The organism is Pseudomonas sp. No.117 (genome assembly GCF_054558395.1).
Map to the genome: position 1 here is coordinate 392,981 of NZ_BAAJNP010000006.1, position 55,527 is coordinate 448,507.

Below are 55,527 nucleotides of genomic sequence, written 5' to 3' on the forward strand. Positions count from 1 at the left end.
GGTTGAGGGGATCTAGCCTTTGATGGCCAAGCCGCCATTCTAGTTAAGCGATCGTGCCCCGAGTATTTCCTACTCCAGGATATCAATCCTTAGTCAACCTTCCCGCTGCCTGGATGCCGCCATGAATTTCGAAGACCTGCGCCTGTTCGTCACCACCCTGAACGAGGGCAGCTTCACCGCCGCCGCTGACAAGCTGGGGCTGTCCAAGCAGTTCGTCAGCCGGCGGACCCTGTTGCTGGAGGAGAGTCTGGGGGTGCGGTTGATCAATCGCACCACCCGGCGCCTGCAGGCGACCGAGCTGGGGGTGCTGCTCTATGAGCGGGCGGTGAAGATCCTCGAGGACGTCAACGATACCGAGGAACTGCTTTCCAGCCGGCGGACGGTGCCCCAGGGGGTGCTGCGGGTCAGTGCGCCCATGACCTTTGGCACCCTGCACCTGAGCCCGCTGCTGCCGGATTTCCTCTCGGCCTATCCGCAGATCCGCCTGGAACTGGATCTCAACGACCGGGCGGTGGATCTCCTGGCGGAGGGCTACGACATGTCGATCCGTATCGGCAACCTGGCCGATTCCAGCCTGATCGCCAAGCGCCTGACCGAGATGCAGACGGTGACCTGCGCCAGCCCGGACTATCTGCGCCAGGCGCCGCCCTTGGTGCAACCGGAGGACCTGGCCGAGCACAGCTGTCTGCTCTATGGCCATGGCCGCCAGGTGGAATGGCGTTTCCAGCGTGGGGGTAAGCCACTGGTGCTGCCCATGCAGGGTCAGCTCAGGGCCAACAACGGCGAGGTGGTGCGGGACGCGGCCATCGCTGGCCAGGGGATCGCGGTGCTGCCGACCTTCATCATCGGCGCAGCGCTGGCGTCAGGGGCGCTGGTGCAGGTGCTGGAAGACTTCGCCCTGCCCAGCGCGGCGGTCTATGCGGTCTATCCCCAGCATCGCCAGTCGGCGCGCATCGTCCAGCTGTTCTCGGACTATCTGCGCGACCGGCTGACGGTCTAGCCAGCTCAAGCCACGGCGCCGCGGGTCGGCTGGCGCTGGGGCCATTGCTGCAGGGTACGCTCGGCACCGTCAGCGGCCAGGCGCTGGCCATTCAGGCGATCCTGTTGACGCTGGATCGAGGGTTGCAGGCTGCGGTCGGCACCGTTCTCGGCCAGGGCGCGGCGGTCCAGGCGATCCTGCTGACGCTGGATCGAGGGTTGCAGGCTGCGGTCGGCACCGTTCTCGGCCAGGGTGCGATCGCTCTGCTGGTGCTTCTCGATCAGCGAGCCCAGCGGGCGCAGGGCGCTTTCCTCGGCCTGGGCCGATTGGGCGATGGCGGCGGTGAACAAGGTGGCGGCGAAGAGGGCGGTGAGAGCTTTCATGGCGAGTACCTGTGTCGGGTGGGTGTGGATCCATTGTCGCCACCCGGGTGCTCGCCTAGAAATCGTCCTGCGGGATAGCGATCATCGACCGCACTGATGATCGCTGCGGACTAGCCTTTGGCCTGGCGCTGGCGCCAGAGGAACAGGCACCAGACGACCAGCGCCGCGGCCGCCAGCAGGCAACCGGCGAGGCTCACGCCGGTCCAGCCGAAGTGCTCGTACAGCCGCGCCGACAGCAGCGAGCCCAGGGAGCCGCCGAGGAAGTAGCCGGTCATGTAGCCGGCGTTGAGGCGGCTGCGGGCTTCCGGGCGCAGGCGATAGACCACGTTCTGGTTGCTGACATGGGTGAGTTGCACGGCCAGATCCAGCACCAGGATGCCGAGCAGTAGCGCCGCCAGGGACGTCTGGGCGAAGGCCAGGGGCAACCAGGCGAGGGTCAGGGCCACCAGGCCGATGCTGGTGGCGAGACCGCCCTTGCCCTGGTCGGCCATGCGTCCAGCCAGGTTGGCGGCCAGGGCGCCCACCGCGCCGGCGAGGCCGAACAGGCCGATGGTGCCGTCGCTGAAGCCATAGGGTTCGGCGGCGAGCAGGAAGGCCAGGGGCGTCCAGAACAGCGCGAAGACGGCGAAGCCCAGGCAGCCCAGCAGGGTGCGCAGGCGGTGCAGGGGTTCGTCGCGCAAGAGCACGAACACCGAGCCCAGCAGCCGCGGATAGCTCAAACCCGCCGACTGCTGGTAGCGCGGCAGCGCCAGATACAGGGCCAGGGCGGTCGCCAGCATCAGGCCGGCGGCGACGGCGTAGACGGTACGCCAGTCGCCCAGGGACGAGAGCGCTCCCGCCACGGTACGGGCCAGCAGGATGCCGAGGATGAGGCCGCTCATGACGGTGCCCACCGCCCTGCCCCGTTGCTCCGGCGCGGCCAGGGTGGCGGCGAAGGGCACCAGCACCTGGGCCACCACCGAGAAGAGCCCGGTCAGGGCGGTGCCCAGCAGCAGCCAGGGCAGGCTGGTGGCGCTGGCGCTGAGGGCGAGGCCGGCCGCGGCGATCACGCTCATGCTGACGATCAGCCGCCGTCGTTCGAACAGATCGCCCAGCGGGACCAACAGCAGCAGCCCGGCGGCGTAGCTGAGCTGGGCGGTGGTGACGATGCTGCCGGCCTGGGTGTAGCTCAGCTCGAAGCGCTGGGCGATGGTGTGCAGCAGCGGCTGGTTGTAGTAGTTGCTGGCCACGGCGATGCCGGTAGCGACGGCCATGAGCAGGGTCAGCCAACGGCTGAGGGGTGGCGTAGGGGTCGACATCCGTGCGGTCCAGGACGATGAAAGGCCCCTCAGTATTGGCCACCGGCAGCTATCGGTTAAATGAATCGTTAAGATGGCCTCAATCTCCTTTCACGATGACGTCATGAATCTCAAGCAGCTGGAATTCGCCGTCGCCCTGGCCGAAGAGCGCCATTTCACCCGCGCCGCCGAGCGCTGCCACGTGGTGCAGTCCGCGCTCAGCCACCAGATCGCCCGGCTGGAAGCCGAGCTGGGCGCCACCCTGTTCGAGCGGCTGCCGCGCCAGGTGCGCATCACGCCTGCCGGCGAAGCCCTGCTGGTGCATGCGCACCAGGCGCTGGCGACGGTGGCGCGGCTGCGGCAGGACGTGGCGGCCGCCGTCGGCGCCATTCGTGGCACCCTGACGGTGGGCCTGATTTCCTCGGTACCGCGGCTGGACATCGTCGATGTGCTGGCTGCCTTCCACGTCCGTCATCCGCAGGTGGACATCCAGCTGCGCCAGGACAAGAGCGAGACGCTGCTGGCGGCGGTGCGTGAGCGGCAGCTGGACTTCGCCCTGATCGGCGTCTCCCGCCAGTTGGCGCTGGAGGCCGTGGAGCGCCGGTTGCTGCTCAGCGAGGACTTGGTGGCGGTGCTGCCGGCGGACCACGCCCTGGCCGGACGGGACCGGCTGTCGCTGCATGAGCTGGTGGACCTGCCACTGGTGGACCTGCCCGCCGGCAGCGGGGCGCGACGGCAGACCGACGAGGCCTTCGCCGCCCTGGGCCTGCCCCATCGCGTACGCTTCGAGACCAGCCACATGCAGCTGCTGGAGCGCTTCGTGCGCCGCGGCCTGGCGGTCGGACTGGTGCCGCGCAGCCTCGCGGCCACCTTCGCCGGGCTGACCAGCGTGCCGGTCAGCGATGCGCCGCAGCGGGACGTCTATGCCATCTGGTCGCCCCTGCCGACGCCGGCGGCGCGGGAGTTCCTGCGAGTGCTGGAAGAGGCGCTGGCGGATTAGCTGTCGCTCAGCGGCAGGCCGCGTAGCCGCTGAGGCGATACGCGCGGGCTGCCTGCCGGAGTACGGTCCGGTGACGGAGCCCTGGGCGTGAGGCGCTTCTTGGTCCGCGATCCTGGTGGGAGGCGATTGAATTTCTTGGAGCCTATTTGAGGACTTGCCGCCATGCGCTCGCCTGATGGTCCGCCGATGCGGCCGCGCCTGAAAGCCCGCGTAGGTTGGGTTGAGCGCAGCGCAGCCCAACATGGTCCAAGGCTGAACATCCCTGTTGGGCTTCGACGATGGAGCTGTCTCAACCCAACCTACGGTCTATCGCAGCCATGGCCAGAGCCGTAGCCTGGAAAACGGCGCAGCCTTTTCCAGGGGGACGTCAGTGTGCGGGGCGTGCCCTCACCCCAGCCCTCTCCCAGGGGGAGAGGGGGCTAGCCGTGCAGGCGTTCAGCTCTATCTGAACCGTAGCCTGGAAAACGGCACAGCCTTTTCCAGGGGTGACGTCGGTGTGCGGGACGCGCCCTCACCCCAGCCCTCTCCCAGAGGGAGGGGGGGTTATTCGAGCAGGCGTTCAGCTCTATCGGAGCGTAGCCTGGAAAACGTTACAGCCTTTTCCAGGGGTGGCGTCGTTGCGCGGGGCGTGCCCTCACCCCAGCCCTCTCCCGGAGGGAGAGGGGGTTATTCGAGCAGGCGTGCAGCCCCATCGGAAACGTAGCCCGGAAAACGGCGCAGCCTTTTCCAGGGGTGACGTCGGTGTGCGGGGAGTGCCCTTACCCCAACTCTCTCCCAAAGGGAGAGGGAGCTAACCGAGCCGGTGTTCAGCCGCTGCAGAACGCTCGGCAGCCTGCTGGTCTATCCTCAACCCTCGCTGACCGGCAGGCGGCGCACGAAGTTGCCCACGCGCCAGGCGAACTGTTCGCCCTGGCACTGCACCAGCAGGTTGCGTACTGGGTAGGACTGGCCGGCGACACTGGCGTCGGCCTGGGCTTCGCTGGCGCCGTCGAGGTGGTTGCGGGCGAGTACCTGGTAGCTGCCGGTGGGGCAACGTTCCGCGGCTTCGCCCGCGCAGCCGGACCAGCTGCCGAAGACCCCGTTGCACTGTACCAGGTAGGCCGTGCTGCCGTCCCTGAGGTAGGCGTTATGGGAACTGGCGCAGCCGGCCAGCACGGCGAGGAAGCCGGCGCAGGCCAGCAGGCGGAGGGCGTTGCGAAGGTTGGCGAGGGGCATGGGCGTGGCTCCGGAAGACATGCAGCCATCCTAGAAAGCCAACCCCCTCCCTTATAAATCGTACCGGCGGATAGCGCTTATCGACGGCGCTGATACCCGGTCGCTCAGCCAGGCTCGCCCATGAATCTGAGGATCTCCCCGCGCAACCAGCGCTCGCCCGGATCCTGGTCCTGGGCGGCGCGCCAGACCAGCGACAGCCGAGCCGGCACGATGGGAAAGGGCGGCTCCTCGAAGCGCAGACCGCCGCCCGCGGCCAGCGCCCGGGCAGCGTAGTCAGGCACGGTGGCGAGCAGGTCGCTGCCGGCCAGCAGGGCGCCGAGGCCGTTGAAATGCGGGACGCCCAGGGCCACCTTGCGCGAGCGGCCGAGACGCGCCAGGTCGTCGTCGATATTGCCGCAGAGATCGCCGGACATGGACACCAGCACGTGGGGCCGGGCGCAGTAGTCGTCCAGGCTCAGGGGCGCGGGATCGTGGTCGGCGCGCACCACCAGGGCGCGGATGTGCCTCAGGGTGCGACTCTTGGCGTTGGCCGGCAACTGGGTGGTGTAGCTGATGCCCAGGGAGACCTCGCCGCTGGCGAGCAGGCCGGGCAAGAGCAGGAAGTTGGCGTTGCGCACCACCAGCACGCAGTGCGGCGCCACCTCCCGCAGATGGGCCAGCAGCGGCGGCAGCAGGCCGCATTCGACGTCGTCGGACATGCCGATGCGAAACACCGCGCGGCTGGCACCGGGATCGAAGTCGTCGACCTCGCTGAGGGCGTTGGACAGGCCGTCCAGCGCCGGACGTAGCCGTTCGAGAATGGCCAGGGCCCGTGGCGTGGGCTCCATGGCGCGACCGCTGCGCACCAGCAGCGGATCGTCGAAGAATTGCCGCAGGCGCACCAGGGCGGCGCTGATGGCCGGCTGGCCGAGAAAGAGCTTTTCCGCGGTGCGGGTGAGGTTGCGCTCGTGCATCAGGCTTTCGAACACCACCAGCAGGTGCAGGTCGATGCGGCGCAGGTCGTTGCGGTTCACGGCGTCCCTCCGCGACGGTAAGGCGGTGACGGGTCGACGCCTGGGCAGGCGGCGACCCGTTGCCCCTCTTACTTGCTAGCCAGCTTGGCGTAGCTGGTCATCAGGTTGCGGTAGTTGGGGATGTGGTTGGACAACAGCGCGCCAAGACCCTCGATGTCGTTGCGCCAGTCGCGGTGCAGTTCGCAGGCCACACTGAACCAGTTCATCAGTTGCACGCCGGCAGCGCTCATGCGCGCCCAGGCGGCTTGCTGCACGGTCTTGTCGAAGGTGCCGGAGGCATCGGTCACCACGAAGACATCGAAGCCCTCGGCGATGGCCGCCAGGGCCGGGAAGGCCACGCAGACGTCGGTCACCACGCCGGCGATGATCAGTTGCTTGCGGCCGGTGGCCTTGATGGCGGCGACGAAGTCCTGGTTGTCCCAGGCGTTGATTTGCCCCGGACGGGCGATATAGGGCGCCTCGGGGAACAGCTCGAGCAGCTCGGGTACCAGCGGGCCGTTGGGGCCCTGTTCGAAGCTGGTGGTGAGGATGGTGGGCAGGCCGAAGAACTTGGCGCTGTTGGCCAAGGCCAGGACATTGTTCTTGAAGTCGCTGGGAGTGAAATCCTGCACCAGGGAGATCAGACCGGCCTGGTGGTCGATCAGCAGGACGACGGCATCGTTCTTGTCGAGACGGTTGTAGGGCTTGCTCATGGTGGAGTCCTCAGGGGTGGTGGTTGATGAGGTGACGGGCGGCGCTAGGCGCCGCCCAGGAGATGGCGGATGGCGATGGGTACGCCGGGGGTCTGGTATTGCCGCGCCGCCGCTTCCAGGCGCTGTTCGCCCTGGGTGACGCGGTGGTGGTGGCGCAGGTGCTCCAGCCAGGATTCGTCGCAGAAGAATTCCTGCCAGCGGCGCGGCTCGGCGCTGTCCTGCAGCAGGGCCCAGGAGAAGGCGCCATTGCGCCGGCGCATGCCGCCGACCGCCTGCATGGCCTGGCGGAAGGCCGGGCCGTGTTCGGGGGCGATGTCGTATTCCAGGGTGACCAGCACCGGGCCGCGCTCGCGGTCCAGGGAGTCGTCGAGCAGCGGTGTCGGCCAGTGCAGCGCAGGGGCGATGTCCGCCGCCGGGGTGACCGGCAGGCGCAGGCGCCAGGTCAGGACGATGCCGGCCAGCAACACCCCGGCCGCCGCGCTCAGGGCCACGCTCAGGGAGAAGTGGCCGGCCACAGCGCCCCAGAGGGTGCCGCCCAGGGCGCTGGTGCCGAAGAACACCAGGATATAGACGGCCAGGGCGCGGGCGCGCACCCAGCCGGGGACGGCGGTCTGGGCCGCCACCTGCAGGCTGGAGAGCACGGCGATCCAGGCCAGGCCGCTGGCGAGCATCACCGGCAGCAGCCAGGCGAATTCACGGACCCAGGCCAGCCCCAGCAGGACGAGGGCATAGACGGCACTGGCGCCGGCCACCAGCAGGTCGCTGGAGAGTCTTTCACGCAGCCGCGGCAAGAGCATGGCGCCGCCGATGGCGCCCAGACCCACGCAACCGAGCAGGATGCCGAAATCCAGGGCAGTGCCCTGCAGGGCCTGGCGGACCAGCAGCGGGAGCAGGGCCATGCCGGCGCTGGCGCCGAGAAAAAACGCGGCGGTCCGGGCCAGCACCACCTGCAGCTGGGGGGAGCTGCGGGCGTAGCGGAAACCGACCCGGACCGCGCCCAAGAGGCGCTCCGCGGGCAGCACGGCGGCTGCAGGTTGGCACCGCCAGGTCAGGAGCGCGACGATGACAGCGAAGAAGGACACGGCATTCAGGGCGAAGGTCAGCCAGGGACCGGCCAGGCTGACCAGCACCCCGGCCAGCGCCGGCCCCAGGGCGCGGGCCACGTTCATGCCCAGGCTGGACAGGGCGATGGCCGCGGGCAGCTCGCTTTTATCCACCAGCTCGGGGGTGAGCGCCGACCAGGCCGGCAGCATCAGCGCGGTGCCCACGCCCATGGCCAGGGTCAGGCCCAGCAGCAGCGGCACGCTCATCCAGCCGGCCAGGGTCAGGCCGGCCAAGGCCAGGGCCACCGCGGCCATCCACAGCTGCACGCCGAGCAGGTAGCGGCGCCGGTCGACGATGTCGGCCAGGGCGCCGGCCGGCAGCGCCAGCAAAAACATCGGCAGCGCCCCCGCCACCTGCACCAGGGCCACCGCCAGGGGGCTGGCGGACAGCGAGGTCATCAGCCAGCCGGCGCCCACCTCGTGCATCCAGGTGCCGATGTTGGAGGCGATACTGGCCAGCCACAGCCAGCGAAAGGTGCGCTGGCGCAGCGGCTGCCAGGGCGAGGCAGTGTTGGGCGTGAGGGCGGCGGCGGTCATGGCGGCGGTCCTCAGAAGCTGAAGCAGGAGCAGCCGAAGGCGCCCCAGAAGCCACTGAAGTCGCTGACCGGTACCCGGCTCTGGCGCGCCCGCTCATGGCCGTGGCCATGCACGGAACAGGCGCCGGCGCACTGGTGCACGGCGGCCTGCAAGGGCGCACCGGGTTTCCAGTGACCGGGCACCTTGACCACCGGCGACCAGTCCGGCGTGACCGGCAAGGGCGCCGGCCCCAAGCGATCGAATTCCTCGGCGCCATGGACGATGCGGCCACCGACCACGGTGAGCACCGACTCCAGGTGCTTGATGGCCTCTTCCTCGACGCTGAAGAAGTCCGCCGAGAGCACCGCCACGTCGGCTAGCTGGCCCACCCGCAGCTGGCCTTTCTTGCCCTGTTCCGAGGAGAACCAGGCACTGCCCTGGGTGAACAGCTGCAGGGCGGTGGCCCGCGGCAGGCCCTCCTGATAGAGCGCGAGACCGCCGACGGTGCGGCCACTCACCAGCCAGTACAGCGAGGTCCAGGGGTTGTAGCTGGAGACCCGGGTGGCGTCGGTCCCCGCCCCCACCGGTACACCAGCGGCGAGCATCCGCTGGATCGGCGGGGTCTGCTCGGCGGCCTGGGCGCCATAGCGGTCGACGAAGTATTCGCCCTGGAAGGCCATGCGGTCCTGGATGGCGATGCCGCCGCCCAGCGCCTTGACCCGCTCGATGTTGCGCGGGCTGATGGTCTCGGCGTGGTCGAAGAACCAGGGCAGGCCATTGAAGGGCACGTCGCGATTCACTCGCTCGAAGACGTCGAGCATCCGCGAGATGGATTCGTCATAAGTGGCATGCAGGCGGAACGGCCAGCGCTGCTCCACCAGGTGGCGCACCACGGGTTCCAGATCGGCCTCCATGGTGGCTGGCAGATCCGGGCGCGGTTCGAGGAAGTCCTCGAAGTCGGCCGCGGAGAAGGCCAGCATCTCGCCGGCGCCGTTGTGGCGCAGGAAGTCGGTGCCCTGGTGCAGGGTGACGCTACTGGTCCAGTTCGTGAAGTCGGTCAGCTCTTCCTTGGGTCGCTGGGTGAAGAGGTTGTAGGCGATGCGCACGGTGAGCTGGTCGGCATCGGCCAACTCCTGGATCACCTGGTAGTCGTCCGGGTAGTTCTGGAAGCCGCCGCCGGCATCGATGGCGCTGGTCAGCCCCAGGCGATTGAGTTCGCGCATGAACTGGCGGGTGGAGTTGACCTGGTACTCCAGCGGCAGCTTGGGCCCCTTGGCCAGGGTGGCGTAGAGGATCATGGCGTTGGGCCGGGCGATGAGCATGCCGGTGGGCTCGCCGCGGGCGTCGCGCTGGATCTCGCCGCCCGGGGGATTGGGGGTGTCCTTGGTGTAGCCGACCACCCGCAGGGCGGCGCGATTGAGCAGCGCCCGGTCGTAGAGGTGCAGGATGAACACCGGGGTGTCCGGCGCCGCCTGGTTGAGTTCGTCCAGGGTCGGCAGGCGCCGCTCGGCGAACTGGAATTCGTTCCAGCCGCCCACCACCCGCACCCACTGGGGCGCCGGGGTACGCTCGGCCTGGTCCTTGAGCATGCGCAGGGCATCGGCCAGCGAGGGCACGCCCTCCCAGCGCAGCTCCAGGTTGTAGTTGAGACCGCCCCGGATCAGATGCAGGTGGGAGTCGTTGAGGCCGGGAATGGCGCGGCGGCCGCGCAGGTCGACCACCTGGGTGGCCGGACCGCGATGGGCCATGGCCGCGCTGTCGCTGCCCACGGCGATAAAGACGCCGTCCTTGATGGCGACCGCAGTGGCCTCGGGGCGCTCGGGATCGACGGTGTGGAGCTTGCCGTTGTGCAGGATCAGATCGGCGTGTTGCATGGTGCCTCCAGGGGCAGGGTCGGCGCGTCCGGCCAGGGGCAGGACGGACCAGAGCGCGCCGGCGGCGCCCAGCAAGAGGGCGCGGCGGCGTTGGGGGTCCAGGGGTTCTTGGCGCATGGCGGCTCTCGCGGCCCGGACAGCACCTGCTGCCCGGGCCGGTGCTCAGCTCGCCACGAAGGCCAGCAGGTCCTGGTTCACCTGCTCGGCATGGGTCACCGCGAAGCCGTGGGGGGCGCCGGCATACACCTTGAGTTCGGCGCCGTGGATCGCCTCGGCGGCCAACTTGCCGGTGGTTGCGAAAGGCACCACCTGGTCGGCATCGCCGTGGATCACCAGGGTCGGCACGTCGATCTTGGCCATGTCCGGGCGGAAGTCGGTCTCGGAGAATGCGGTGACGCAGTCCAGGGTGCCTTTCAGCGAGGCCAGCAGGGCGATGTTGAGGGTCTGGGTGAAGACGCCCGCGGAGACCTCCTGGCTCTGGTTGGTGCCATAGAAGATCGGCGCGAAGTCGGCGAGGAACTGGGCGCGGTCCTTGAGCAGTCCGCCGCGGATACCGTCGAAGACGCCCTGGTCGACGCCCTGGGGGAAGTCCGGTTTCTGGCCGAACAGCGGGGTGACGGCGCCCAGCAGCGCCAGCTTGGCCACCCGCGCCGAGCCGTGGCGCGCCAGGTAGCGACTGACGTCGCCACCGCCCATGGAGAAGCCCACCAGGGTGACGTCGCGCAGATCCAGGTGCTCGATCAGCTCCTTGATGTCGTCGGCGAAGGTGTCGTAGTCGTAGCCGTTCCAGGGCTGGCCGGAGCGCCCGAAACCGCGGCGGTCGAAGGCAATGGCGCGATAGCCGTTGGCGGCCAGATGGTACATCTGGTAGTCCCACATATCGGCATCAAGCGGCCAGCCGTGGCTGAACAGCACGGGCTTGCCGCTGCCCCAGTCCTTGAAATAGATCTCGACGCCGTCGCGGGTAGTGAAGGTGCTCATGGTTGTTCGCCTCTAGGGGTGGGGGGAGTGAAAAAGGCGCCCGAGCGGGCGTTGAGCCAGGGCGCGCACAGGCGGCTCACCCTGGGCATGATCAGGAACACCACCAGCGGCACGATGCACAGGGTGATCAACAGGTTGCTCGGCACCGGCCCGGCCAGCAGCGGATAGCGCGCGAACAGCGGCTGCCACAGCGGCGGGATCAGCATGGTCAGGGGCGCGATGACCAGATAGGTCAGCACCGCCTGCTTCCAGGCCGGTGGCTGGCGCACGCCGGGGCGTGGCGGGTTGAACCAGAATTCGGCGTCGGCATGCACCTCGGGGGCATCGGCCTCGCGCAGCAGCGGCGCCACCTCGGCGATCAGCGCCTGGCGCTCTGGCGAAGCCAGCCAGGCCTGTAGTTGGTCGACGTCGGCGAAGCGCACCAAGGTGGTGAAGGCGGCGCCCTCCTCGGCTGGCGGGATGACGTCCACGCCGAGATGACCACAGGCCGCGCGGGCGGCGGTGACCGCGCGCTGCAACCAGCGCTGGTAGGCCTGGTGCTGGCCGGCCAGCGGCTGGTGACGGATCACCAGGGTGACGATGCGGCCGTGGGCCTGTTGCGGGTCTCTCCCGAGTGCGGCGGTCATGACAGCGCCCTTGCGAAGCCGCCCTGGGGCGCGCGGCGGCTGGCCAGCCACGCCGCCAGCGAATAGCGACCCGGTCCGGTGAGCGCCAGGGTGCCGAACAGCACCAGCAGCAGCCAACCGAACTGGCCCTGCTCCAGCGACCACTCCGGATGCACCGCCACCAGCGCGATGAGCAGCAGCAGCAGGATTGGCAGGCAGGCCAGGCGGGTCGCCCAGCCCAGGGCGATCAGCAGCGGGCAGAAGACCTCGGCGAATACGGCGAAGGCCAGCGTCGGCCAGGCGCCCAGGTGCAGCGGGTCCTCGATCAGGCCGAGTTGCTGGCGGAAGTTCAGCGCCTTGGGCAAGCCATGGACCGCCACCAGCAACCCGGCGCCACCCAGGCGCAGGAACAAGAGTCCCAGATCCAGCCGCGTCTCGCGCATGGCCCATCCTCCTGATGAGAGAGTCGGCTGCGAGAAAGGCCTCGCGCCGTCGATGGGGCGGACTTTCGCCCGGACGCTGGGGAGCGGCCTTGGACGTCTGTGCTGGTTTTTGTACGTCTGTGCTGTGGCGTACAGGTGAAAGGATTCAGGTCACAACAACGGCCTGAGTGTGCTGAACAGTCAACTCATGCGTGACGGTAAAACGCCGAACAGCTACTTAATCGACTTCACGGTGGACAGTAATCTGCGCCCATCGCATCCACGCCGGATGCCAGACCTTGAAGGGACAGCTGACCATGAACACCACCCAAGCCTTCACCGCCACCACCGGCCGCCTGCTGCTCGCCAGCCTCTTCCTGTTCAGCGGCGTGGGCAAACTGCTCGCCCCCGCCGCCACCAAGGGCTACATCGCCGCCATGGGCATGCCCTTCCCGGACCTCGCCTACCTCGGCGCCCTGGCAGTCGAGCTGGGCCTCGCCAGCCTGCTGCTGATCGGCTATCGCACCCGCACTGTGGCCCTGGCCATGGCCGCCTTCACCCTGGTCACCGCCGCGGTGTTCCACAACCACTTCGCCGACCAGAACCAGCTGATCCACTTCCTCAAGAATATGGCCATCGCCGGCGGCCTGTTGCAGGTGGCGGCCTTCGGCGCCGGTGCCTTGAGCGTGGATGGGCGGCGGCCGGTGCGGTCGGCGCGGTTGGCCTGACTCCATCGCCCCTTGCGCGCCCGCCTGACCCTCGCGGTCAGGCGGGCGCCGTCACGTCCAGCATCCGGGCGCAGGCCTCGCGCAGCAGGTCGAGGAACAGCCGCAGCCGCGCCGGATAGACCCGGGCGTAGGGGTAGATGAGGTAGATCGGCAGGGGCGCGGCCTGCCAGTCGGGGAGCAGGTGCACCAGCCGCCCTGCGGCGACATCCTCGCGGACCATCCAGTGCGACAGCGCCGCGCAACCGAGGCCGCGCACGGCAGCATGGCGGGCGACGAAGAGGCTTTCGGTGGCCAGGCGGGGGCGCAGGGGCACGATATGGCTCTCGCCCGAGACAGGGCGCTCCAGGTGCAGCTCGCTCTGGTAGAACTGGCTCATGGCGATCCAGGGCAGCGCCGCCAGATCCTCGGGGCCGGTGAGCGGTCCGGCCAGCGCTGGCGCGGCCACCAGGATGCGCTGGACATCGCCCAGGCGCAGCGCCACCGTGTCCGGATCCACCACCACCCCCACCCGGATGGCGCAATCCACGCCATCGGCGACGAAATTGGGCGCGCGGTCGCTCAGCACCCAGTCCACCTGCATGCCCGGGTAACGGCGCAGATAGGCTTCCAGCGGATCGAGCAGTTGCTCCTGGCCGAAGGCATGGGGCATCACCACCCGCAGCCGCCCTTCGGGTTCGGCATGGGCGCCGTGCAGGGCGGCGGCGAAGGCCTGCCAGTCGCCGAGCAGTTGCTGGGCCTGGCGATAGCAGCGCTGGCCGTCCTCGGTGAGTCTCAGGGCATGGGTCGAGCGTTGTATCAGGCGGACCTGCAAGGCCGCCTCCAGCGCCTGCAAGCGGCGGCTGACGGTGGGCTGGGTGGTGCCGAGCTGGCGCGCCGCCGCTGACAGGCTACCGGCCTCGACGATGCGGACGAAGGTCTCGAGCAGATCGAGACGATCATGGGAAAAGGTGGTATTCATACGTCTTACGTATACCCCCTGTACCGGGCGTTCGGCTACAAGCTGCCATCCTTCTGGCGAAGAATGCCGCCATCGCATCCCGACCCCGGAGCTTCAGCATGAGCGACATGCCGCTTTCGCATGGCCAGACCCCGCCGCGCACCGCCACCCTCTCCCCGGCCTTGCTGGGCCTGCTGGCCACCGGCGCCGGCCTGAGCGTGGCCAACCTCTATTACAGCCAGCCGCTGCTGGGCACCCTGGCCAGCGACCTGCCGGCGACCGCCGCCGACGTGGGGCTGATCCCTACCCTCACCCAACTCGGCTATGCCCTGGGCTTGCTGCTGCTCGCGCCCTTGGGGGATCGCTTCGACCGCCGCCGCATCATCCTGGCCAAGCTCGGCATCCTGCTGCTGGCCCTGCTCGGCGCCAGCCTGGCACCGGGGCTGCACGCCCTGCTGCTGGCCAGCCTGGTGACCGGGCTGGCCGCCACCGTGGCTCAGGACCTGGTACCCGCCGCCGCGACCCTGGCGCCACCGGCCGAGCGTGGCCGCATCGTCGGCACGGTGATGACCGGGCTGCTGCTGGGCATCCTGCTGTCGCGGGTGGTCAGCGGCCTGGTCGGCGAGCTGTTCGGCTGGCGGACGCTCTATCTGCTGGCCGCAGCCAGCATCGCCGCCATCGGCGTGGCCGTCTGGCGCGGGCTGCCGAGCTTCCCGGCGACCGCCCAGCTGAGCTATCCGGCGCTGCTCGGCTCGCTGGGGACCCTGTGGCGCCGGCATGCCGCGCTGCGCCGGGCGACCCTGGCCCAGGGCCTGCTGTCCGTCGGCTTCAGCGCCTTCTGGTCGACCCTCGCCCTCTATCTGCATGCCGGTCCCTTCCAGTTGGGCAGCGCCGCCGCCGGGGCCTTCGGCCTGGCCGGAGCCGCCGGGGCCCTGGCCGCGCCCTGGGCTGGACGCCTGGCGGATCGCCACGGCTCGGAATGGGTGACGCGGCTGGGCAGCGGCCTCGCGGCCCTGGCCTTCGCCAGCCTGCTCGCCTTGCCTTGGCTACCGGGGATGGCCGGCCTGGTCCTGCTGGCGGTGGCGACGGTGGTCTTCGACCTCGGCGTCCAGGCCAGTCTCATCGCCCACCAGGCCCAGGTCTATGGCCTGGAACCCGAGGCCCGCAGCCGGCTCAACGCGGTGCTCTTCACCGGCATGTTCATCGGCATGGCCAGTGGCGCGGCCCTCGGCAGCCTGTTGCTGGTACGCCTGGGCTGGAGCGGCGTCGCCGGCCTGGCCCTCACCGCCGCGCTCCTGGCGCTGCTGGTACGGCTCTGGCCTGCACGAGCACGCCGGGCCTAGGGCGGTTGGCGACACCTCGCCCAGGGATCGTCAACCAGAACAGGACGACCATTCCGCTTTCAGCTCGTTAATCAAAGTCCGGCTCCACAGTAGGATGACTTCCATGGCGTCGGCACCGACCGCGCCCTCACTTAGACAAGGAGCCTCAGCATGCTGGCCATTCGTAAAGCTTCCGATCGCGGCGCCGCCAACCACGGTTGGCTCAAGTCCTTCCACACCTTCTCCTTCGCCAGCTATCGCAACCCGGCGGAGCAGGGCTTCTCCGACCTGCTGGTGATCAACGACGACACCGTGGCCCCCGGCCAGGGCTTTGGCGAGCACCCGCACCGCGACATGGAGATCTTCTCCTATGTGCTCGAAGGCGCCCTGGAGCACCAGGACAGCCTGGGCACCGGCTCGGTGATCCGCCCTGGCGACGTCCAGCTGATGAGTGCCGGCAGTGGTGTCAGCCATAGCGAGTACAACCACTCCAACAGCGAGCGGGTGCACTTCCTGCAGATCTGGATCGTGCCCAACGTGCGCCGCGCCGAGCCACGCTACCAGCAGCAGCACTTCAGCGCCGAGACCAAGCGCGGTCGTCTGGCCCTGATCATCTCGCCGGACGGCGCCGAGGGTTCGCTGGAAGTAAGGCAGAGCGCCCGCGTCTACGCCGGTCTGTTCGACGGTGCCGAAAGCGCCACCCTGCAGCTGGCCCCCGAGCGCCATGCCTATGTGCACGTCGCCCGCGGCAGCCTGGAGCTGAATGGCGTCCTGTTGCAGGCCGGTGATGGCGTCCGGCTGCGCGGCGAGCGCGAAATTCAGCTGGCCCACGGCACCGACGCCGAGGTGCTGGTGTTTGATCTGCGGCCCAACGAACTGCCGCAAATGCCCTGACTACGATTTGCTGCGCGTCGGCCACACTGCGTTGAAAAGACCCTGGGTCGCCAGCCCGGTCGGAATGCTCATTTACCACTCGTAAACTTGAGCGCAAGTCCGATCCGCTTCCTCAGGTCTTTTCGCCTTGTTTGGCTCTAGCTCGCGAAATCGTAGGCCCCGTTTGCGCTAGGAGGCCGCTCCCACGGCCTCCCCTTGCCGAGAACGCGCCATGAGCACCCAAGCCCTGACCTCCCTGGTGGCCGGTAACGCCACCCTCTGGCTGACGCTGAACGTCTTTGGCGAACAGCTGGGCCTGCCGGTACCGGCCTATCCCTCACTGGTGGTGATGGGCGCGGCGGCCGACGAGGCCGAGTTGCTCCTGGCGCTCCTGGCCAGCGTCGCGGTCACCGGGTTGGCCGACCTGCTCTGGTACTGGGCCGGCCGCCGGCACGGCGCCTGGTTGTTGCGTCATCTGCCGGGGCACGTCCCTGCCGCCACCCGCTTGCCCGGCCTGCTTCTCGTGGCCAAGTTCGTCCCCGGCGCCGCGGCCCTGGCGACCCTGAGCGCAGGGGCCAGCGCCATGCCCCTGCGGCGCTTCCTCGCCTACGACCTTAGCGGCGCCACCCTGTGGATCGGCTCCGGCCTGGCCCTGGGCCGGCTGTTCGACGCCCACATCCTGGCCCTGCTGGACGAACTCGAAGGCTATGGTCCGGCCCCGCTGCTGGTCGCCGCTGGACTGGCGATCGCCTGGTTCGGTTGGCATCTGCTCTCCCAGCGCCGTGCTCGTCACCCCGATCCGCGACACTGCTGCGTCTGACAGGTTGCCGCCTTAACGCTAATTAACGATAGGCAACTCGCAGCCAAGACCCTCGCACGGAATGATTCTCATCCAGACCGCCGCTTCAGGGTTGGTCCGATAGGGAGAGCGCCATGTCCATGACCGTCGATAGCACCCCAGCTCTATCCAGGCGGCCGGATACGCGTCTGGTCGGTTTGGCGGCCTGGCAGGAACGCCTGGCCAAGGAAGTCTTGCTGCAGCACCTGGAGCGCGGCATCAGCGTCAGCCAAGTCGCGTCCGTCTGCGGCCTGTCGCGCAGCCACTTCACCCGGCAGTTCAAGCTCAGCGCCGGGCTCGCCCCGCTGGAATGGCTGCGCCAACAGCGCATCGTCCGTGCCCAGCACTTGCTGGCCGAGCGCGCCCTACCTCTGGCGGCGATCGCCCTGGAATGCGGCTTCTTCGATCAGGCGCACCTGAGCCGGGTGTTCACCCGCGCCGTGGGTGTGCCACCGCTGGCCTGGCAACAGCAGGCCCTGGAACGGCGGCTGCTGGCGGAGCTGACGCAGGTGCAGCCGCAGCATGGCCAGCAGGCGGTAGCCTAGGCGCTCTCCGCCGTCCTCCACCAGGATCAGCGACTTGTCCACCAGTTGGCCCAGCAGGGGGATGAAATGCGCCTCTTCCAGGCCGCGCTGCGCCGCCAGCGCCAGGGCCTGCGGGCGACTGAAGCGCTCGCCCGCCTCGGCCAGGGTTGCCAGCACGGCGAATTCGGCCTCGCTCAGGCTGTGCAGACTCCAGTCCAGCATGGCACCCAGGCTGCGCTGCCGCTGCGCCGCGGTACGCCGGCCCTGCACGTCCAGGTAGTAACCGCCTTCGAGTTGCGCCAGTACCCCGGCGAGTCCCTGGGCCGCCACCTGTTCGGCCAGGATCTCCAGCGCCAGGGGCACCCCCTCGGTGCGCCGACAGATCTCGCCGATCAGTTGCACATCGCTCGGCCGCAGGTGCAGCCCCGGCAGTCGTGCCCGGGCGCGGCGGACGAACAGGCGAAAGGCCGGCTCGCGCATGGCGTCGCGCAGGCGTGGCGACGGTTGGGCAGACACCGCCAGGGGCGCCAGGCGCAGCACCGCCTCGCCTTCCACGCGCAAGGCTTCGCGACTGGTGACCAGCACCTTGAGTGACGGGCAGCCCTGCAGCAGGCGCTCCACCAACCAGGCACAGGGCTCGACCAACCGCTCGGCATTGTCCAGCAACAGCAGCAGGCGGCGCGCGGACATAGCCTCCTGCACGGCGGGCAGTCCGGTACCAGCGGCCAGCCCCAGCTCACTGGCGAGGCGCTCGATCAGCGCCATGACCGTGCCCAGTGCGGCAAGGTCCAGGCTCTGCACGCCGTCGGGAAAGCTCTCCGCCAGGGTGGGCAGCAGGTGCTGGACCAGCAGCGACTTGCCCACGCCCCCGGGCCCGACCACCGAGACCAGCCGCCGCTGGACGAGCGACCGGCGCAGCTCGACGAGGCTGGCCGCGCGACCCTCCAAGGGCGTGAGCGGTAGCGCCGTCTCGGCCAGCGGCAGAAGGTCCTCCTCGCCCAGGCGCTCCACCGCGAGGGCGAAGCCGTAGCCACGCTGGCGGGCGCTGAGGATGGGGTCCTGGGCGCTGTAGGCGCGCAGCACCCGCCGCAAGGCCGCGATGTGCACCCGCAGATTGATGTCCTCGACGACGCTGCCAGGCCAGACCCGTGCCATCAGGGTCTGCTTGTCGATCAACTCGCCGGGCTGCTCCAGCAGCACCCGCAGGAGGTCCAGGGCACGCCCTCCGAGCGGCAGCGGCCGCTCGCCGTCGAGCAGCAGGCGCCGCCGGGGATCCAGGGTCAGGCCACAGAAACGATAGGCACCCGCCATTGCCAAGGGCTTGAGTTCATGCATGACCATGCTGCGCCACGCCACGCCGCGCCAGGCCTGCCGCTGCTCGCGCAGGCGGACCCGTCAGGCGTTTGCGCCTCTCCTTCGCCGATAGGTCATACCATTCTGGCCAATGCCCTGGCAGGAGGGACGACGATCTACGGTCGGAAGCTGCCATCGATGGGCGTGATACCGCCATCGAGGTCGCCTTCAGCTGAATTGGTAGCGGTACTGCGCCGGCGTCAGCCCCAGATGGCCCTGGAAGGCGGCGCGCATGCACCTGTCGCTGGCGAAGCCGCTGCGAAAGGCCACCGTCTTCAGTGGCAGGTCGCTGGTCTCCAGCAATCCACGGGCATGATCGATGCGCGCCCGCAGCACGAACTCCAGGGGCGTCATGCCGGTATCGCGCTTGAACACCCGGGCGAAGTTGCGGGTGCCCATGGTCGCCAGTTCCGCGAGCCGGCTGATGGAATAGGCCTGGTCGATGTTCGCCAGCACATGGCGCTGCACCCGGGTGATGGCGGTGGCCGCCTCGGGTTCGTCGAACAAGGGGCTGAATTGTGCCTGCTTGCCCTGGCGCTGGGTGACCACCACCAGCACCTTGGCCACCTCGCGGGCGATGACCTTGCCGTGATCCTCGGCCACCAGTGCCAGCGCCAGGTCGATGCCGGCGGTGACCCCGGCCGAGGTCAGCAATGGCCCGTCGCTCAGATAGATCTCGTCGGCCGTCACCTGGGCCCGGGGAAAGCGACGCGCCAGGCGCTCGCGATAATTCCAGTGGGTGGTCACCTGGCGCCCATCGAGCAGCCCGGCGCTGCCGAGCAGGAAAGTCCCGGTACAGACCGCGCCATACCGGACGCAATGCTCGGGCACCTGGCGCAGCCAGGCGGCCACGTCCGGGTGCGGCTCCAGGTAGGCCCCCGGCCCACCGGGCACCAGCAGCAGGTCATAGGCTCCGGGCGGCTGCTGGGTGGTAAGGTCCGTGCGTATCGTCATGCCATTGGAGCAACGCAGGGTGCGCCGCCGCCCGGCGGCGATGGTCACGAGGCGATAGTGATCGGCGGCTGGCAGATAGCGATTGGCGATGGAAAACACCTCCACCGGCCCGGCGAAATCCAGCATCAACACCTCGGGGACCAGCAAGAAAGCCACTGTCCTCGTCATGGCGATACATCCTTATCCGTGCAACAGTTTGTCCTTGGAAGGCGGCGCCATCCGGGTAGGTTTGGGGTGAGGATAAGGATTCAGGCCCAGGGGGCAAGGACTGGCATAACGCCAGGCGTCGGGCGCCACGAGACCGCTGCCAAGCCTGAACGCCAGCAGCCGCTTTGGCACGCGGCTCTTGGCCGGCTGGGCAATTGTTGCGGCTCTCAGGCTCGCCGCAACCGGATCAGCGTGATCTCGCTCGGCGCGCCGAAGCGCAGCGGCGGGCCCCAGTAGCCGGTGCCGCGGCTGATGTAGACGGTCAGCTGGCCCAGGCGGTGGATGCCGGCGACCCAGGGTTGCTGGAAGCGGACGAAGTACATCCAGGGCCAGAACTGGCCGCCGTGGGTGTGACCAGAGAGTTGCAGGTCGGCGCCGGCGGCCTCAGCCTTGGGGGCCGAGCGCGGCTGATGGGCCAGCAGCAGGCGGAACAGCCCCTCCGGGGCGCCGGCGAAGGCGGCTGCGGCGTCGCTCCTGTGGCTGGGGACGTAGAGCGGCGCCGAGTAGTCGGTGATGCCGGCCAATACGAAGGACGTGCCCTGGTGTTCCAACACCCGGTGCTGGTCGATCAGCAGCGCCAGCCCCTGTTCGCGCCAGGCGCGCACCCAGGCTTCGGCACCGGAGTAGTACTCGTGGTTGCCGGTGATGGCGTAGGTGCCCAGGCGCGCCTCGAGCCCTTGCAGCGGCAGAAATTCATGGCGCAGTTCGGCCACGCTGCCGTCCACGAGGTCGCCGGTGATGGCCACCAGGTCGGCGTCCAGGCCGTTGACCCTATCGACGATGCGTTGCAGGTAGCCGGCCTTGATCGTCGGGCCGATGTGCAGGTCGCTGAGCTGCACGATGCGCAGCCCGTCCAGGCCGGCGGGCAGCGTTGGCAGGGCCAGCTCCACCTCCTTGACCTTGGCGGTGCGCCGGGCGTTGTAGAGGCTTCTCAGCGCCACCAGCAGCACCAGGCCCAGCACCGCCCAGGCGCTGCCGGCACGCCAGGCGGCGTCCAGCGGGTGGCCGGCCAGACTGGCCAGGGCCATGACCAGGCCACGCAGCAGACTAAAGATCGCCAGGCTGGAAAACACGCCCATGGCGATCAGCGCCGTCCAGGCCAGGAGGCGCGAACGCATGTCTCGCGAGCGAAAGCCCAGGGGCACCAGGACGAACGACAGGAGCAGCAGGAGCCAGAACGGCAGCTGTGCGGGGAGCGACAGGCCGAGATCGCCGATGACGCTAAGGCCAATGAACAGGTGCAGGACGAAAAGGATCAGATACATCATGGCGCGGGAACGGAACATGGAGAGCCCTGGGGCGAGGAGAAGGTCTTACCTTAGCACCCCACCGGTCGCCGCTCGGAGCGCCCGGTTGTTTCCGGCTACAACGATTCAGCCGGCATTCAGCGCTGCTCCGCGTCGCTGGCCTGGACGGCCTGGTCCGCGCGCCGGCCCAGGTAGAAGCCCAGCCAGGCCCAGAGCGCCGCGCAGGCAGCACCGACCAGCGCCGGCAGCCAGGCGCCATGACCGAGCAGGTCCAGCAGGCTCTTGGCCCAGCCGCTGGCGGCGTCGCCGGCGCGGTAGACCACGGTGTCGATGAAGTTCTTGGCCTTGTACTTGGTCTCGGCGTCCAGCGGGGCGAAGAGCATCTCCCGGCCCGGGCGGATGAAGGCGTATTCGCCGATGCGCCGCACGATCATCAGGCCCGCCAGCATGGCGAAGGTAGGCAGCAGCGCGAGCCCCACGAAACCCACGCACATCAGCAGCGGCACCCCGGCCAGCAGGATGCGCACGCCCAGCCGCTGGGCCAGGCGGCCGGTGATCAGCACCTGGCTGGCCAGGGCGCCGGCCTGGACCACGAAGTCCAGCAGGCCGAACACCTGCACCTGACGCGCCCGGTCGGGGAACAGCTCGGCCACCAGCCGTGCCTGCTCGAAATAGAGAAAGGTGCTGACCGTGGCCAGCAGGATGACGAAGGCGCTCACCGCCAGTAGGTAGGGCGAGGCCAGCACCCGGGTGAGACCACTGAAGGGATTGCCGGCCACCGGGCGCCGCGGACTTTCCGTCGGTGCTGCGCCCGGTCGCCCGGCGCCGAGGGTCTCGCGCCACCCCATCAAATAGGCCTTGAGCGCCAGGGCCAGGAGCAGCAGCGCGGCGGCCAGCAGCGCGAGGCCCGCCTCACCGACCAGCGGGGCCAGGGCCGCGGCCAATACCGGGCCGAGCAGGCCACCGACACTGGCCCCGGCGGCGATGAAGGCGAACAGCCGCCGCGCCTGGGCGCCGTCGAAGACATCGGCCATCAGACTCCAGGCCACCGAGACCACGAAGAGGTTGTAGACCGAGATCCAGACGTAGAAGGTGCGCGCCAGCCAGACGCCGTCGCCCAGGCTGGCGAAGCAGGCGGCGAAGGCCAGCAGGTTGAGGGCGAAGAAGCCGTAGACCCAGTCGACGAAGCGCCGCCGCGCCACTCGTGAATTGAGCCAGGCGAACAGGGGTACGGCCAGCAGCATCACCACGAAGGTAGCGGTGAACAGCCACTGCAGATTCTGCACCCCGCCAGCGATGCCCATGGCCTCGCGGATCGGCCGCAGCATGAAGTAGCCGGCGAACAGGCAGAGGAACAACGCGAAGCCCGCAAGGGCCGCGGGCGATTCGCCGGCGCGGGCGTCGAGGACGCGACCGAGCCAGTCCTTCATCTAGGCGAACAGCCCGGCGATGGCCTCGCGCTGGCGCGCATCCGGCAGGCGCCCACGGCCGGCCTGGAGGTTGTCGACCATGTAGCGCGGATTGCTGGTGGCCGGGATCACCGCGGTCACCGCCGGGTCGGCGAGGATGAACTTGAGCAGCAGTTGCGCCCAGCTGGTCGCGCCCAGTTCGGCCGCCAGCGGCGGCAGCGGCTTGCCACGGGTACCGGAGAGCAGGTTGCCGCGCTGGAAGGGTCGATTGATCAGCACGGCGATGCCCTGGTCGCGGCAATAGGGCAGCAGGTGCCGCTCGGCCTCGCGCTCGCCCACCGAGTAGTTGAACTGCACGAAGTCGACCTTCTCCTTTTTCAGCGTGGCCAGCAGATCGTCCAGCGCCACCTCGCGATAGTGGGTGACGCCCACGTAGCGCACCTTGCCGGCCTGCTGCTGTTCGCGCAGCAGGGCGAGCTGATTGGCGGTGTCCTGCAGATTGTGCACCTGGACCAGATCCAGGCGGTCGGTCTGCAGGGCCTGGAAGCTGGCGGCCAGTTGCGCCGCACCGCGCTCACGCCCGGTGGAGGATATCTTGGTGGCGAGAAAGACCCTGTCTCGGGCCTTGGCCCGCTTGACCAGTTCACCAGCCACCCGCTCGGAGTTGCCATAGCTGGGGGCCGTGTCGATGAGGCTGCCACCGCCGTCCAGCAGCGCCTGGAGTACCTCTTGCAGCGGCGCCAGGGCGGCGTCGTTCAGCTCGACGTTCAGGTTGCCCGAGGTGCCCAGGCCGATGACGGGCAGGGCCTCGCCGCTGCGCGGGATCTTGCGGGTCAGCAGCGGCTCGGCGGCCTGGGCGCTCTGCCACAGCCAGGGCGCGGCGGTCACGGCGGCGGCCAGGGCGGTGGTGGTCTGCAGGAAATGGCGACGGGTCGGCATGGCGGGCCTCGCGACGGGCAGTTAGGAAGGATGACCTTTGAGTTAAGCCATTCTTCCGGCCGATCGCCCGCTGGGCTCATTGCGACATGTTGCGGCGCTCTCGTAGGTTGGGTTGAGACGGCTCCTTCGTCGAAGCCCAACAGGAGAATGTCCAAACTCGGGCAATGTTGGGCTTCGCTGCGCTCAACCCAACCTACGACAGGATCTCGTGATCCGTCGGCGGCAGGCTGCCGTCGCCACCCAGGTAGCGGTCGTAGAAATCCCGCACCGTGACGTTCTTGTGCTTGGCCTCGAACATGATGTCGAAGCAGTCGAGGAACTGGCAGGCGTAGCGGTTGCACCAGTCGTTCCACATCATGTCGCTGTGGGCATAGAGCAGCCGCTTGCTGATCTGCTGTAGCAGGAACTTGATGTCGATCCGCTCGCTGGGCGAGACACCCATTTCCATCAGGGCTTCCGGCGGCTGGGAGTAGTGCATGGCCGGACGCACCCCGCGCCAGCTGTCGATGATCCGCGCCACCCGCGGTTCCCAGGGATCGATATAGGCCTCTTCGTGGATCCAGCAGTGGTGGATGTCCAGCACCACCGGGGCGAGGTCGGCCAGTTGCAGGCAGTCGTCGACGCCGTAGGTCTTCTCGTCGTTCTCGAAGGTGATGCAATTGCGCGCCTCGCTGGACAGACGCGGCCAGACCGCGCGGATGCCGGGCACGCCCAGGCGACCGGCGATGTGCACGTTGCACTTGAAGTCCTGGAATTTCTGGCCGTAGCCCATCAGGCGGATCATGTCGGCGTGGTATTCGAATTCCGCCAGGCTGTTCTCCACCACTTCGGGACGATCCGAGCCCAGCACGCAGAATTGCCCGGGGTGCAGCGACAGCCGCACATCGCGGCGGCGCGCCAGTTCGCCCAGGCGGCCGAAACGATCTTCCAGCAGTGCCTGCAACTCCTGGGAGCGATAGAAGTAGGCGAACTCGGCGTGGCTATAGAAGGGCAGCAGGTCGCTGCTCAGGCGCAGCATGCGCAGGTTGGCCGGCAGGTCGGCGACGTGCTCGACGAACCTCAGCTGGGCGTCCAGGTTATGGGTGACCACGTCCAGCAGCTTGGCCTCGGCGGCGGCGCGCTCGACGCTGCCCAGCCAGCGCAGGGTGGTGGTGCGGGTATTGAAGGCCCGCTCGACCTGCTCCAGTGCCTTGAGCGACAGGCTGCGCTCGGGGTGACGGTACATGCAGGCGAAGCCGATTCGATACATGGGACGCTCGGGACAGGGACTATAGGGGTTAGTCCGCAGGGCGCCGCCTGGGTGCGGGTGGGGTGATGGGTGGAACCTGAAAATGTGGTGCCAGGGTTTGCCCTCACCCCGGCCCTCTCCCGGGGGGGGAGAGGGGGCGGTCCGATAGGGAGCGGGGTTCTTGGTGTATCGGGTTAAGTGACGGCAGTCAGTGGAAAACGTTTTGCAGTTTTCCACGCTACGAGAGGTCAGGTGTAGGGTGGAAAACGGCGCAGCCTTTTCCACGCGGACTCCGGCTGGCCTACCCCGGCCCCAACCACACCGTCAGTGCATGCAGCACCAGTCCCACCAGGCCGCCCACCAGGGTGCCGTTGATGCGGATGAATTGCAGGTCCTTGCCGACGCTCTGCTCCAGTTGCTGGACCAGTTCGTCGGTGTCCCAGGCGGCCACCCGGGCGGCGATGTAGTCGCCGATGCGCTGGCGGTTGCGGTCGATGAAGGGCGGGGCGACGGCGATCAGTTGTTCGTTGATCCAGTGTCTCATGGCTTCGTCGCGACTCAGGGTCTCACCCAGTTCGGCCAGCAGCCGGCCCAGGCGGCGGCGGATGCGGGAATCCGGGGCGGCCAGATCGGCCTGCAGCCAGTTCACCAGTTCGTCCCACAGCTCCTGCAGATAGCCGGCCAGCGCCGGGTGTTCCAGCAGCCGGTCGCGCAACTGCTCGCCACGCAGGCGGAAGGCCGGGTCTTCCTTGAGGCGTTCGATGAAGCCGACCAGATAGCCATCGAAGTGTCGGCGCAACTCGTGCTCGCGATCCTGGCTGATCTCGCCGATCAGGCGCGATACCGCCTGCACCACCTTGATCGCCGACCAGCGCCCGATCCGCTCGTCCAGGCCCAGGTACTTGAGGGTGCGCAATTCGCCGCCGATGGTGCGGGCGATCAGCGCCTGGGTGTCCTCGTCCTGCAGCAGGCGGTCGATCTCCTGCAGCACCTCGTCGAGCACCGCCTGGTGGCGGCCGTCGGCGGTCAGCACATCGAGCAACTCGCCGGAGAGCGCTGCTACGTCCAGGCGCTGCAAGCGCTCCACCGCCACCCGGCGGATGAAGGCCTGCACCCGCACCTCGCGCAGGGCCTCCAGGGAGTAGCGGGCGACACCGGTGGCCTGATTGGCCACCGCGGCGGCGTTGTCCGGTTGGCGCAACCAGCCGGCCAGGCGTCCGGCGGCGTCCAGTTCTTCCAGCTTGGCCAGCACCTGGGGCGTAGCGAGGAAGTGCAGGCAGATGAAGTCCGACAGCTTGCGCCCGACCCCGGCCTTGTTGCGCGGAATAATGGCGGTATGGGGAATCGGCAGCCCTAGGGGATGGCGGAACAGCGCGGTCACCGCGAACCAGTCGGCGATGGCGCCGACCATGGCCGCCTCGGCGAAGGCGGCGGCGTAGCCCCAGGCCGGATGGCGCGCCTCCAGGGCGGTGGCCAGGCCATAGAGCGCAGCTGCCAGGCACAGCAGCAGCAAGGCGATGAGCTTCATGCGCCGGACCGGGGCGAGGCCGTCGCGGGAGAGCGTGGTCATGACGATGGGTCGGTCCTCGGGTCTGGAACGGATGCTGGGTAGAAAGCGGCGCCCTGGCGGAGTTTCCGACGCGCCGCCACGGTGCGCCCCGGCCCCATCCTAGCGCAGCGCCCGGCAAGCGGACGCGCAAAGGTTCGCCCAGACGCGAACCAATGCCAATGGCCGGGTCCGCGACCGGGTGCCAGGCATCGGCCCAGAGCCTCGCGCCGAAAGGCCGCACGAACCAATTTTCAATGGCATCGGCCTTGCACTCGCTCCTGCTATCCGGATCCCCCGGCGACCGCGCTGGCAGCGCGCTTGTCGCCGGGCGACCACCCAGACCTAAGAGGCAAAGGTTCGATGCAGATCCATACCGACGACAGTGCCCGCCTGGCCCTGGATGCCTTGCGCAACCTGGTGGCCCAGCAGAGCAGCGTCCCCGACAAGCCGCTGCCGCCGGAGCGCGAGCTGGCCAGTGAATTCGGCGTCAGCCGCCGTTCCATCCGCCGCGCCCTGGCCGTGCTCGAAGCCGAGGGCCAGGTCTGGCGCCGCCAGGGCAAGGGCACCTACGTCGGCCCCACGCCGCCGAGCGCGACCCTGACCCTCACCCAGCTTTCCGGACGCACCAACTTCATCGAAGTCATGGAGGCGCGGCTGCATCTGGAGCCAAATCTCGCCGCCCTGGCCGCCCAGCGCGCCAGTGGCGAGCAGCGCGCGCTGATCCGTCGCATGGCCGAGCGCACCGCCTTCGAGCGCCTGGGCAACAGCGAGGACGCCGATGCCATCGAGCTGTGGGACAGCGCCTTCCACCGCAGCATCGCCGAGGCCGCCGGCAACCGGCTGTTGCTGGACCTGTTCGAGATGCTCGATGCCATCCGCCTGGATCCCATCTGGCGCGACCTGCGCCACCGGGCGCGCAACGCCCAGCGCCTGCTGGCCTACCACGACGACCACCAGGCCCTGGTGGAAGCCCTCGATGCCCGCGATCCGGTGCGCGCCGCGGCGGTGATGCGCGCCCACCTGCGCGCCCTGCAACTGGCGCTGGACAGCGTGCTGCAACAGACCCTGGAGCAGGCCCTATGAGCGCCCCGGTATTGGTGGTGGACGACCTCAGCGTACGCTTCGCCGGTGCCCCAGCCGCGGTGGTGGAAGGCCTGAGCTTCACCGTGCAGCCGGGCCGTACCCTGGCCCTGGTGGGCGAATCCGGCTGTGGCAAGAGCGTGACCTCCATGGCGCTGATGGGGCTGCTGCCGCCGAGCGCCCGGATCCAGGCCCGCCGGGCGAGCTTCATGGGCGAAGACCTGCTGACCATGCCCGAAGCGCGCCGCAGCGACCTGCGCGGCGATCGCCTGGCCATGGTGTTCCAGGAGCCCATGACCTCGCTGAATCCGGCCTTCACCGTCGGCGAGCAGTTGATGGAGACGGTGCTGCGCCATCGCGGTGGTAGCCAGGCGGCTGCTCGCCAGCGCGCCCTGGAGATGCTGGAAAAGGTGCGGGTCCCGGCCGCAGCCCAACGCCTGGCGGCCTATCCCCACGAACTCTCCGGCGGCATGCGCCAGCGGGTGATGATCGCCATGGCGCTGGCCAACGACCCGGCGCTGATCATCGCCGACGAACCCACCACGGCGCTGGACGTGACCATCCAGGCGCAGATCCTCGAACTCATCGCCGGGCTGCAGGCCGAGACCGGCAGCGCCATGATCCTCATCACCCACGACCTCGGCGTGGTCGCCGAGGTGGCCGACGAGATGGCGGTGATGTACGCCGGCCGGGTGGTGGAATCCGGGCCGGTCGCCCAGCTGTTCGACGACCCTCAGCATCCCTACACCATCGGCCTGATGGGCTCCATGCCCTCGCTCGGACCGCGCACGGGTCGTCTGGCGACCATCGCCGGCCGGGTGCCGACACCCGCCGAGATGCCCGCCGGCTGTCGCTTCGCCAGCCGCTGTCCCTTCGCCCTCGACGCCTGCCGCCAGGCGCCGCCACCGCTCGTGGAACTCGCCCCGGGCCAGCAGGTGGCCTGTATCCGCGCGCCCCTGGAACAGCACCTGGAGACCAGCGCATGACTGCCGTGGAACGTCCCATCCTCGAAGCCATCGGCCTGACCAAGCACTTCGGTGGCCAGGCCGGTTTCCTGCAGCGCCCGCGGCCACCGGTGCAGGCGGTCAGCGAGGTCTCCTTCGCGGTGCGCCGGGGCGAGACCCTGGCGCTGGTGGGCGAGTCCGGTTCGGGCAAGTCGACCCTCGGCCGCCTGCTGCTCAACCTGCTCACCCCCACCGCCGGCGATGTCATCTACGAAGGCCGCAACCTGGGCAATCTCAGCCCGACGGCGCTGCGCCAGGTCCGCCAGGAATTGCAGATCATCTTCCAGGACCCCTTCGCCTCGCTGAATCCGCGCATGAGCGTGGCCGACATCGTTGGCGAGCCATTGTGGCTGCACCAGCCGCTGAATCGGGGCCAGCGCGCCGAACGGGTGGCCGAGCTGCTGCGCACCGTGGGCCTGGCGCCGGAACTGGCGGGGCGCTATCCCCACGAATTCTCCGGCGGCCAGCGCCAGCGCATCGGCATCGCCCGCGCCCTGGCTGCCGAGCCGCGGCTGCTGCTCGGCGACGAGCCGGTGTCGGCGCTGGACGTCTCGGTACAGGCCCAGGTGGTGAACCTGCTGGAAGACCTCAAGGCGCGTTTCGGCCTGACCCTGATCATCGTCGCCCACGGCCTGGGCGTGATCCGCCACATGAGCGACCGGGTGGCGGTGATGTACCTGGGCGAGATCGTCGAGCTGGCGCCGGTGGAGGCGCTGTTCGAGACGCCCCTGCACCCCTACACCCAGGCGCTGCTGGCCGCGGTGCCGGTCAGCCATCCGCGGGCGCGGCGACCACGCACCCTGCTCGGTGGCGACCTGCCCAGCCCCACGGCGCCGCCCAGCGGCTGTCGCTTCCACACCCGTTGCCCCCACGCCCGGCCGCTGTGCCGTGAGGCCAAGCCGCTGCTCGAAGCCACCCCCGGCGAGGCCCGCGTGGCCTGTCACTTCTGGCGCGAGATCGCCGGCGCTGGCGCCGCACCGCCACCCGTGATCGCCAGCAGCCCGGCCTTCACCCGCCGCCTGGCCCTGTTCATCCGTCATCAGTCCCTTCTGGAGTCCACCCCATGAAAGCCTCCGCCTGGCTCACCGCCACCCTTCTGCTCCTGGCCGGCGGCTCCGCCGTGGCCGAGACCACCCTGCGCATCGGCATCCAGGACGATCCCGACGTGCTCGATCCGCACCGCTCGCGGACCTATTCCGGGCGGCTGGTCTACACCGCCCTGTGCGACAAGCTGGTGGACGTCTCGCCACAACTGGAGCTGGTCCCCCAACTGGCCACCGCCTGGCAATGGAGCGACAACAACCGCAGCCTGACGCTACAACTGCGCCCCGGCGTGACCTTCCACGACGGCGAGACCTTCGACGCCGCCGCGGTGAAATTCAACCTGGACCGCGCCCGCACCCTGCCCGACTCCCTGCGCAAGAGCGAATTGGCCTCGGTGGATACCGTGGAGGTGGTCGATCCCCAGACCGTGCGCATCCGCCTCAAGCAACCCGATGCCACCCTGCTCGCCCAGCTCTCCGACCGCGCCGGCATGATGCTGGCGCCCAAGGCCTCCGCGGGCGACGTCGGCAGCAAGCCGGTCTGCTCCGGTCCCTATCGCTTCGTGCAGCGGGTGCAACAGGACCGCATCGTGCTGGAGCGCTTCCCGCAGTACTGGAACGCCGCCGCCTACCATTTCGACAAGGTGGTCTTCCTGCCCATCCCGGACACCTCGGTGCGCCTGGCCAACCTGCGCTCGGGTGACCTGGACATCATCGAGCGGGTCGCCCCCACCGACGTCAAGGGCCTGCAGGGCCAGGCCGGCTTCACCCTCTACAACACCCCGGGCCTGGGCTACATGCAGCTGATGGTGAACATGGCCAACGGCGACCGGGCGAAGAATCCCTTCGCCGGCGACAAGCGGGTGCGCCAGGCCTTCGACCTGGCGCTGGATCGCGACGCGCTCAACCAGGTGGTGTTCGAGGGCCTCTATGCGCCCAGCGTGCAGCCCTTCCCGCAGAGCAGCCCCTACTACGACAAGGCCTTCGCCGTGCCGGCCCGCGACGTGGCGCGCAGCCAGGCGCTGCTCAAGGCCGCCGGCGTCGCCCTGCCGGTCAAGGTGGAACTGAAGATCGCCAACAACCCCATCGCCCAGCAGGTGGGCCAGCTGATCCAGGCCATGGCCGCCGAGGCCGGCTTCGAGGTCAACCTGATCGCCACCGAGTACGCCACCCTGCTGGCCGAACAGCACGCCGGCAACTTCCAGCTCGGCCTGAGCGCCTGGTCCGGTCGTCCCGACCCGGATGTCAACGTGCACCAGTTCGTCACCTGCAAGGGCAACCAGAACGACGGTCAGTACTGCAACGCGGCGCTGGACCAGCTGCTCAACCAGGCCCGCACCATCAACGACCAGGCCCAACGCCAGGCGCTCTACGCCCAGGCCATGTCCCTGCTGCGCGAAGAGCTGCCGGTGTTCTACCTCTACTTCGACCCGCGCATCATCGCCACCCGCGCCGACATCAAGGGCCTCATCCCCAACCCCGACGGCCTGATTCGCCTGGCCGGCGTCAGCCGCGGACAATAGCCATGCTACGCCTCTTCCTGTGTGGCCTGCTCAGTGCCCTGCCCACCCTGCTGCTGGTGTCGCTGTTCGTCTTCACCCTGCAGCAACTGCTGCCGGGCGATCCGGTGCTGGCCATGGCCGGCGAGGAGCGCGATCCCCAGGTGCTGGAATTCCTACGCGAGAAGTACCGGCTGAACGATCCCCTGCCGGTGCAGTACCTGCACTGGATGGGCGGGGTATTGCAGGGCGACCTGGGCATCTCGCTGCGCACCGACCAGCCGGTGACGACGCTGATCGCCGAGAAGCTGCCGGTGACCCTGGAGCTGTCGCTGCTGGCCATCCTCATCGCCCTGGCCATCGGCATCCCCACCGGCATCCTCGCCGCGGTGCGCCGCGGCACGGCGGTGGACTACGGCGCCAACCTAGTGGCCCTGTCCGGCATCTCCATCCCGCATTTCTGGCTCGGCATCCTCCTGATCCTGCTGTTCGCGGTGAAGCTGCAATGGCTGCCGGCCTCCGGCTTCGTGCCCTTCCACGAAGACCCACTGCGCAACCTGCGCACCCTGATCCTGCCGGCATTCGTACTGGGCGCCGGACTCTCCGGCACCCTGATGCGCCATACCCGGGCGGCCATGCTGGAGGTGCTGCGCGCCGACTACGTGCGTACCGCCCGGGCCAAGGGCCTGCGCGAGCGGGTGGTGATCCTGCGCCATGCGCTGCGCAATGCGCTGATGCCCATCGTCACCCTCACCACCCTGCTGTTCGGCGAATTGCTCGGCGGCGCGGTGCTCACCGAGCAGGTCTTCAGCATCCCCGGCTTCGGCAAGATGATCGTCGACGCCGTGTTTAACCGTGACTACGCGGTGGTCCAGGGGGTGGTGCTCTGCGTGGCGGTGGGCTTCGTGCTGCTCAACCTGGTGGCCGACCTGCTCTACCGCCTGATCAACCCGCGCCTGAGGCAAGCCGCATGAACGCCCTGACCCTGCCCCGCCCGGCCACCCTGAGACCCGCCCGCTCGCCCTTCTGGCGCAAGTTCAGCGCCAATCGCGGCGCACTGCTGGGCGCCGCGCTGATCCTGACCTTCGCCCTGGCCGCCCTGCTGGCGCCCTGGCTGGCTCCCTTCGATCCGCTCAAGACCAGCTTCCTGGCGGTGCGCAAGGCGCCCTCGGCGCTGAACTGGCTGGGCACCGACGAACTCGGCCGCGACCTGCTCTCGCGCCTGCTATGGGGCGCGCGCAGCTCGCTGCTGGCCGGGGTGGTCTCGGTGGCCATCGCCCTGCTGGTAGGCGTGCCCCTGGGCCTGGTGGCCGGCTACTTCGGTGGCTGGCTGGACGCCCTGGTCTCGCGCCTGGTGGAAGCCCTGCTGTCCTGCCCGTTCCTGGTGCTGGCCATCGCCCTAGGCGCCTTCCTCGGGCCGAGCCTGGGCAATGCCATGATCGCCATCGGCCTCTCCGCCATGCCGGTGTTCGCCCGGCTGACCCGTGGCCAGGTATTGGCCATCCGCCACGAGGACTACCTCGAAGGGGCGCGCGCCATCGGCCTGCCGGATCGCTGGATCCTCTGGCGCTACGTGCTACCCAACATCCTCTCGCCGCTGGTGGTGCAGGCCACCCTGACCATCGCCGCCGCCATCCTCGCCGAGGCCAGCCTGTCGTTCCTCGGCCTCGGCCAGCAACCGCCGATGCCCTCCTGGGGCTCCATGCTCAACACCGCCAAGAACTTCATGGAGCAGGCGCCCTGGATGTCCATCGCCCCGGGCGTCTGCATCTACCTCACCGTGCTGGGCTTCAACCTGCTGGGCGACGGCCTGCGCGACGCCCTCGATCCTCGTCACCAATGAGACCCTTCGCCATGCCCGATCTAGATTATCACAACCCCTATTCCTCGGCCCGCTCGCCGGTCATGGGCCGCAACCTGGTGGCCTGCTCCCAGCCGCTGGCCGCCCAGGCCGGGGTGGAGATGCTGCGCCGCGGCGGCAACGCGGTGGACGCCGCGGTGGCCGCCGCCATGGTGCTCACCGTGGTGGAACCCACCGGCTGCGGCATCGGCAGCGACGCCTTCGCCATCGTCTGGGATGGCAAGCAGGTGCAGGGCCTCAATGCCTCCGGCCGCGCGCCGCGGGGCTGGACCCCGGAGTTCTTCGCCGGCCAGAGCGCCATGCCGGCCCGCGGCTGGGGCGCCGTCACCGTACCCGGCGCCGTCTCCGCCTGGGTCGCCCTGGCCCAGCGCTACGGCAAGCTGCCGCTGACCACCCTGGCCGGCCCGGCGATCCACTATGCCCGCGACGGCTTCCTGCTCACCCCGGTGATCGCCGAGCTCTGGCGCCGTGGCGCCGAGCAGCTCAAGGACCAACCCGGCTTCGCCGCCTGCTTCCTGGCCAATGGCGTGCCCCAGGCCGGCACCCTGGTGCGCCTGCCCGATCATGCGCGAACCCTGGAAGCCATCGCCGAGAGCGCAGGCGCGGCCTTCTACCAGGGCGAACTGGCCCAGGCCATGGCCCGCCATGCCCGCGAGCACGGCGCGGTACTGGACGAAGAAGACCTACGCGCCCACCGGGCCGACTGGGTCGACACCCTTTCGGTGCCCTTCGCCGGCGCCGTGGTGCACGAGCTGCCGCCCAATGGCCAGGGCATCGCCACCCTCGCCGGCCTGGGCATCCTGGAAGCTGCCGGCATCGGCGCCGACCCGGTGGACAGCCCCGCCACCCTGCACCGCGCCATCGAAGCCATGAAGCTGGGGCTGGCCGATCTCTACCAGCACGTCACCGATTCCGCGCACATGCGCGTCCAGGCCGAGCACCTGCTGGACCCGGCCTACCTGCGCGAGCGCGCCGGGCTGCTCGGGCCGCGCGCCGGCGATCCCGGCTATGGCGCGCCGCGTCCGGGCGGCACCGTCTGCCTGTCGGCGGCCGACGACAGCGGCATGATGATTTCCTTCATCCAGTCCAACTACATGGGCTTCGGCTCGGGCGTGGTGGTGCCGGGCACCGGCATCAGCCTGCAGAATCGCGGCGCTGGCTTCACCCTGGCCCCGGACCACGTCAACAGCGTGGCCCCGGGCAAGCGGCCCTTCCACACCATCATTCCCGGCTTCGCCATGAATGCCGACGGCACCCCGCTGATGGCCTTCGGCCTGATGGGCGGCCCGATGCAGGCCCAGGGTCACCTGCAGCTGATGCTGCGCATCCTCAAGTACCGGCAGAATCCCCAGGCCGCCGCCGATGCACCGCGCTGGCGCCTCGAAGGTGGCCGCCGGGTCGCGGTGGAAAGCAGCCTCGACCCGACCACCCTGGAGGCGCTGCGGGCCCTGGGCCACGAGGTGACCGTGGAAGAACCGTCCGGGGTGTTCGCCTTCGGCGGCGCCCAGATCATCCAGCGCATCGCTGGCGGCTACGTAGGTGGCTCCGATCCGCGCAAGGATGGCCTGGTAGCGGGCTACTAAGCGTCCAGCCTGACCCAGCGCTCCTCCTGCGCCGATTGCCGCGCGGCCTGGGCCAGGCGTTCCACTTCCCAGGCTTCCTGGAAGTCGACGCCGGTATGGCCAGGGTTGCCGCCCAGGGCTTCCAGCAGTGAGCGCACCTCCAGGGTCTTGAGTTCGTTGTAGCCGAGCTGGTGGCCGGGCGCCGGGCAGAAGGCGGCATAGTCCGGCAGGTGCGGACCGGCCAGCAGGGTGCGGAAACCGGCCAGGCCGGGGCGGTCGCCTACCTGGTAGAGACGCAGTTCGTTGAGCCGCTCCTGGTCGAAGACCAGGGTGCCGCGGGTGCCGCAGACCTCGACCGCCAGGCGATTCTTGCGGCCGTGCTTGAGCCAGCTGGTGGCCAGGGTGCCGCGGGCGCCATTGGCGAAGCGCAATAGCAAATGCGCCTGGTCGTCGATCTCCACTGCCCGGGTGCCACCCTGGTGCGGCCGCTGGCCATGGGCGGTGTGCAGATCGGCGCAGAGCGCCGTCACCGGGCCGAGCAGGAAGCGCGCCAGCGACAGGATATGGCTGCCCAGGTCGGCCAGGGCGCCGCCGGCCTGGCGGGTCTCGCAGCGCCAGGTGAAGGGTCCCTGGGGATCGCCCATGAAGTCTTCGCTGAATTCACTACTGAAGCTGACGATCTCGCCCAACTCACCGCTCTCGATCAATTCGCGCGCCTGCTTGAGCATGGGGTTCTGCAGGTAGTTGTAGCCGACCCGGTTGACCACCCCGGCCTGGCGCGCGGCGTCGCGCATCCGCGTCGCCTCCTCCAGGCTCACCGCCAGGGGTTTCTCGCAATAGACCGCCTTGCCCGCCGCCAGGGCGGCCAGGGCCATGGGGGCGTGCAGCAGATTGGGCGTGGTGATGGCCACCAGCTCGACCTGGGGATCGGCGATCAGGCGTTCCCAATCGCAGCTACGGGTGAAGCCCCAGTCAGCGGCGCAGCGGGCGGCGCGTTCCGGGTCGGCGTCGGCCAGGGCCACCAGCCGTGGACGCACCGGCAGGGTGAAGCTGCTCGCCGCATGCTGGAAGGCCTGGGCGTGGGCATGGCCCATGAAGCCGGTGCCGATCAGACCGATACCGAGGTCGCGCATGTCACTCTCCGTCAGGGTAGTAGAAAGACCCGGCCGACCAAGCCATCAGCCGGCCGGGTAAAGGGATGGGTGAAGGGTGGGAGCCCCCTCACCCTCACCCCGGCCCTCTCCCAGCGGGAGAGGGGGAAAAGCAATCGGATGCAGGCTTGGCCCTCACCCCGGCCCTCTCCCAGCGGGAGAGGGGGAAAAGCAATCGGGTGCAGGCTTGGCCCTCACCCGGCCCTCGCCCGAGGGAGAGGGGGACGAACGAGCCTCAGCGCTTGGCCTTGCGCTTGTTGCGGTACTGGTCGATGACCACGGCGATCACGATGATCAGGCCCTTGATGATGTCCTGGATGTAGGCATCGACGCCGAGGAAGGTGAAGCCGCTGGCCATCACCCCGAGGATCAGGGCGCCGATCACGGTGCCGGTGATGCGCCCTACCCCGCCCGCCAGGCTGGTACCGCCGATCACCGCCGCGGCGATGGCGTCCAATTCGTAGGACATGCCCATGCCCGCCTGGCCGGTGGCGGCGCGGGCCGAGGCCACTACCCCGGCCAGGCCAGAGAGCAGGCCGGCGATGCTGTAGACGATGATCAGGTGCTTCTTGACGTTGATCCCGGAGATGCGCGCCGCCTGCATGTTGCCGCCGATGGCGTAGGTGTACTTGCCGTACTTGGTGTAGCGCAGGGCGATATGGAAGACCACCGCCACGGCCAGGAAGATGATCACCGGCATGGCGCCCGCGCCGATGGCGGTGTAGCTGTCCGACAGCATGCTGATCGGCTGGCCTTCGGTGTAGTAGCGGGCCAGGCCGCGGGCCGAGACCATCATGCCGAGGGTGGCGATGAACGGGGGGATGCCGGTGAAGGCGATGATGCTGCCGTTGATGGCGCCGGCCAGCAGCCCCACGCCGAGGCCGGCCATGACCGGCACCCAGACCGGCAGGTCGGTCAGCGAGGGAAACACCGCCCGGCCGAAGTCGGAGGTCTGGGCGAGACTCGCCGCCACCATGGCCGATAGCGCCAGCACCGAGCCGGACGAGAGGTCGATCCCCGTGGTGATGATCACCTGGGTCACGGCGATGGCCAGCAGGCCGATCACCGCCACCTGCAGGATCATCAGCACCAGGCGCTGGGAATTTAGCAGGAAGCTCTGGTCGCGCAGCAGCCAGCCGAAGGCTTCGAAGGCCAGGCCGATGCCCAGCAATACCAGCAGGATCCCCACCTCGGTAGGAATCCTGCGGCGGCTGCGCGGTGCGGGGGATTCCGCAGTTTTCTTGTCCAGGATGGCGCTCATAGCGTGCTACCTCGGGATACGTCGGCAGGAGTCGATGGCCGGTTCAATGGAAGACGGGGTTGCCGGAAGCCAGGTGCATGACCCGCTCCTGGGTGGCTTCGCTGCGGTCGAGGAAGCCGGTGACGGTGCCCTCGTGCATCACCATCACCCGGTCGCTCATGCCCAGGACCTCGGGCAACTCGGAGGAAATCATGATCACCGCCAGGCCCTCGGCAGCCAGCTTGGCGATCAGCCGGTAGATCTCGGCCTTGGCGCCCACGTCGATGCCGCGGGTGGGCTCGTCGAGGATCAGGATGCGCGGCTGGGTCATCAGCCAGCGGGCGATCAGCGCCTTCTGCTGGTTACCGCCGGAGAGGTTGGCGATGCACTGGTCCAGCGAGGGCGTCTTCACCCGCAACTGCTTGCGCATCTCCTCGCAGAGCAGGTCCAGCCGCCCCTGCTGGACGAACCCGGCACGGGCGAAGCCGGGTAGCACCGCGACCTCCATGTTTTCCCCCACCGTCAGGCAGGAAAAGATGCCGGTGTCCTTGCGGTCCTCGGTGAGCAGCGCCAGGCCCTTCTGGATCGCCAGGCAGGGATCGCTCATGCGCACCGACTGGCCGTCGATGCGGATCTCCCCCGCCGTGGCCGGGGTCACGCCGAACAGGGTCTCGGCGACATTGGTGCGTCCCGAACCCATCAGCCCGGCGATGCCCAGCACCTCGCCGGCGTGCAGGTCGAAGGAGACGCCGGAGAACACCCCGTCCAGGGCCAGGTCGCGCACCGACAGCAACACCTCTTCACGCGGCGCCGTGCGCTCGGGAAACAGCTGGTTCAGCTCGCGCCCCACCATCATGGTGATCAGGCCATCGCCATTCATGCTGTCGGCGCGCTGCAGGCCGATGTACTGGCCGTCGCGGAACACCGCCACCTCATCGGCGATCTGGAACACCTCGTCCATCTTGTGGGTGATGTAGACGATGCCCTTACCCTGGGCCTTGAGGTCGGCGATGATCGAGAACAGGTGCGCCACCTCGGTCTCGGTGATGGCCGAGGTCGGCTCGTCCATGATCAGCACGTCGCTGTCGTAGGACACCGCCTTGGCGATCTCGACCATCTGCCGCCCGGCGATGGACAACTCGCCCACCGCCTCGTCGGGGTCCAGGCGGATGCGCAGCCGGTCGAGCAGCGCCTGGGTCTGGCGGCGCATCTTGCCGTGATCCACCAGGTGCAGCGCATTGAGCGGCTCGCGGCCCAGCCAGATGTTCTCGGCGATGGTCATGAAGGGCATCAGGTTGAGTTCCTGGTGGATCATGGCGATCCCCGACTGCAGCGCCTGCAGCGGCGTCTCGAAGCGCACCGGCGCGCCGCGCAGGCGGATCTCGCCGGCGTCGGGCTGGTAGATGCCGGCGATGATCTTCATCAGCGTGGACTTGCCCGCGCCGTTTTCGCCCATCAACGCCAGCACCGTGCCCGGCCGCACCCGCAGCTGGACGTGGGACAGCGCCTTGACGCCGGGAAACTCCTTGGTGACGTCGACGATCTCGAGCAGGTAGTCGCTGGCAGAGGCGGCCGGCAGGACGTCGGGCGACGCGGTGGTGGCGGAGCTGAGCATGATCAGGATCTCCTCGCGAGCCACCCGGGGCAGCCCGCGGCTTCAGTCATGGACGCTGGGACTGCTGGGGGTGGTCAGGGGTGACGAGGTGTCGCGACATCCAGGGAGCGCCCTGCCGCGTGACGACCCGCGGCTGACCGCCAGCGGCGCGCGAGTGGGTAGCGACGCGGACGCCTGCGGGAAGGCTGGGCAAACACGGGCGGCGATCGAGAGAAAGCGGGGGAATGCCGCGGCCGCGGGCACGCTCGGCGTTCTGGCGGACGGCGGAGGTGGCCAGAGCGGCGCTGGGCGCAGCGACCTGCCGGGTATCGAGGGCGCGGCCGCTACGCAGCTCCACCGTGGCGACACTGCCGAAGGGCGGCAACGGACCCCGGCAGCTGGGGAGCGGAATGCGGACAAGCACGAGCGCCAAGCGAGCGGACGTCATGATCACACCTTCTTATTGTTGTCGTAGTGGCTGCCCTGGACGAGGCCCAGGATAGCTACCCATGACCCGACTTTGATTGGAAATTATTTTCCAGTCAATATCTTTTTGGAATTTTTATGCTTTCGTCCAACCATGAAAAAGGCCCCCGATCGGGAGCCTTCTGGCGCAGTGCAACCTGCTGCAGGGACCTGCAGAGGTCTCCTGCGGCTGTCGGATAAGTCACCCCGCTCAGGCGACCGCGGCGGGCCACCCGAGCCGGGGCCCCGGCTATTGCTTGAGCATGGCCTGGAATTCCGCCACGTTTTCCGCGGTGATGAGCCGGTAGGGAATGGTCACGTTCTGCTCGACGCTTTCCTTCTTCGCCAGCTTTTCCGCGGCGTTGATCGCGCCCTCGGCCTGGCCGCGCGCATCCTGGTACACCGACACGGTCATCAGGCCGCGCTTGATGGCCGCCAGGGCATCGGGCGTGCCGTCCACGCCGCCGACCAGGACATCCTTCTTGCCGGCCTGCTTGAGCGCCATGGCCGCACCTATGGCCATCTCATCGTTGTTCGACAAGATGCCGTCGATCTCCTTGCCCGCCAGCAGCCAATTGCTGGTCAGGTCCATGCCCTTGTCCCGCAGCCACATGCCGGTCTGCTCCTCGACGATCTTGATGCCGGGATACTTGGCGAGGACTTCCTTGAAACCCGTGGTCCGCACCTGGGTCGAGTTGTTGGACAGCTCACCTAGCAGGATCGCCACCTGCCCCTTGCCGCCCAGCTTGTCGGCGATGTACTGCGCCTGCAGATGCCCCGCCTCCAGGTCATTGGAGGTGACCGTCACCACCCCGGCGGGCAACTTGGGATCGTTCGGCTTGCGGTTGACGAACACCAGGGGAATACCCGCCTTGGTCGCCGACTCGATCAGGTTACGCGTGGCCGCGGTATCCACCGGATTGACGATCACCGCATCGACCTTCTGGCTGAGAAAACTCTGGACCTGGTTCAGCTGCTTGACCACGTCGTTACGGGCATCCTCGAATTGCAGCTCGACCCCGTCCTGCTTGGCTTTCTTGCTCATGTTTTCGCGCAGGTAGGTCAGATAGTTGTCGTCGAAGGTGGGCATGCTCACGCCGATCTTCATATCGGCGAGCACGGAGGTGCTGGCCAGCAGCAGGGACACGGCAAGGGCGGCAAGGCGAGGTTTGCAAGGCATGGACGAAACTCCGTTCTGGGCGGGATGGCGAAGGGGCAGCGCTGTGCCGACGCGAGGTACACCGCGGCCAGGGCCAGGCAAGGTCAGCCCGGCCTCGGGGATACTCGCGATCAGGTCAGGCGGGCGTCACTTGAGTTGGTAGAGGACGGGTGCGCCAGGCATGGCACCGATCACGGCGTCCGAACGCTCGTGACTGCACAGCCGGAGCAGCCATCCCAAAATGGCAGGCAGGGGCGGCGCGGATTCGGCGGCGAAGCTGGGGTTGACCGCAGGGGATACGGAAGTCTTCATGGGGACGGCACCTGATCTTGTTCTTGTTGGTTACGCCTTGGCCGAGCGGCTCAAGGTCGTGTTCGTGCAGCTACCTGAAACCACTGTATTGGAATTTTATTTCCAATACAAACGCTATGGAAAAAATATACAGATCATGTAACAGACCGGCGAAACCCACGCCAGAGCGCTGACGACGCCCCTCGCCCGACGGTCCAGCGGATGGCCAGCGGGCCCGGCTGAAACCTCGGCCGGGTCACGCAGGCGCCAGGCCAGGGTCCTCCCTCAGCAGCGAAAACGCACCTGATAGCGCATGACGACGGTCAGCCGTAGAAGGCCGGCCGGCTGGGCAAGCCGATGGGTTCGATGGCGCCGCTGTCCTGGGCCTTGACGCAGGCATCAGCGGTCACCGCGGCGATGTAGCCGTCCCAGGACGAGGGCCCGGTCAGTTGGCCTGCGGCGAGATCATCGATGAAGGCCTGCAGCTCCACGTCGTAGGCGGCGATGAACCTGTCCTTCCAGTCCATCAGGATCTCGTTGGACAGCCGCGCCTCGCTGCGCAACTGCACCGAGGTCGGCTCAGGCAGGCGGGCGATGCCGCGCTCGCCGACGATCTCGCACTGGATGTCGTAGCCGTACTGGCAATTGACGAACACCTCGACGTCGATGCGCACGCCCTTGGCCGTCTCCAGCAGCACCACCTGGGGATCGCGCAGGTGCTCACGCGCCGCCGGCGCCTTGCGCGGAAAGACCACCTGGGCGGAGACGTAGTGATCGTCCAGCAGCCAGGCCAGCACGTTGATCTCGTGGATCAGGGTGTCGGTGATGGCCATGTCGGTGCTGTAGTGCTCGCTCACCGTGGGATTGCGGTGGGCGGCGTGGATCATCAGCGGCGCGCCGATGCGCCCCGCATCGACCACCGCCTTGAGCTGGCGGTAACCGGCGTCGTAGGGCCGCATGAAGCCCACCTGCACCAGGCGCTTGCCGTGGGCCTGCTCGGCCTCGACGATGCGTTTGCAGCCCTCGGCGGTGGTCGCCAAGGGCTTTTCGCAGAACACCGGCTTGCCGGCGGCGATGGCCGCCAGCACGTATTCCTCGTGGGTCGGGCCCCAGGAGGCGACCACGATGGCCTGGACGTCCGCCGCGGCGATCAGGGCATGGCCGTCCGGGTAGACCTCGGCGGCGATGCCCAGCTCCTGGACCACCCGGGTGGCCTGCTCGGCATTGATGTCGGTCACCGCCACCACGCGGCTGCCCAGCAGGGTATGGCTCAGGCGGCGGATGTGTTCGCGGCCGATGGCGCCGGTCCCGATGACACCGATGTTCAAGGTCATGACTGCAATCTCCTCGTTGGAATTGTTGTGGAGCGAACGGCGATCAGTACTGGCGCGCCTGGGCGGCTTTTTCCTTGAGCACCCGGGCGACCGCGGCGATCTTCTCACTGGTGGAGACCTCGGCCCCGCCCACCCGCCACCAGGACAGGTAGCCGTGCAGCATGGTCTTGGGCAGCACCTTGATGTCGATCAGGGTGGAAACGGTCTGCTGGCGGGCATCGGCCAGGGCCGCCTCCAGTTCCTCCAGGCTGCGCACGCGGTAGGTCTTGCAGCCGTAGGCGGCGGCGCTCATGGCGAAGTCCACCGGCACGAAGTCGCCATCGAGCTTGCCGGTCTCCGGATTGCGATAGCGGAATTCGGTGCCGAAGCTGCCCATGCCGTGGCCGACCTGCAGGTTGTTGATGCAGCCGAAGGTCATGTTGTCGAGCAGCACCACGTTGATCTTGCGCCGCTCCTGGATGGAGGTGGCCAGTTCCGAGTGCAGCATCTGGTAGGAGCCATCGCCGACCAGGGCGTAGACCTCGCGCTCGGGCTCGGCCAGCTTCACCCCCAGGGCGGCATTGATCTCGTAGCCCATGCAGGAGTAGCCGTACTCCAGGTGATAGGTGTTGACGCCCTTGCTCTGCCAGGCGCGCTGCAGGTCACCCGGCAGGCTGCCGGCGGCGGCGACGATGATGGCGTCGTCGTCCAGCCGTGCGTTGAGGCGGCCGAGCACCTGGCTCTGGGTCAGGGAGGAGCCGGTCAGGCGGACGAATTCCTCCAGCACCGCCCGTGGCAGGTCGTCGTCGATCTCGGGGACGAAGTCGGCGCCGGTATAGCCGGCCGCGTAGACCCGCTCCACCTCCTGGCGATAGCGCTCGCGCGCCTCGCCCACCTGGGCACCCCAGCCGGCGCGATAGTCGGAGGCAGCGAGCGCCTCGGTCAGGGCCAGGAGCGCTTCGCGGGCATCGGCCACCACGGCCAGGCCGTCGAGCTTGCCGGCGTCGAAGGCAGCGACGTTGAGGTTGAGGAATTCCACCTCGGGATGCTGGTAGAGCCATTTCGAGGAGGTGGTGAAATCGGTGTAGCGGGTGCCCACGCCGATGATGAGGTCGGCCTCCTTGGCCAGCAGGTTGGCGGCCAGGCAGCCGGTCTCGCCAATGCCGCCGACATTGAGTTCGTGGCTGGAGACGATGGCGCTCTTGCCGGCCTGGGTCTCGGCGAAGGGGATCTCGAAGCGCTCGGCGAAGCGCTGCAGGGCCGCGGCGGCGCCGGAATACTTCACCCCGCCGCCACAGATCAGTAGCGGTTTGCGCTTGCGGGCCAGCAGCCGCACGGCGTCCTCGATGGCGGCGGCCACCGGCGGCCGGCGATCCAGGCGATGCACCCGCTTGGCGAAGAAGTAGTCTGGATAGTCGTAGGCCTCGCCCTGGACGTCCTGGGGCAGCGCCAGGGTCACGGTGCCGGTCTCGGCCGGATCGGTCAGCACGCGCATGGCATTGATCGCCGCGCTCATCAGCTGCTCGGGGCGGTTGATGCGATCCCAGTATTTGCTCACCGCGCGGAAGGCGTCGTTGGTGCTGATCGACAGGTCGTGGAATTGCTCGATCTGTTGCAACACCGGATCGGGCTGGCGACTGGCATAGACGTCCCCTGGCAGCAGCAACAGCGGGATGCGATTGGCGGTGGCGGTGGCCGCGGCGGTCAGCATGTTGGCCGCGCCCGGGCCCACCGAGGAGGTGCAGGCATAGATCTGCCGACGCAGCTTCTGCTTGGCGAAACCGGTGGCGGCATGGGCCATGCCCTGCTCGTTGCGGCCCTGGTGCACCACCAGCTCGCCGGCGTCCTGCTCCAGCGCCTGGCCGAGGCCCAGCACGTTGCCATGGCCGAAGATGGTGAAGATTCCGGCGACGAACTTGGTCTCGACACCGTCGACGCTGAGGTACTGGTTGTCGAGGAATTTCACCAGGGCCTGGGCCATGGTCAGACGTTGGGTGCTCATGGATTCACCTTGTTGTTATGGGGGTCGCGGGCTGGCCGATCACGCCGTCGCCTCGGCGCAGCCTAGCCGCTCCTGGAGCAGTCGCATGCTCTGCGCCAGCGCCGGCGCGATGTCGGGGCGTTCATGGACACTGGCGGCGAAGGGTTCGAAGGACAGCGCGCCACGATAGCCATCCTCCAGCAGTCGCTGGATCTGGGCCGCATTGCCGAGGCGATCGGCTTCCCCCACCAGCACCCGATGGGCATCGCGCAGTTGCTCGACCGGCAAGCCGGCGTCGTCCACCCCGGAAATATGCACCAGCCCGGTCAGCTCGGCGAAGCACTCGGTCTCGCCGGCCAGGTGATGGTGGAAGGTGTCGTGCACCAGGCGGAAGGCATCCAGTCCGCCGATGGCGCGGATGGCGTCCACCGCCTGGCGCTTGAGCCGCAGCGCGCTCTCCGGGAAACCCAGGGGCTCGACGAAGCCCAGCACGCCGTGGTCGCGCAGGATGGGCGCCAACTCGCTCAAGGCGGTGCGCAGGTCCCGGGCGCGCTGGGCCGCATCGCGCGGGTCGTCGCGGTCGTTGAGCGGGCAGAGCACCAGTCCCTCGGCGCCGCAGGCCTGGGCATAGGCCGCGAGCTTCAACGCCTGGGCGCGGCGCTCGTCGTTCCAGACGTCGAAGGGATAGAGCGCATTGATCGACAGGATGCGCACGCCCGCGGCCTGGCACAGCGCCCGCACCTCGCCTGCCGGGGTGCCATCTTCCAATTCGACACCGGCGAGGTCGTTGCGGATCTCCACCGCATCGCAGCCCAGTTGCCGCGTCAGCTGGAGGAAGGCCGGCAGCGCGAGGAACGGCGCCACCATGCGGTTGAGGGCGAAACGCAGGGGTCGACTCATGGCTGCTCCAGCGATGTGGATGGGGTTACTTGGCGGTGGGCATGCTGAATTCGGCGCCCTTGGCGATGCTGTCGGGCCAGCGCTGCATCACGCTCTTGTAGCGGGTGTAGAAGCGCAGCCCTTCTTCGCCATAAGCGTGGTGATCGCCGAACAGCGACCTCTTCCAGCCACCGAAGGAATGCCAGGCCATGGGTACCGGGATGGGCACGTTGATGCCGACCATGCCCACCTTGATGGTGCGGGCGAAGGCGCGGGCGATGCCGCCGTCGCTGGTGAAGCAGGACACGCCGTTGCCGAATTCGTGGGCGTTGATCAGCGCCACCGCACTGGCAAAGTCCGGCACCCGCACGATGCCCAGCACCGGGCCGAAGATCTCTTCCTTGTAGATGGTCATCTCCGGGGTGACGCCGTCGAACAGGGTGGCGCCGACGAAGAAGCCGTGCTCGGCACCGGGCACCTTGAAGTTGCGGCCGTCCACCAGCAACCTGGCGCCCTCTTCCACCCCCTTGGTGATATAGCCCTCGACCTTGGCCTTGTGCTGGCCCGTTACCAGCGGGCCCATGTCGGCATCGGCTTCCACGCCGTTGCGCACCCGCAGGGCATCAATGCGCGGCAGCAGTTTCTCGATCAGGGCATCGCCCACCTCGCCCACCGCCACCGCGATGGAGATGGCCATGCAGCGCTCGCCGGCGGAACCATAGCCGGCGCCGATCAGGGCGTCGGCGGCCTGGTCCAGGTCGGCGTCGGGCATCACGATCATGTGGTTCTTGGCACCGCCCAGGGCCTGGACGCGCTTGCCGCGGCGGGTGCCTTCCTGGTGGATGTATTCGGCGATGGGCGTGGAGCCGACGAAGGAGATGGCCTCCACGTCCGGGTGTTGCAGGAGGGCATCCACCGCCACCTTGTCACCCTGGACCACGTTGAACACGCCATCCGGCAGCCCCGCCTGCTTGAGCAGGTCGGCCAGCAGCAGGCTGGCGGAGGGATCGCGTTCGGACGGCTTCAAGATGAAGGTATTACCGGTGGCCAGCGCCATGGGGATCATCCACAGCGGCACCATCACCGGGAAGTTGAAGGGAGTGATGCCGGCGCAGACGCCCAGCGGTTGGCGCAGGCTCCAGTTGTCGATGCCACCACCGATGTTGTCGGTGTAGCTGGTCTTGGCCAGGTGCGGTGCGCCGCAGGCGAATTCCACCACCTCGATGCCACGGGTCACCTCGCCCATGGCGTCGGACAAGACCTTGCCGTGCTCACTGGTAATGGTGGCCGCCAGCTCCTTGTGGTGCTGGTCGAGCAATTCCTTGAAGCGAAACAGGATTCGCGCCCGGCGCAGGGCCGATTGCTCGGACCACTCCGGAAAGGCTGCCTTGGCGGCGGCGACGGCCTGGTCCACGGTCTGCGCCGTGGCCTGGGCCACGCGCGCCTTGACCACGCCCTCGGCCGGGTTGAAGACGTCGCTGAAGCGCTCGGCCTGGGTCGAGACCTCACCGTTGATGTAGTGCCCGATGACGGGAGTGTCGCTCATGTCCTGAATCCTCGTGTCCTGGGGTCGCCGCCACGGCGGCGGCGAAAGGCTTACCGGGTCAGCAGCCACTCGTGCTGCGGATCGTTGTGGAATTTCCAGATGCGCTTGGGCCCGGCCATCACATTGAGGTAATAGGACTCGTAGCCGTAGGGCACGCTGACCGGGTGATAGCCGCGCGGCACCAGCACCACGTCGTGGTCTTCCACCGCCATGGCCTGGTCCAGGTCGCGCTCGTCGGTGTAGACGCGCTGGAAGACGAAGCCCTGGCCCGGATCGATGCGGTGGTAGTAGGACTCCTCCAGCAGGCTCTCCTCCGGCAGGTTGTCGCGGTCATGGCGATGGGGCGGATAGCTGGAGGAATGCCCGGACGGCGTACGCACCTCCACCACCAGCAGCGAATGGGCCGCCGCCGTATCCGGCAGGATGTCGCAGACATAGCGGGTGTTGGCACCCTTGCCGCGGGTGGAACGCGCCATGCTCGCCGGCTCGATCAACCGCGGCGGCAGCCACTCGCTGGCCACCGGATTGCCCGGAGAGGTGCAGACGGCGATCTCGGCGGGGCTGTCGGCGGTGACCCGCGCCTCGCTGCCCGGGGGCAGGTAGGCGGCATAGGGCGAGACGTCCTCGAAGACGCTCTGGCGACCGGCCAGCCCACTCCAGGCGAAGCCGCCCAGCTGCGGATGACCGCCCTCGATGCTGACGCCGCCGCTGAGCAGCACGATGCAGACTTCCAGGTCGCCTGCCACCACTGGCAGCGACTCGCCCGCGTGCAGGCGATGGGCAGCGAAGCCGACATAGTCCAGGGCACCGGCCGGGACGCTGACGAGGTCGCGGGCGCTACGGTCGGCTTTGACGAGCAGATTCATTTCGGACCTCCTCAGGCGGTGGCCTGCGCCACCAGCTGGCGCAGATGGTCGTAGCCTTTCTTGGCGTATTCGTAGGCCGGCGCCACGGCCGGGTCCTGTTCGGCTTCCACCACCAGCCAGCCCTGGTAGCCGCCGGCCACCAGCACCTTGAGCAGCGCCGAGAAGTCGATGTCGCCGTCGCCCGGCACGGTGAAGGTGCCGTTGAGGATGCAGTCCGGAAAGCTCCACTGGTTGTTGCGCGCCAGCTGCACCACGGCCTTGCGCACGTCCTTGAAGTGCACATGGCAGACCCGGTCGATATGTTGCTGCAGCACGCTCAGCGGCTCGCCACCCCCCATGTAGCAGTGACCGGCATCGAACAGCAGGCCGACGTCCGGGGAGGTCAGCGCCATCAGCCGGGCGATGTCCTCGGGCGCTTCCACATAGGCGCCCATGTGGTGGTGATAGGCCAGGCGCAGGCCCTGGCTGAGGGTGAAGGCGGCCAGGCGGTCGAGCTTCTCGGCGTAGGCCTGCCAGGCGGCGTCGCTGTGGAAACGCGGCCGTTCGATCAGGGGCACGCGCTGGCCCTGGATGGAACCAGCCACCTCGCCATAGACCAGCACCTTGGCGCCGTTCTCGGCCAGCAGCCGGCAATGCGGACGGATCGCCTCGATCTCGGCCTCCACCTCGCGATGGGCCAGGCCGCTGGAATACCAGCCGGACACCAGCTCCAGGCCATGCTGGCCGAGCACCTCGCCCAGCACCTTCGGCTCGCTGGGAAACTTGCCGCCCAGTTCGAAGCCCTGGAAGCCGATTTCCTTGCCCTCGCGCAGGATGGTTTCCAGCGGGGTGTCGCCGCCCAGCGCCGGCAGGTCGTCGTTGGCCCAGGAGATGGGGTTGATGCCGATCTTGAGTCGTTGTTGTTGTGCGGTCATGTCGGAAAGGCTCGTCGGGTGGCGATCAGGCGCGGGCGTCGCGCCAGGCCTGGATCAGGAATTCGAAATTGCCGCGAATCTGCGCGATCAGCCCGGCGTCGTCGAGCTCACCGGCCAGCCAGGCCCGGCTCGGCTGGCCGAAGATGGTCCGGCCCACGGCGAAGCCGCGGCAGGTCGAGCTGCTGCGCGCCTGGCGGAAGCCCTCGGCCAGGTCCTCGGCCGGCGCATTCAGCCCCAGTAGCACCACGCCCTGGCAATGGGGATCACGCTCGGCGATCAGCTGGTCGAGTTGCTGCCAGACCGCCGCCGGCTGGGCCTCGATCTTCCACCACTCCGGGTAGATGCCCAGGTTGTACAGGCGCTTGATGGCGCGATAGAGCACATCGGGCCGGGTAGAAGGATGATTCTTCGGCGGGATGACTTCCAGCAGCAGCGCATGGCCGCTGGCCTGGACCGCCTGGTACAGGCCCTTGAGCTGGGCCTCCTGCTCCAGGCGCAGCAGGGGTTCGTCATCGGGGTGGAATTGCACCAGGCACTTGACGATCTGCTCGCTCGGCCAGCTCAGCAGGTTGCTGCCCACCGAACGACCGTGCTCGAAGGCCAGCGGCCGCGAATTCTGCAATTCCACCGGCCGCGCCACCCACCAGCCGCGGCCGGTGGCGGCATTCAGGGCGTCCTGGCCGAAACGCTCGTCGGCCAGCAGCCCGACATCCGCCGCCACGCCCTGCCGGGTCAAATCCGCCTCTACCTGCTCGATGGCCTGGACGAACAATTCCTTGAGCGCCGGGATCCGCGCCGGATCGGCACCCACCTGCTGGGCCGCCTCCACCAGCTGGTAGCGGTGATCGAAGGCGAAGATGAATAGCTGGCGCCAATCACGCTGCAGGGTGCCGACCCGATGCAGGCGATTGAGCGTGGCATCCAGATCCGGCCGGGTGATGGGCACCGGGCTGGCGAACAGGTAGTCCAGCTCCGCCAGGGTCGGCATGGCCGGGGCGCAGGCATGGCGCGACACCACCAGCCCCCCGCAGGCATTGGCCAGGCGGCAGCACTGGGCATCGTCGCCGCCGGTGAGCCAGCCGCGCAGGAAGCCGGACATGAAGGCATCGCCGGCGCCCAGCACATTGAGCACCTCGACGCGGATGCCAGGATGGATCTCGCCGTCTTCCAGCCGCGCCGGGATGGCGCCATGGATCACCGTGCAGCCCTGGGCACCGAGCTTGACCACCAGGGTCGCCGCGGTCACCTCGCGCACCCGGCGCAAGGCGCTGAGCAGGTCCTCGCTGCCGCCGGCGATCTGGAATTCCTCTTCGGTGCCCACCACCAGGTCGAAGCGCGGCAGGATGCGCTGCACGTGGGCGCTGACCTCGGCGCTGGCAATGAAGCGGGTCTCGCCATCGGCCTTGCCGGTCAGCCCCCAGAGCACCGGGCGGTAATCGATGTCCAGCACCCGCTTCACGCCATTGCGCTCGGCATAGTCCAGGGCCCGGCTGCTGGCCTGGAACACCCCCTCGGTGGAGAAGTGGGTACCGGTGATGAGCAGCGCCTTGGCGCTGGCGATGAAGGCCTCGTCGATGTCGTCCGCGCCCAGCGCCATGTCGGCGCAATTCTCGCGGTAGAACACCAGGGGAAAGGTCTCGCGGTCCTTGATGCCCAGCAGCACCATGGCGGTCAGCCGCTCGCGATCCACGGTGATGCCGCGGGTGTCGCAGCCTTCGCGCTGCAGGGCGCGGGTCAGGAAGCGACCCATGTGGTCATCGCCGACCCGGGTCAGCATCGCCGACTTCAGCCCCAGGCGTGCGGTGCCGAAGGCGATGTTGGCGGAGGAGCCCCCGAGGTACTTGGCGAAGCTGCCGACATCTTCCAGCGGGGCGCCGATCTGCTGGGCATAGAGATCGACACCCAGGCGTCCTAGGCAGATCACGTCCAACTGGCGCCCGCTGGCGAAGAATTGATCACCCATGGGTGGCTCCTGTTTATTGTTATCGCCGCGATCGCTGCAGCAGGATCGCGCGTGTTCGGAATGAACCCAGGCTAGAACGCGAAAATGCAAAAATCAATATTTTTTTCAAATGTAATTTTATAGAATTAATTTTCCAATCATCCACCCTGGGCTTTCGGGTTCGGCGCTTCGACGTCATCCGGCGAATGGGTTACCTTGCCGACAGTACCGCTAAGAGAGACCCTCCATGTCCGCCGAGACATTGCCCGACGACCTGCCTATTGGTGGCCCCCACGCCGAACCGCCCACCAGCGTCGAATCCCTGCTGGCCGCCATCGCCAACGACTACGAAAGCCTGCCGCGCCAGCTCAAGCGCGTGGCGGTCTATGTCAGCCAGCAAAGCGACCGGGTCATGGTCGACCGCATCAGCGACATCGCCAGCCAGTGCGAGGTGCACCCCTCGGCCATCGTGCGCTTCTGCCAGAGATTCGGCTTCCGCGGTTTCAGCGAGATGCAGGCGCTGTTTCGCGAGGCCTACACCCACAAGACCACGCCGGTGCAGAACTACCAGCAACGCATCCGCAACCTGATCGCCAACAAGAGCAAGAACGAGAGCGGCAGCGATCTGGCGCGGGAATGCATCAATGCCACCCGCTCCGGCATAGAGCGACTGGGCGAGGAATTCGACGACGCGGCCTTCGACCAGGCCATCGAGCTGCTGGTCAATGCCGAGAACATCTATGTGGTGGGGGTGCGCCGCTCCTTCGCGGTGGCCGACTATCTCGTCTACAACCTGCAGCACACCAAGAAGCGCATCCATCTCATCACCGGCCTGGGCGGCGGCTACCGCGAGCAGATGCGCAGCATCGCCCAGGGCGACCTGCTGATCGCCATCAGCTTCAGCCCCTATGGCAAGGAAAGCCAGCAGTGCGCGCGCATCGCCCAGCACCACAAGGCCAAGACCCTGATCATCACCGACAGCACCCTGTCGCCGCTGGCCAAGCGCGCCGACGGCCTGTTGCTGGTCAGCGAGGGCAGTGCCTTCGCCTTCCGCTCGCTGACCGCGACGCTGTGCCTCTGCCAGGCACTGTTCCTGGCGCTGGCCTATCGCCTCGAACTGAAGATGGACGACATCCAGCCGGGCCCGGACGAAGACTGAACCGCCGCGACGCGGCCCAGTCCCCGCCGGCGGACGCCTGGGCTACCGAGCGGCCCCCGGCGAAGCGCCAGGCCAGTACCTGTCCACGTACTTCTGGATCTCCTGGCGCATGAAGGCGCTGGACTCGTCGGCACGCTCCTCCCAGCCGAACACGCAGGAGGTGACGATGCCGTCGAAACCCACCTTGGCCAGGGAGGAAAAGAACAGATCCCAGTCGATCTCGCCCTGGTACATATTCATATGCTGATGCACGGTGACCTGGGCACCGGGCGGATTGACGATATAGCGCAATCCGGAAGAGGCCTTGTGGTTCCAGGTGTCGGCGATGTGGACGTGGCCGATCAGCGCGCCGGCATCCTGGATCATCTGCGCCATGTCGTCGCCGAAGTAGAAGGTATGGGGCGCGCAGTAGAGGAACCTGACGTTATTCGAGCCGAGGCTCTTGAGCATGTCGATGGCCGGATGCAGCGTCTCGCACCAGTCCTCGGGGTGCGGCTCCATGTTCAGGGTAATGCCCTCGCGCTCGAAGATTGGCACCAGTTCCTCCATGGAGCGCCACCAGGCCGCCTCGCTGGATTCGTGGCTGTGGCTTCCGCCGCAGCAACTGATCTTGTGGCCCCGCTCGGGTGAAGGACCGCGGCCGAACTCGGAGTTCATGGTGTCGCAGCCCAGCTCGACCGCCGCCTGGATCGCCTCCTTCCAGTAGCCCACGGCGGCCCGGCGCTCGTCTTCGTGAGGACTCGCCCAGCGGTACATGGGCAGCAGCGAGGCCACCTGCAGGCCATGGTCCTTGAGCGCCTTCTTGAACTCGGCGATACGCTCCCGGTGCGCGCGCGGACGCTTCCACCAGGGCAGGAAGTCTTCCCGCGGCGACAGCTCGATGTAGTCGAAGCCCGCTTCCGCCACGTGGCGACAGGTCTCCGCCAGGCTCAGGTTGCGGTACATGTAGGGATCTATGGCTATTTTCATGGTGCTTTCCCCTGCTGTGGAAATCGCCGGACCGGCTCCCGTGCGGAGCCGGTCCTGGGCGACAAGGCCTCGCTAGTAATCGATCCAGACCCCGCCACGATCGGCGGACGCCACGCAGCGCTCTACCCAGCGCACCCCCTCGACCCCGGCATGGATATCCGGATAGCGAAGCTGCGCCAGGGCCGCCGTGTCGCCACGGTTGGCGGCGTCCATGGCCAGGGCGAAGCGGTAGTAGAGGTTGGACCAGGCCTCGAACAGACCTTCCGGGTGGCCGGCGCCGATACGGTCATCCAGCAGGGCGTTGGCGTGCAGATAGCCCATGCCGCGCTCAAGCACCTGGGCCGGCTGGCCCTGCACCTCGAAGCTCAGCTGGTTGGGTCGCTCGTCCCACCATTCCAGGCTGGCCAGGGAGCCGATCACCCGCACCTTCTGGCCGTGCATGGAGCCGGCATTGACCGCGCTGGACCAGACCCAGCCCATGGCCCCACCCTCGTATTCCATCAGGGTGTAGGCGTTGTCTTCCAAGGGCGCGCGGCTCTTGACGAAGCTTTGCCGGTTGCATTGCAGCCGCTTGATCCTGAGGTCGGGCAGCAGGGTTTCGGCGATGTACAGCGGATGGGTACCGACGTCGCCCAGCACATAGCTCGGCCCGGCCAGGCGCGGATCGACCCGCCACTGGGTGGCCTCGCTCTGCGCTTCCACTGGCGCGCTGTGGAAACCGTGGGCGAATTGCATGTGCACCATGCGGATCTCGCCGAGCTGGCCCGCGGTGATCATCTCCCGCGCCTGCTCGATGAGCTGGTGACCGGCATAGCCGTAGGTCACGCCGACGATGAGTTTGTGCGCCTGGGCGATCTCGCGCAGGGTTTCGGCTTCCGCCAGGGTGAAGCACAGCGGCTTCTCGCAGACCACATGGAGGCCCGCCTCCAGGGCGGCCTTGGTGATGGCGAAGTGGGTGCCGTTGGGAGTGGCCACGGAAATCGCCTCGACGCCATCCGCGCGCCCGGCTTCCCCGGCGATGAGGCTCTGGTAATCCGCATAGCACCGCTCGGGCGCAACGCCCAGGGTTTCGCCGAAGGCCTGGCCGCGGGCCGGGTCCAGGTCGAAGGCGCCGGCGACCAGGACGAAATTCTGGTCACGCAGGGCGGCGGAGCGATGGATGTAGCCGATCTGGCTGTTCACTCCACCCCCCACCATGGCCCAGCGCAGGGGGCGGGAAAGACGCTTGCTGCCGTTGATCATCTGCTGAGTCCTTGTTATTGGAAACCGGCACGGGTGAGGTAGGCGCGGCTCTCGGCCACGTCGGCGAGGCTGCCGTTGGCGTTGCGCGGGTCACGCTCCTGCTCCACGGTGATGTAGCCCTGGTAGCCCAGCTCCTCGATCAGCGTGCGTAGCGCGGGATAGTCGATGACACCCCGGCCGAGCGGACACATCACGCCCTGGGCGCAGGCCTCGAAGAAGCGGATCCGCTGGTTCAGCACCCGGTCGAACACCCCTTGGTCGATGTCCTTGAAGTGCAGGTAATCCAGGCGCGCCTGGTACTGCCGCAGGGTGGCGGCAGGGTCCATGCCAGCGTAGTAGAGATGCCCGGTATCCAGGCAGAGCCCGGCGATCTCGTCGGGAATGTCGTCCACCAACCGCGCCAGCTCATCGGCGAATTCGAGGTAGCCACCGGCATGGGGATGGATCACCGCCCGCACGCCATACGCCTGCCAGGCCAGGGTCGCGATGGCGCGGATGTGCTCCATCATGTTGCTCCAGGCCGCATCCTCCAGGCGGGGCGCGCGATCGGAATGGCCGGCGGCGTAGTCCCGCTCGTCATGGCCCCAGTCGATCACCACCAGATAGGGCAGCGGGAAACGCTGCCCGGCTTCCGGCTCCACCGCGGGCAACTGCTTGAGCAGGGCACAGATGTCGTGGGTCTGGGTCAGCAGCGAGGGCAGATTCGCTGGATCGACCAGATCGTCGAAAATGGTGCCGGCCACCACCTGCAGGCCATTGTCGCTCAACGCCTGGCCTACCTCGGCGGCATTCAGCGGCAGGTAACCATAGGGCCCCAGTTCGATGCCGTGGTAACCGGCCTGACCAGCCTCGCGGAGCACCTGGCGCCAGGACGGCAAGAAGGGATTCCTGACGTCATCGACGCCCCAGCAGCAGGGCGCGGTGGAGATGTGAATAGCCATGGACGACTCCATTGTTGTTGTTCTTTCGCCTGGGTCAGGCCTGCCCTGGATGCTAAGACTGGCCCGCCCAGGCTGCTATAGTGCCGGGCGCGAACCTGTCAAAACCCCTCAAGGCCAAGCCGGGAGCCTTTCATTTCATGTCAGATTCCGCAGCCGCTCGTCGCCCCACCATGGCCGATGTCGCCCGTGAGGCCGGGGTCAGCCTGTCGACCGTCGACCGGGTACTCAACCTGCGCGCCGGCGTACGGGCAGACACCGCGCAACGCATCGCCAGCGCCGCCGCCAAGCTCGGCTTCCATGCCCACAGCGTCATCGAACAACGGCTCAGGCACGACCGGCCGACGCTGCGGCTCGGCTTCCTGTTGCAGAAAAGCGGCGTGGCCTTCTATCAGGGCTTGGCCCAGGCGCTGGCCGAAGCCGCCGCGGCGACCACGCGCGCCCGGGTGCGGGTGATGATCGGCTATCTGGATGACCTGGACCCGCTGGTGGTGGCGCGCCGTATCGAGGCACAACGCGACGAGGTCGATGCCCTCGGCGTGGTGGCGGTCGACCATGTGGCGGTGCGCGAAGCGGTGTCGGAGCTGCGGCTGAACGGCATGCCCGTGCTGGCGATGCTGTCCGAACTGGCGACCCGCGCCGGCGCCGGCTACCTGGGCGTGGACAACCGCCGCATGGGCCGCGTCGCCGGCTGGTTCGTCACCCGGCTCGCGCCGCAGCCCGGCCCAGTGGCGGTGATGGTGGGCAGCCAGAGATTCCAGTGCCAGGAACTCTGCGAACTGAGCTTTCGCAGCTACCTGGCCGAGACGCCGGGCGACTGGGAGCTCTTGGCGTCCCGCCTGACCCTGGAGGATCCGGATTACGCCCGCGGCAACACCCTCGACCTGCTGAGCGCCTATCCGAACCTAGCGGGTCTCTATGTGGCCGGCGGCGGCATCGAAGGCGTGATCCAGGCCTTGCAGGAAGTGCAGCGTCAGGGCCTGCAGTTGCCCACCGTGGTCTGTCACGACCTCACCGCCGTCACCCGGGCAGCCCTGACCCAGGGACTCGTCCAGGCCGTGCTCTCCCATCCGCGCGAACAGCTGGCACGCCGCGCAGTGGACGCCCTGGTGACGGCCAGCCTCGATAAGGGGCAACCGGGCTACGAGTTGCTGCCGCTGCAACTGGATGTACCGGAATGTCACTAGCTCGGCGGCGCTGCAGACCGCGACGCCCTTCCCGGGTCGCCAGCCTTAAGCCTCTGATCGGTCAGCAGAAAATTATTCCTTCCCAGGCTTGACAGCCACTCCGCCCTTGCCAATAATGCGCGCCTCGGATGGCTACGTAGCTCAGCTGGTTAGAGCATAGCATTCATAATGCTGGGGTCCGGGGTTCAAGTCCCTGCGTAGCCACCACCTATTTCCAAGGGTCAGCGTAAGCTGGCCCTTTTTTATTGCCTGGATTTTTTCTACGGGCCTCAGAATTCTCCAACCTCCGCCCGTACCGCTCTTGGTCCCCTCTCCCTCTGGGAGAGGGCTAGGGTGAGGGTACCGCCCTCTCCATTCCCAGGACTCAACAAGAGCAGCCTTACCCAGCCTTTCCCACCACCACGAAAAAGCCCGGCCAAAGCCGGGCTTCATCGAAGCGGTCGCCGCTACAGTGCGACCTTCTGCTTACTGACC

General features: G+C 68.1%; 50 protein-coding genes, 1 tRNA gene and 1 pseudogene (2 of these 52 only partly in view). 18 read left to right on the plus strand and 34 right to left on the minus strand.

The genetic code is table 11. The features are described 5' to 3' along the window. Together ACYJP6_RS16890 and ACYJP6_RS16895 are read left to right on the plus strand one after the other, a co-directional pair. Window positions 1–16: the final stretch of a M48 family metallopeptidase gene (locus ACYJP6_RS16890; protein WP_459476159.1), read on the plus strand. It extends 686 nt beyond the left edge of the window; only the last 16 of its 702 coding nucleotides appear in the window; its start codon lies beyond the left edge, outside the window; it ends in the stop codon at window positions 14–16. Window positions 17–121: 105 nt separating this feature from the next. Beyond that, the gene (locus ACYJP6_RS16895) at window positions 122–1,000 is read left to right on the plus strand and encodes a LysR family transcriptional regulator (RefSeq protein WP_459476160.1); all 879 of its coding nucleotides are present in this window, start codon (window positions 122–124) and stop codon (window positions 998–1,000) included. Window positions 1,001–1,005: 5 nt separating this feature from the next. Here ACYJP6_RS16895 and ACYJP6_RS16900 read toward each other — a convergent pair whose 3' ends face one another. Both ACYJP6_RS16900 and ACYJP6_RS16905 read right to left on the minus strand, forming a co-directional pair. After that, window positions 1,006–1,362: a hypothetical protein gene (locus tag ACYJP6_RS16900; RefSeq protein WP_459476161.1), complete on the minus strand. Its 357-nt coding sequence runs from the start codon at window positions 1,360–1,362 to the stop codon at window positions 1,006–1,008. Window positions 1,363–1,472: 110 nt separating this feature from the next. Then, window positions 1,473–2,660 (minus strand): MFS transporter, encoded by a 1,188-nt coding sequence (locus ACYJP6_RS16905; RefSeq protein WP_459476162.1) that lies wholly within the window; start codon window positions 2,658–2,660, stop codon window positions 1,473–1,475. A gap of 103 nt (window positions 2,661–2,763) precedes the next feature. On the opposite strand from ACYJP6_RS16905, the gene ACYJP6_RS16910 reads away from it, so the two are divergent. Next, window positions 2,764–3,639 (plus strand): LysR family transcriptional regulator, encoded by an 876-nt coding sequence (locus tag ACYJP6_RS16910; RefSeq protein ID WP_459476163.1) that lies wholly within the window; start codon window positions 2,764–2,766, stop codon window positions 3,637–3,639. Between the two features lie 846 nt (window positions 3,640–4,485). Here the strand turns inward: ACYJP6_RS16910 and ACYJP6_RS16915 are convergent. The 8 genes from ACYJP6_RS16915 to ACYJP6_RS16950 all read right to left on the minus strand — a co-directional run bounded on the left by ACYJP6_RS16915 (window position 4,486) and on the right by ACYJP6_RS16950 (window position 12,081). Continuing rightward, window positions 4,486–4,854, minus strand: a complete 369-nt coding sequence (locus ACYJP6_RS16915) for a hypothetical protein (protein ID WP_459476165.1) — start codon at window positions 4,852–4,854, stop codon at window positions 4,486–4,488. Between the two features lie 104 nt (window positions 4,855–4,958). After that, window positions 4,959–5,867, minus strand: a complete 909-nt coding sequence (locus ACYJP6_RS16920; RefSeq protein WP_459476167.1) for a LysR substrate-binding domain-containing protein — start codon at window positions 5,865–5,867, stop codon at window positions 4,959–4,961. A 68-nt stretch (window positions 5,868–5,935) separates the two neighbouring features. Beyond that, the gene (gene ycaC, locus ACYJP6_RS16925; protein WP_459476168.1) at window positions 5,936–6,559 is read right to left on the minus strand and encodes an isochorismate family cysteine hydrolase YcaC; all 624 of its coding nucleotides are present in this window, start codon (window positions 6,557–6,559) and stop codon (window positions 5,936–5,938) included. A gap of 44 nt (window positions 6,560–6,603) precedes the next feature. Next, window positions 6,604–8,199, minus strand: a complete 1,596-nt coding sequence (locus tag ACYJP6_RS16930) for an MFS transporter (RefSeq protein ID WP_459476169.1) — start codon at window positions 8,197–8,199, stop codon at window positions 6,604–6,606. Window positions 8,200–8,210: 11 nt separating this feature from the next. Then, window positions 8,211–10,052, minus strand: a complete 1,842-nt coding sequence (locus ACYJP6_RS16935) for an amidohydrolase (RefSeq protein ID WP_459476226.1) — start codon at window positions 10,050–10,052, stop codon at window positions 8,211–8,213. Between the two features lie 162 nt (window positions 10,053–10,214). Continuing rightward, a complete protein-coding gene (locus tag ACYJP6_RS16940; RefSeq protein WP_459476170.1) occupies window positions 10,215–11,033 on the minus strand; it encodes an alpha/beta fold hydrolase in 819 nt (272 codons plus the stop codon). Further along, window positions 11,030–11,659 (minus strand): antibiotic biosynthesis monooxygenase, encoded by a 630-nt coding sequence (locus tag ACYJP6_RS16945; protein ID WP_459476171.1) that lies wholly within the window; start codon window positions 11,657–11,659, stop codon window positions 11,030–11,032. Before ACYJP6_RS16945 ends, ACYJP6_RS16940 begins: the two co-directional genes overlap by 4 nt. After that, window positions 11,656–12,081 (minus strand): DoxX family protein, encoded by a 426-nt coding sequence (locus tag ACYJP6_RS16950; RefSeq protein ID WP_459476172.1) that lies wholly within the window; start codon window positions 12,079–12,081, stop codon window positions 11,656–11,658. The genes ACYJP6_RS16945 and ACYJP6_RS16950 overlap by 4 nt, the downstream gene beginning before the upstream one ends. 296 nt (window positions 12,082–12,377) lie before the next feature. On the opposite strand from ACYJP6_RS16950, the gene ACYJP6_RS16955 reads away from it, so the two are divergent. Then, window positions 12,378–12,788, plus strand: a complete 411-nt coding sequence (locus ACYJP6_RS16955; protein WP_459476173.1) for a DoxX family protein — start codon at window positions 12,378–12,380, stop codon at window positions 12,786–12,788. A gap of 37 nt (window positions 12,789–12,825) precedes the next feature. Here the strand turns inward: ACYJP6_RS16955 and ACYJP6_RS16960 are convergent, their stop codons facing one another. Further along, window positions 12,826–13,746 carry a LysR family transcriptional regulator gene (locus ACYJP6_RS16960; protein ID WP_459476174.1) on the minus strand — a complete coding sequence of 307 codons (921 nt, stop codon included), beginning with the start codon at window positions 13,744–13,746 and terminating at the stop codon, window positions 12,826–12,828. Window positions 13,747–13,844: 98 nt separating this feature from the next. Here ACYJP6_RS16960 and ACYJP6_RS16965 point away from each other — a divergent pair, with 98 nt between their 5' ends. From ACYJP6_RS16965 to ACYJP6_RS16980, 4 genes are all read left to right on the plus strand, one after another. Next, on the plus strand, window positions 13,845–15,068 hold the full coding sequence (locus tag ACYJP6_RS16965) for an MFS transporter (protein ID WP_459476175.1): 1,224 nt from the start codon (window positions 13,845–13,847) through the stop codon (window positions 15,066–15,068). 150 nt (window positions 15,069–15,218) lie between these two features. Continuing rightward, window positions 15,219–15,941: a pirin family protein gene (locus ACYJP6_RS16970; protein ID WP_459476176.1), complete on the plus strand. Its 723-nt coding sequence runs from the start codon at window positions 15,219–15,221 to the stop codon at window positions 15,939–15,941. A gap of 211 nt (window positions 15,942–16,152) precedes the next feature. Continuing rightward, entirely contained in the window at window positions 16,153–16,740 is a 588-nt protein-coding gene (locus ACYJP6_RS16975) for a DedA family protein (protein WP_459476177.1), read from the plus strand. Between the two features lie 113 nt (window positions 16,741–16,853). Beyond that, complete coding sequence (locus ACYJP6_RS16980; protein ID WP_459476178.1) at window positions 16,854–17,303, plus strand: helix-turn-helix domain-containing protein; 450 nt, start codon at window positions 16,854–16,856, stop codon at window positions 17,301–17,303. A 624-nt stretch (window positions 17,304–17,927) separates the two neighbouring features. Here ACYJP6_RS16980 and ACYJP6_RS16985 read toward each other — a convergent pair. From ACYJP6_RS16985 to ACYJP6_RS17015, 7 genes and pseudogenes are all read right to left on the minus strand, one after another. Beyond that, window positions 17,928–18,623, minus strand: a pseudogene (locus ACYJP6_RS16985) (winged helix-turn-helix domain-containing protein); the annotation flags it as partial. 180 nt (window positions 18,624–18,803) lie between these two features. Further along, entirely contained in the window at window positions 18,804–19,757 is a 954-nt protein-coding gene (locus ACYJP6_RS16990; RefSeq protein ID WP_309757169.1) for a GlxA family transcriptional regulator, read from the minus strand. Window positions 19,758–19,963: 206 nt separating this feature from the next. Continuing rightward, entirely contained in the window at window positions 19,964–21,082 is a 1,119-nt protein-coding gene (locus ACYJP6_RS16995) for a metallophosphoesterase (RefSeq protein ID WP_459476180.1), read from the minus strand. A gap of 98 nt (window positions 21,083–21,180) precedes the next feature. Continuing rightward, entirely contained in the window at window positions 21,181–22,473 is a 1,293-nt protein-coding gene (locus ACYJP6_RS17000) for an NTP/NDP exchange transporter (protein WP_459476181.1), read from the minus strand. Further along, a complete protein-coding gene (locus ACYJP6_RS17005) occupies window positions 22,474–23,391 on the minus strand; it encodes an aldo/keto reductase (RefSeq protein ID WP_459476182.1) in 918 nt (305 codons plus the stop codon). It abuts the gene before it with no gap. 193 nt (window positions 23,392–23,584) lie between these two features. After that, window positions 23,585–24,640, minus strand: coding sequence for a UV DNA damage repair endonuclease UvsE (gene uvsE, locus ACYJP6_RS17010; RefSeq protein WP_459476183.1), 1,056 nt, complete (start codon window positions 24,638–24,640; stop codon window positions 23,585–23,587). A gap of 280 nt (window positions 24,641–24,920) precedes the next feature. Next, window positions 24,921–26,189 carry a DUF445 domain-containing protein gene (locus ACYJP6_RS17015; protein WP_459476184.1) on the minus strand — a complete coding sequence of 423 codons (1,269 nt, stop codon included), beginning with the start codon at window positions 26,187–26,189 and terminating at the stop codon, window positions 24,921–24,923. Between the two features lie 339 nt (window positions 26,190–26,528). Here ACYJP6_RS17015 and ACYJP6_RS17020 point away from each other — a divergent pair, with 339 nt between their 5' ends. The 7 genes from ACYJP6_RS17020 to ACYJP6_RS17050 are packed head-to-tail and all read left to right on the plus strand — an operon-like array spanning window position 26,529 to window position 34,238. Next, window positions 26,529–27,251: a FadR/GntR family transcriptional regulator gene (locus ACYJP6_RS17020; RefSeq protein WP_459476185.1), complete on the plus strand. Its 723-nt coding sequence runs from the start codon at window positions 26,529–26,531 to the stop codon at window positions 27,249–27,251. Next, window positions 27,248–28,234, plus strand: coding sequence for an ABC transporter ATP-binding protein (locus tag ACYJP6_RS17025; protein ID WP_459476186.1), 987 nt, complete (start codon window positions 27,248–27,250; stop codon window positions 28,232–28,234). The genes ACYJP6_RS17020 and ACYJP6_RS17025 overlap by 4 nt, the downstream gene beginning before the upstream one ends. After that, entirely contained in the window at window positions 28,231–29,319 is a 1,089-nt protein-coding gene (locus tag ACYJP6_RS17030; RefSeq protein ID WP_459476187.1) for an ABC transporter ATP-binding protein, read from the plus strand. Before ACYJP6_RS17025 ends, ACYJP6_RS17030 begins: the two co-directional genes overlap by 4 nt. Beyond that, the gene (locus ACYJP6_RS17035) at window positions 29,316–30,818 is read left to right on the plus strand and encodes an ABC transporter substrate-binding protein (RefSeq protein WP_459476188.1); all 1,503 of its coding nucleotides are present in this window, start codon (window positions 29,316–29,318) and stop codon (window positions 30,816–30,818) included. Before ACYJP6_RS17030 ends, ACYJP6_RS17035 begins: the two co-directional genes overlap by 4 nt. Window positions 30,819–30,820: 2 nt before the next feature. Further along, window positions 30,821–31,768, plus strand: a complete 948-nt coding sequence (locus tag ACYJP6_RS17040; RefSeq protein ID WP_459476189.1) for an ABC transporter permease — start codon at window positions 30,821–30,823, stop codon at window positions 31,766–31,768. Further along, window positions 31,765–32,637, plus strand: coding sequence for an ABC transporter permease (locus tag ACYJP6_RS17045; protein ID WP_027601987.1), 873 nt, complete (start codon window positions 31,765–31,767; stop codon window positions 32,635–32,637). The genes ACYJP6_RS17040 and ACYJP6_RS17045 overlap by 4 nt, the downstream gene beginning before the upstream one ends. A gap of 11 nt (window positions 32,638–32,648) precedes the next feature. Further along, window positions 32,649–34,238 (plus strand): gamma-glutamyltransferase family protein, encoded by a 1,590-nt coding sequence (locus ACYJP6_RS17050; RefSeq protein WP_459476190.1) that lies wholly within the window; start codon window positions 32,649–32,651, stop codon window positions 34,236–34,238. Here ACYJP6_RS17050 and ACYJP6_RS17055 read toward each other — a convergent pair. From ACYJP6_RS17055 to ACYJP6_RS17110, 12 genes are all read right to left on the minus strand, one after another. Beyond that, complete coding sequence (locus ACYJP6_RS17055; RefSeq protein WP_459476191.1) at window positions 34,235–35,350, minus strand: Gfo/Idh/MocA family protein; 1,116 nt, start codon at window positions 35,348–35,350, stop codon at window positions 34,235–34,237. The two genes, ACYJP6_RS17050 and ACYJP6_RS17055, sit on opposite strands and share 4 nt — an antisense overlap. 253 nt (window positions 35,351–35,603) lie before the next feature. Next, window positions 35,604–36,629, minus strand: a complete 1,026-nt coding sequence (locus ACYJP6_RS17060) for an ABC transporter permease (RefSeq protein ID WP_459476192.1) — start codon at window positions 36,627–36,629, stop codon at window positions 35,604–35,606. Window positions 36,630–36,672: 43 nt separating this feature from the next. Next, window positions 36,673–38,223 carry a sugar ABC transporter ATP-binding protein gene (locus ACYJP6_RS17065; protein WP_459476193.1) on the minus strand — a complete coding sequence of 517 codons (1,551 nt, stop codon included), beginning with the start codon at window positions 38,221–38,223 and terminating at the stop codon, window positions 36,673–36,675. Window positions 38,224–38,917: 694 nt separating this feature from the next. After that, window positions 38,918–39,847, minus strand: a complete 930-nt coding sequence (locus tag ACYJP6_RS17070) for a sugar ABC transporter substrate-binding protein (protein WP_459476194.1) — start codon at window positions 39,845–39,847, stop codon at window positions 38,918–38,920. A gap of 126 nt (window positions 39,848–39,973) precedes the next feature. Then, window positions 39,974–40,138, minus strand: coding sequence for a hypothetical protein (locus ACYJP6_RS17075; RefSeq protein WP_459476195.1), 165 nt, complete (start codon window positions 40,136–40,138; stop codon window positions 39,974–39,976). Between the two features lie 302 nt (window positions 40,139–40,440). Then, a complete protein-coding gene (locus tag ACYJP6_RS17080; protein WP_459476196.1) occupies window positions 40,441–41,451 on the minus strand; it encodes a Gfo/Idh/MocA family protein in 1,011 nt (336 codons plus the stop codon). Window positions 41,452–41,494: 43 nt separating this feature from the next. Beyond that, window positions 41,495–43,432, minus strand: a complete 1,938-nt coding sequence (iolD, locus tag ACYJP6_RS17085) for a 3D-(3,5/4)-trihydroxycyclohexane-1,2-dione acylhydrolase (decyclizing) (RefSeq protein ID WP_459476197.1) — start codon at window positions 43,430–43,432, stop codon at window positions 41,495–41,497. A gap of 39 nt (window positions 43,433–43,471) precedes the next feature. Beyond that, window positions 43,472–44,311 carry a TIM barrel protein gene (locus tag ACYJP6_RS17090; RefSeq protein ID WP_459476198.1) on the minus strand — a complete coding sequence of 280 codons (840 nt, stop codon included), beginning with the start codon at window positions 44,309–44,311 and terminating at the stop codon, window positions 43,472–43,474. A 25-nt stretch (window positions 44,312–44,336) separates the two neighbouring features. Beyond that, window positions 44,337–45,836: a CoA-acylating methylmalonate-semialdehyde dehydrogenase gene (locus tag ACYJP6_RS17095; protein ID WP_459476199.1), complete on the minus strand. Its 1,500-nt coding sequence runs from the start codon at window positions 45,834–45,836 to the stop codon at window positions 44,337–44,339. 50 nt (window positions 45,837–45,886) lie between these two features. Further along, window positions 45,887–46,702: a 5-deoxy-glucuronate isomerase gene (gene iolB, locus ACYJP6_RS17100; protein ID WP_459476200.1), complete on the minus strand. Its 816-nt coding sequence runs from the start codon at window positions 46,700–46,702 to the stop codon at window positions 45,887–45,889. A gap of 11 nt (window positions 46,703–46,713) precedes the next feature. Then, window positions 46,714–47,616 (minus strand): myo-inosose-2 dehydratase, encoded by a 903-nt coding sequence (gene iolE / locus ACYJP6_RS17105; protein ID WP_459476201.1) that lies wholly within the window; start codon window positions 47,614–47,616, stop codon window positions 46,714–46,716. Between the two features lie 25 nt (window positions 47,617–47,641). Beyond that, a complete protein-coding gene (locus ACYJP6_RS17110; protein WP_459476202.1) occupies window positions 47,642–49,579 on the minus strand; it encodes a bifunctional 5-dehydro-2-deoxygluconokinase/5-dehydro-2-deoxyphosphogluconate aldolase in 1,938 nt (645 codons plus the stop codon). A 226-nt stretch (window positions 49,580–49,805) separates the two neighbouring features. Here ACYJP6_RS17110 and ACYJP6_RS17115 point away from each other — a divergent pair, with 226 nt between their 5' ends. After that, window positions 49,806–50,717 carry a MurR/RpiR family transcriptional regulator gene (locus ACYJP6_RS17115; RefSeq protein WP_459476203.1) on the plus strand — a complete coding sequence of 304 codons (912 nt, stop codon included), beginning with the start codon at window positions 49,806–49,808 and terminating at the stop codon, window positions 50,715–50,717. Between the two features lie 42 nt (window positions 50,718–50,759). Here the strand turns inward: ACYJP6_RS17115 and ACYJP6_RS17120 are convergent, their stop codons facing one another. The 3 genes from ACYJP6_RS17120 to ACYJP6_RS17130 all read right to left on the minus strand — a co-directional run bounded on the left by ACYJP6_RS17120 (window position 50,760) and on the right by ACYJP6_RS17130 (window position 53,869). Beyond that, complete coding sequence (locus tag ACYJP6_RS17120) at window positions 50,760–51,686, minus strand: sugar phosphate isomerase/epimerase family protein (protein ID WP_459476204.1); 927 nt, start codon at window positions 51,684–51,686, stop codon at window positions 50,760–50,762. Window positions 51,687–51,758: 72 nt separating this feature from the next. Next, entirely contained in the window at window positions 51,759–52,928 is a 1,170-nt protein-coding gene (locus tag ACYJP6_RS17125; RefSeq protein WP_459476205.1) for a Gfo/Idh/MocA family protein, read from the minus strand. Window positions 52,929–52,942: 14 nt separating this feature from the next. Next, complete coding sequence (locus tag ACYJP6_RS17130; protein ID WP_459476206.1) at window positions 52,943–53,869, minus strand: sugar phosphate isomerase/epimerase family protein; 927 nt, start codon at window positions 53,867–53,869, stop codon at window positions 52,943–52,945. Window positions 53,870–54,006: 137 nt separating this feature from the next. Between ACYJP6_RS17130 and ACYJP6_RS17135 the strand changes: the two genes are divergently transcribed. Both ACYJP6_RS17135 and ACYJP6_RS17140 read left to right on the plus strand, forming a co-directional pair. Beyond that, window positions 54,007–55,053, plus strand: coding sequence for a LacI family DNA-binding transcriptional regulator (locus ACYJP6_RS17135; protein ID WP_459476207.1), 1,047 nt, complete (start codon window positions 54,007–54,009; stop codon window positions 55,051–55,053). 130 nt (window positions 55,054–55,183) lie between these two features. Then, window positions 55,184–55,260, plus strand: a tRNA-Met gene (locus ACYJP6_RS17140). A 239-nt stretch (window positions 55,261–55,499) separates the two neighbouring features. On the opposite strand, the gene otsA is transcribed toward ACYJP6_RS17140, so the two are convergent. Further along, window positions 55,500–55,527, minus strand: the end of a protein-coding gene (gene otsA, locus ACYJP6_RS17145) for an alpha,alpha-trehalose-phosphate synthase (UDP-forming) (RefSeq protein WP_459476208.1). Its footprint extends 1,421 nt past the window's final position; 28 of the gene's 1,449 nt are visible here — the last part of the coding sequence; its start codon lies off the right edge, out of view; its stop codon occupies window positions 55,500–55,502.

What these genes read in the sequence shown, in the direction of transcription:
- ACYJP6_RS17060 (WP_459476192.1), bottom strand. Translation starts at nt 36,629, where the DNA reads ATGAGCGCCATCCTGGACAAGAAAACTGCGGAATCCCCCGCACCGCGC.
- ycaC (WP_459476168.1), bottom strand. Translation starts at nt 6,559, where the DNA reads ATGAGCAAGCCCTACAACCGTCTCGACAAGAACGATGCCGTCGTCCTG.
- ACYJP6_RS17020 (WP_459476185.1), top strand. Translation starts at nt 26,529, where the DNA reads ATGCAGATCCATACCGACGACAGTGCCCGCCTGGCCCTGGATGCCTTG.
- ACYJP6_RS17095 (WP_459476199.1), bottom strand. Translation starts at nt 45,836, where the DNA reads ATGAGCGACACTCCCGTCATCGGGCACTACATCAACGGTGAGGTCTCG.
- ACYJP6_RS16915 (WP_459476165.1), bottom strand. Translation starts at nt 4,854, where the DNA reads ATGCCCCTCGCCAACCTTCGCAACGCCCTCCGCCTGCTGGCCTGCGCC.
- ACYJP6_RS16995 (WP_459476180.1), bottom strand. Translation starts at nt 21,082, where the DNA reads ATGTTCCGTTCCCGCGCCATGATGTATCTGATCCTTTTCGTCCTGCAC.
- ACYJP6_RS17025 (WP_459476186.1), top strand. Translation starts at nt 27,248, where the DNA reads ATGAGCGCCCCGGTATTGGTGGTGGACGACCTCAGCGTACGCTTCGCC.
- ACYJP6_RS17130 (WP_459476206.1), bottom strand. Translation starts at nt 53,869, where the DNA reads ATGGCTATTCACATCTCCACCGCGCCCTGCTGCTGGGGCGTCGATGAC.
- ACYJP6_RS17030 (WP_459476187.1), top strand. Translation starts at nt 28,231, where the DNA reads ATGACTGCCGTGGAACGTCCCATCCTCGAAGCCATCGGCCTGACCAAG.
- ACYJP6_RS17075 (WP_459476195.1), bottom strand. Translation starts at nt 40,138, where the DNA reads ATGAAGACTTCCGTATCCCCTGCGGTCAACCCCAGCTTCGCCGCCGAA.
- ACYJP6_RS16930 (WP_459476169.1), bottom strand. Translation starts at nt 8,199, where the DNA reads ATGACCGCCGCCGCCCTCACGCCCAACACTGCCTCGCCCTGGCAGCCG.
- ACYJP6_RS17135 (WP_459476207.1), top strand. Translation starts at nt 54,007, where the DNA reads ATGTCAGATTCCGCAGCCGCTCGTCGCCCCACCATGGCCGATGTCGCC.
- ACYJP6_RS17055 (WP_459476191.1), bottom strand. Translation starts at nt 35,350, where the DNA reads ATGCGCGACCTCGGTATCGGTCTGATCGGCACCGGCTTCATGGGCCAT.
- ACYJP6_RS17110 (WP_459476202.1), bottom strand. Translation starts at nt 49,579, where the DNA reads ATGGGTGATCAATTCTTCGCCAGCGGGCGCCAGTTGGACGTGATCTGC.
- ACYJP6_RS17040 (WP_459476189.1), top strand. Translation starts at nt 30,821, where the DNA reads ATGCTACGCCTCTTCCTGTGTGGCCTGCTCAGTGCCCTGCCCACCCTG.
- ACYJP6_RS16975 (WP_459476177.1), top strand. Translation starts at nt 16,153, where the DNA reads ATGAGCACCCAAGCCCTGACCTCCCTGGTGGCCGGTAACGCCACCCTC.
- ACYJP6_RS16910 (WP_459476163.1), top strand. Translation starts at nt 2,764, where the DNA reads ATGAATCTCAAGCAGCTGGAATTCGCCGTCGCCCTGGCCGAAGAGCGC.
- ACYJP6_RS17120 (WP_459476204.1), bottom strand. Translation starts at nt 51,686, where the DNA reads ATGAAAATAGCCATAGATCCCTACATGTACCGCAACCTGAGCCTGGCG.
- iolB (WP_459476200.1), bottom strand. Translation starts at nt 46,702, where the DNA reads ATGAATCTGCTCGTCAAAGCCGACCGTAGCGCCCGCGACCTCGTCAGC.
- ACYJP6_RS17015 (WP_459476184.1), bottom strand. Translation starts at nt 26,189, where the DNA reads ATGACCACGCTCTCCCGCGACGGCCTCGCCCCGGTCCGGCGCATGAAG.
- ACYJP6_RS17115 (WP_459476203.1), top strand. Translation starts at nt 49,806, where the DNA reads ATGTCCGCCGAGACATTGCCCGACGACCTGCCTATTGGTGGCCCCCAC.
- ACYJP6_RS16900 (WP_459476161.1), bottom strand. Translation starts at nt 1,362, where the DNA reads ATGAAAGCTCTCACCGCCCTCTTCGCCGCCACCTTGTTCACCGCCGCC.
- ACYJP6_RS17070 (WP_459476194.1), bottom strand. Translation starts at nt 39,847, where the DNA reads ATGCCTTGCAAACCTCGCCTTGCCGCCCTTGCCGTGTCCCTGCTGCTG.
- ACYJP6_RS16935 (WP_459476226.1), bottom strand. Translation starts at nt 10,052, where the DNA reads ATGCAACACGCCGATCTGATCCTGCACAACGGCAAGCTCCACACCGTC.
- ACYJP6_RS17045 (WP_027601987.1), top strand. Translation starts at nt 31,765, where the DNA reads ATGAACGCCCTGACCCTGCCCCGCCCGGCCACCCTGAGACCCGCCCGC.
- ACYJP6_RS17080 (WP_459476196.1), bottom strand. Translation starts at nt 41,451, where the DNA reads ATGACCTTGAACATCGGTGTCATCGGGACCGGCGCCATCGGCCGCGAA.
- ACYJP6_RS17000 (WP_459476181.1), bottom strand. Translation starts at nt 22,473, where the DNA reads ATGAAGGACTGGCTCGGTCGCGTCCTCGACGCCCGCGCCGGCGAATCG.
- ACYJP6_RS16960 (WP_459476174.1), bottom strand. Translation starts at nt 13,746, where the DNA reads ATGAATACCACCTTTTCCCATGATCGTCTCGATCTGCTCGAGACCTTC.
- iolE (WP_459476201.1), bottom strand. Translation starts at nt 47,616, where the DNA reads ATGACCGCACAACAACAACGACTCAAGATCGGCATCAACCCCATCTCC.
- uvsE (WP_459476183.1), bottom strand. Translation starts at nt 24,640, where the DNA reads ATGTATCGAATCGGCTTCGCCTGCATGTACCGTCACCCCGAGCGCAGC.
- iolD (WP_459476197.1), bottom strand. Translation starts at nt 43,432, where the DNA reads ATGAGCACCCAACGTCTGACCATGGCCCAGGCCCTGGTGAAATTCCTC.
- ACYJP6_RS17125 (WP_459476205.1), bottom strand. Translation starts at nt 52,928, where the DNA reads ATGATCAACGGCAGCAAGCGTCTTTCCCGCCCCCTGCGCTGGGCCATG.
- ACYJP6_RS17065 (WP_459476193.1), bottom strand. Translation starts at nt 38,223, where the DNA reads ATGCTCAGCTCCGCCACCACCGCGTCGCCCGACGTCCTGCCGGCCGCC.
- ACYJP6_RS16945 (WP_459476171.1), bottom strand. Translation starts at nt 11,659, where the DNA reads ATGACCGCCGCACTCGGGAGAGACCCGCAACAGGCCCACGGCCGCATC.
- ACYJP6_RS17005 (WP_459476182.1), bottom strand. Translation starts at nt 23,391, where the DNA reads ATGCCGACCCGTCGCCATTTCCTGCAGACCACCACCGCCCTGGCCGCC.
- ACYJP6_RS16980 (WP_459476178.1), top strand. Translation starts at nt 16,854, where the DNA reads ATGTCCATGACCGTCGATAGCACCCCAGCTCTATCCAGGCGGCCGGAT.
- ACYJP6_RS16940 (WP_459476170.1), bottom strand. Translation starts at nt 11,033, where the DNA reads ATGAGCACCTTCACTACCCGCGACGGCGTCGAGATCTATTTCAAGGAC.
- ACYJP6_RS16965 (WP_459476175.1), top strand. Translation starts at nt 13,845, where the DNA reads ATGAGCGACATGCCGCTTTCGCATGGCCAGACCCCGCCGCGCACCGCC.
- ACYJP6_RS16950 (WP_459476172.1), bottom strand. Translation starts at nt 12,081, where the DNA reads ATGCGCGAGACGCGGCTGGATCTGGGACTCTTGTTCCTGCGCCTGGGT.
- ACYJP6_RS17090 (WP_459476198.1), bottom strand. Translation starts at nt 44,311, where the DNA reads ATGAGTCGACCCCTGCGTTTCGCCCTCAACCGCATGGTGGCGCCGTTC.
- ACYJP6_RS17050 (WP_459476190.1), top strand. Translation starts at nt 32,649, where the DNA reads ATGCCCGATCTAGATTATCACAACCCCTATTCCTCGGCCCGCTCGCCG.
- ACYJP6_RS16955 (WP_459476173.1), top strand. Translation starts at nt 12,378, where the DNA reads ATGAACACCACCCAAGCCTTCACCGCCACCACCGGCCGCCTGCTGCTC.
- ACYJP6_RS16905 (WP_459476162.1), bottom strand. Translation starts at nt 2,660, where the DNA reads ATGTCGACCCCTACGCCACCCCTCAGCCGTTGGCTGACCCTGCTCATG.
- ACYJP6_RS16895 (WP_459476160.1), top strand. Translation starts at nt 122, where the DNA reads ATGAATTTCGAAGACCTGCGCCTGTTCGTCACCACCCTGAACGAGGGC.
- ACYJP6_RS16990 (WP_309757169.1), bottom strand. Translation starts at nt 19,757, where the DNA reads ATGACGAGGACAGTGGCTTTCTTGCTGGTCCCCGAGGTGTTGATGCTG.
- ACYJP6_RS16970 (WP_459476176.1), top strand. Translation starts at nt 15,219, where the DNA reads ATGCTGGCCATTCGTAAAGCTTCCGATCGCGGCGCCGCCAACCACGGT.
- ACYJP6_RS17035 (WP_459476188.1), top strand. Translation starts at nt 29,316, where the DNA reads ATGAAAGCCTCCGCCTGGCTCACCGCCACCCTTCTGCTCCTGGCCGGC.